This window comes from Seohaeicola zhoushanensis, assembly GCF_014656415.1.
Classification (GTDB): domain Bacteria; phylum Pseudomonadota; class Alphaproteobacteria; order Rhodobacterales; family Rhodobacteraceae; genus Seohaeicola_A; species Seohaeicola_A zhoushanensis.
On the sequence record NZ_BNCJ01000003.1, the window covers coordinates 172,075 to 229,264 of the forward strand.

52 protein-coding genes and 1 tRNA gene (1 of these 53 cut by a window edge) are annotated in these 57,190 nt (G+C 66.3%); 22 read left to right on the top strand and 31 right to left on the bottom strand.

Going from position 1 to position 57,190, the window contains the following annotated elements; all coding sequences use genetic code 11:
• Positions 1–288 precede the first annotated feature (288 nt).
• From IE266_RS08500 to IE266_RS08515, 4 genes are all read left to right on the top strand, one after another.
• Complete coding sequence (locus tag IE266_RS08500) at positions 289–2,316, top strand: ASKHA domain-containing protein (RefSeq protein ID WP_189679637.1); 2,028 nt, start codon at positions 289–291, stop codon at positions 2,314–2,316.
• An 11-nt stretch (positions 2,317–2,327) separates the two neighbouring features.
• Positions 2,328–3,179, top strand: a complete 852-nt coding sequence (locus tag IE266_RS08505; RefSeq protein WP_189679638.1) for a class I SAM-dependent methyltransferase — start codon at positions 2,328–2,330, stop codon at positions 3,177–3,179.
• 105 nt (positions 3,180–3,284) lie between these two features.
• The gene (locus tag IE266_RS08510; protein WP_189679639.1) at positions 3,285–4,595 is read left to right on the top strand and encodes a T6SS phospholipase effector Tle1-like catalytic domain-containing protein; all 1,311 of its coding nucleotides are present in this window, start codon (positions 3,285–3,287) and stop codon (positions 4,593–4,595) included.
• A gap of 40 nt (positions 4,596–4,635) precedes the next feature.
• Entirely contained in the window at positions 4,636–5,835 is a 1,200-nt protein-coding gene (locus IE266_RS08515; protein ID WP_189679640.1) for a DNA methyltransferase, read from the top strand.
• A 15-nt stretch (positions 5,836–5,850) separates the two neighbouring features.
• On the opposite strand, the gene IE266_RS08520 is transcribed toward IE266_RS08515, so the two are convergent.
• Positions 5,851–5,924: transfer RNA gene (locus IE266_RS08520), tRNA-Gly, on the bottom strand.
• 282 nt (positions 5,925–6,206) lie between these two features.
• On the opposite strand from IE266_RS08520, the gene IE266_RS08525 reads away from it, so the two are divergent.
• Entirely contained in the window at positions 6,207–6,599 is a 393-nt protein-coding gene (locus IE266_RS08525) for a hypothetical protein (RefSeq protein ID WP_189679641.1), read from the top strand.
• A gap of 94 nt (positions 6,600–6,693) precedes the next feature.
• Here IE266_RS08525 and IE266_RS08530 read toward each other — a convergent pair whose 3' ends face one another.
• On the bottom strand, positions 6,694–8,313 hold the full coding sequence (locus IE266_RS08530) for a long-chain-fatty-acid--CoA ligase (RefSeq protein WP_189679642.1): 1,620 nt from the start codon (positions 8,311–8,313) through the stop codon (positions 6,694–6,696).
• Positions 8,314–8,410: 97 nt separating this feature from the next.
• On the opposite strand from IE266_RS08530, the gene IE266_RS08535 reads away from it, so the two are divergent.
• Entirely contained in the window at positions 8,411–8,887 is a 477-nt protein-coding gene (locus IE266_RS08535) for an acyl-CoA thioesterase (RefSeq protein ID WP_189679643.1), read from the top strand.
• A 95-nt stretch (positions 8,888–8,982) separates the two neighbouring features.
• Positions 8,983–10,137, top strand: coding sequence for an HPP family protein (locus tag IE266_RS08540; RefSeq protein ID WP_229863955.1), 1,155 nt, complete (start codon positions 8,983–8,985; stop codon positions 10,135–10,137).
• A 150-nt stretch (positions 10,138–10,287) separates the two neighbouring features.
• Here the strand turns inward: IE266_RS08540 and pgi are convergent, their stop codons facing one another.
• From pgi to zwf, 3 genes are read right to left on the bottom strand one after another with little or no spacing between them, the layout of a single operon-like run.
• Positions 10,288–11,913 (bottom strand): glucose-6-phosphate isomerase, encoded by a 1,626-nt coding sequence (pgi, locus tag IE266_RS08545; RefSeq protein WP_189679644.1) that lies wholly within the window; start codon positions 11,911–11,913, stop codon positions 10,288–10,290.
• A gap of 4 nt (positions 11,914–11,917) precedes the next feature.
• Entirely contained in the window at positions 11,918–12,589 is a 672-nt protein-coding gene (gene pgl, locus IE266_RS08550) for a 6-phosphogluconolactonase (protein WP_189679645.1), read from the bottom strand.
• Positions 12,586–14,052, bottom strand: a complete 1,467-nt coding sequence (gene zwf, locus IE266_RS08555; protein ID WP_189679646.1) for a glucose-6-phosphate dehydrogenase — start codon at positions 14,050–14,052, stop codon at positions 12,586–12,588. Before zwf ends, pgl begins: the two co-directional genes overlap by 4 nt.
• A gap of 186 nt (positions 14,053–14,238) precedes the next feature.
• Between zwf and IE266_RS08560 the strand changes: the two genes are divergently transcribed.
• Positions 14,239–15,192 carry a radical SAM protein gene (locus IE266_RS08560; protein WP_189679647.1) on the top strand — a complete coding sequence of 318 codons (954 nt, stop codon included), beginning with the start codon at positions 14,239–14,241 and terminating at the stop codon, positions 15,190–15,192.
• Here IE266_RS08560 and IE266_RS08565 read toward each other — a convergent pair.
• On the bottom strand, positions 15,189–15,458 hold the full coding sequence (locus tag IE266_RS08565; RefSeq protein WP_189679648.1) for an usg protein: 270 nt from the start codon (positions 15,456–15,458) through the stop codon (positions 15,189–15,191). The genes IE266_RS08560 and IE266_RS08565 overlap by 4 nt on opposite strands.
• A 212-nt stretch (positions 15,459–15,670) precedes the next feature.
• On the opposite strand from IE266_RS08565, the gene gyrA reads away from it, so the two are divergent.
• From gyrA to IE266_RS08580, 3 genes are all read left to right on the top strand, one after another.
• Positions 15,671–18,403, top strand: a complete 2,733-nt coding sequence (gene gyrA, locus IE266_RS08570; protein ID WP_189679649.1) for a DNA gyrase subunit A — start codon at positions 15,671–15,673, stop codon at positions 18,401–18,403.
• A 120-nt stretch (positions 18,404–18,523) separates the two neighbouring features.
• A complete protein-coding gene (locus IE266_RS27285) occupies positions 18,524–18,634 on the top strand; it encodes a transposase (protein WP_189679650.1) in 111 nt (36 codons plus the stop codon).
• Between the two features lie 176 nt (positions 18,635–18,810).
• Entirely contained in the window at positions 18,811–19,212 is a 402-nt protein-coding gene (locus IE266_RS08580) for a transposase (protein WP_189679651.1), read from the top strand.
• Here the strand turns inward: IE266_RS08580 and lipA are convergent.
• Positions 19,209–20,162 (bottom strand): lipoyl synthase, encoded by a 954-nt coding sequence (gene lipA / locus IE266_RS08585; protein ID WP_189679652.1) that lies wholly within the window; start codon positions 20,160–20,162, stop codon positions 19,209–19,211. The two genes, IE266_RS08580 and lipA, sit on opposite strands and share 4 nt — an antisense overlap.
• Positions 20,163–20,282: 120 nt before the next feature.
• Here lipA and IE266_RS08590 point away from each other — a divergent pair, with 120 nt between their 5' ends.
• Entirely contained in the window at positions 20,283–21,182 is a 900-nt protein-coding gene (locus tag IE266_RS08590) for a hypothetical protein (RefSeq protein ID WP_189679653.1), read from the top strand.
• A 42-nt stretch (positions 21,183–21,224) separates the two neighbouring features.
• Here IE266_RS08590 and IE266_RS08595 read toward each other — a convergent pair whose 3' ends face one another.
• The 7 genes from IE266_RS08595 to IE266_RS08625 all read right to left on the bottom strand — a co-directional run bounded on the left by IE266_RS08595 (position 21,225) and on the right by IE266_RS08625 (position 28,269).
• A complete protein-coding gene (locus tag IE266_RS08595) occupies positions 21,225–22,199 on the bottom strand; it encodes a quinone oxidoreductase family protein (protein WP_189679654.1) in 975 nt (324 codons plus the stop codon).
• Between the two features lie 45 nt (positions 22,200–22,244).
• Complete coding sequence (locus IE266_RS08600; RefSeq protein ID WP_189679655.1) at positions 22,245–23,090, bottom strand: fumarylacetoacetate hydrolase family protein; 846 nt, start codon at positions 23,088–23,090, stop codon at positions 22,245–22,247.
• 115 nt (positions 23,091–23,205) lie between these two features.
• Positions 23,206–24,519 (bottom strand): TRAP transporter large permease, encoded by a 1,314-nt coding sequence (locus IE266_RS08605; protein ID WP_189679656.1) that lies wholly within the window; start codon positions 24,517–24,519, stop codon positions 23,206–23,208.
• Positions 24,516–25,082: a TRAP transporter small permease subunit gene (locus IE266_RS08610; protein ID WP_229863957.1), complete on the bottom strand. Its 567-nt coding sequence runs from the start codon at positions 25,080–25,082 to the stop codon at positions 24,516–24,518. Before IE266_RS08610 ends, IE266_RS08605 begins: the two co-directional genes overlap by 4 nt.
• Before the next feature lie 9 nt (positions 25,083–25,091).
• Entirely contained in the window at positions 25,092–26,159 is a 1,068-nt protein-coding gene (locus IE266_RS08615; RefSeq protein ID WP_189679657.1) for a C4-dicarboxylate TRAP transporter substrate-binding protein, read from the bottom strand.
• Positions 26,160–26,310: 151 nt separating this feature from the next.
• Positions 26,311–27,456 (bottom strand): CaiB/BaiF CoA transferase family protein, encoded by a 1,146-nt coding sequence (locus IE266_RS08620; protein WP_189679658.1) that lies wholly within the window; start codon positions 27,454–27,456, stop codon positions 26,311–26,313.
• A gap of 3 nt (positions 27,457–27,459) precedes the next feature.
• Positions 27,460–28,269, bottom strand: a complete 810-nt coding sequence (locus tag IE266_RS08625) for a citryl-CoA lyase (RefSeq protein WP_189679659.1) — start codon at positions 28,267–28,269, stop codon at positions 27,460–27,462.
• A 125-nt stretch (positions 28,270–28,394) separates the two neighbouring features.
• Here IE266_RS08625 and IE266_RS08630 point away from each other — a divergent pair, with 125 nt between their 5' ends.
• The 6 genes from IE266_RS08630 to IE266_RS08655 all read left to right on the top strand — a co-directional run bounded on the left by IE266_RS08630 (position 28,395) and on the right by IE266_RS08655 (position 35,623).
• Positions 28,395–29,258 carry a dioxygenase family protein gene (locus IE266_RS08630; protein WP_189679660.1) on the top strand — a complete coding sequence of 288 codons (864 nt, stop codon included), beginning with the start codon at positions 28,395–28,397 and terminating at the stop codon, positions 29,256–29,258.
• 6 nt (positions 29,259–29,264) lie between these two features.
• Positions 29,265–30,068, top strand: coding sequence for an IclR family transcriptional regulator domain-containing protein (locus IE266_RS08635; protein ID WP_189679661.1), 804 nt, complete (start codon positions 29,265–29,267; stop codon positions 30,066–30,068).
• A 31-nt stretch (positions 30,069–30,099) separates the two neighbouring features.
• Entirely contained in the window at positions 30,100–31,581 is a 1,482-nt protein-coding gene (locus IE266_RS08640; protein WP_189679662.1) for an amidohydrolase family protein, read from the top strand.
• Between the two features lie 52 nt (positions 31,582–31,633).
• Positions 31,634–32,656, top strand: a complete 1,023-nt coding sequence (locus tag IE266_RS08645; RefSeq protein ID WP_189679663.1) for a uroporphyrinogen decarboxylase family protein — start codon at positions 31,634–31,636, stop codon at positions 32,654–32,656.
• A 348-nt stretch (positions 32,657–33,004) separates the two neighbouring features.
• Positions 33,005–34,714 carry a thiamine pyrophosphate-binding protein gene (locus tag IE266_RS08650; protein WP_189679664.1) on the top strand — a complete coding sequence of 570 codons (1,710 nt, stop codon included), beginning with the start codon at positions 33,005–33,007 and terminating at the stop codon, positions 34,712–34,714.
• Between the two features lie 63 nt (positions 34,715–34,777).
• Positions 34,778–35,623, top strand: a complete 846-nt coding sequence (locus tag IE266_RS08655) for an IclR family transcriptional regulator (RefSeq protein ID WP_189679665.1) — start codon at positions 34,778–34,780, stop codon at positions 35,621–35,623.
• Here the strand turns inward: IE266_RS08655 and IE266_RS08660 are convergent, their stop codons facing one another.
• From IE266_RS08660 to IE266_RS08670, 3 genes are read right to left on the bottom strand one after another with little or no spacing between them, the layout of a single operon-like run.
• Positions 35,624–37,105: a tripartite tricarboxylate transporter permease gene (locus IE266_RS08660; RefSeq protein ID WP_189679666.1), complete on the bottom strand. Its 1,482-nt coding sequence runs from the start codon at positions 37,103–37,105 to the stop codon at positions 35,624–35,626.
• Positions 37,106–37,126: 21 nt separating this feature from the next.
• Positions 37,127–37,606 (bottom strand): tripartite tricarboxylate transporter TctB family protein, encoded by a 480-nt coding sequence (locus IE266_RS08665; protein WP_189679667.1) that lies wholly within the window; start codon positions 37,604–37,606, stop codon positions 37,127–37,129.
• Between the two features lie 56 nt (positions 37,607–37,662).
• Complete coding sequence (locus tag IE266_RS08670) at positions 37,663–38,637, bottom strand: tripartite tricarboxylate transporter substrate binding protein (RefSeq protein WP_189679668.1); 975 nt, start codon at positions 38,635–38,637, stop codon at positions 37,663–37,665.
• 150 nt (positions 38,638–38,787) lie between these two features.
• Here IE266_RS08670 and IE266_RS08675 point away from each other — a divergent pair, with 150 nt between their 5' ends.
• Entirely contained in the window at positions 38,788–39,549 is a 762-nt protein-coding gene (locus IE266_RS08675; protein WP_189679669.1) for an SDR family NAD(P)-dependent oxidoreductase, read from the top strand.
• A complete protein-coding gene (locus IE266_RS08680; protein ID WP_189679670.1) occupies positions 39,546–40,451 on the top strand; it encodes an NAD-dependent epimerase/dehydratase family protein in 906 nt (301 codons plus the stop codon). Before IE266_RS08675 ends, IE266_RS08680 begins: the two co-directional genes overlap by 4 nt.
• Before the next feature lie 18 nt (positions 40,452–40,469).
• Here IE266_RS08680 and IE266_RS08685 read toward each other — a convergent pair whose 3' ends face one another.
• From IE266_RS08685 to IE266_RS08700, 4 genes are all read right to left on the bottom strand, one after another.
• A complete protein-coding gene (locus IE266_RS08685; RefSeq protein WP_189679671.1) occupies positions 40,470–41,738 on the bottom strand; it encodes a TRAP transporter large permease in 1,269 nt (422 codons plus the stop codon).
• Positions 41,738–42,241, bottom strand: coding sequence for a TRAP transporter small permease (locus tag IE266_RS08690; RefSeq protein ID WP_189679672.1), 504 nt, complete (start codon positions 42,239–42,241; stop codon positions 41,738–41,740). The genes IE266_RS08685 and IE266_RS08690 overlap by 1 nt, the downstream gene beginning before the upstream one ends.
• 86 nt (positions 42,242–42,327) lie before the next feature.
• Positions 42,328–43,371, bottom strand: a complete 1,044-nt coding sequence (locus IE266_RS08695) for a TRAP transporter substrate-binding protein (RefSeq protein ID WP_189679673.1) — start codon at positions 43,369–43,371, stop codon at positions 42,328–42,330.
• 32 nt (positions 43,372–43,403) lie between these two features.
• Positions 43,404–44,330 (bottom strand): SMP-30/gluconolactonase/LRE family protein, encoded by a 927-nt coding sequence (locus tag IE266_RS08700; RefSeq protein ID WP_189679674.1) that lies wholly within the window; start codon positions 44,328–44,330, stop codon positions 43,404–43,406.
• A gap of 105 nt (positions 44,331–44,435) precedes the next feature.
• Here IE266_RS08700 and IE266_RS08705 point away from each other — a divergent pair, with 105 nt between their 5' ends.
• The gene (locus IE266_RS08705; RefSeq protein WP_189679675.1) at positions 44,436–45,383 is read left to right on the top strand and encodes a LysR family transcriptional regulator; all 948 of its coding nucleotides are present in this window, start codon (positions 44,436–44,438) and stop codon (positions 45,381–45,383) included.
• Between the two features lie 7 nt (positions 45,384–45,390).
• On the opposite strand, the gene IE266_RS08710 is transcribed toward IE266_RS08705, so the two are convergent.
• The 10 genes from IE266_RS08710 to IE266_RS08755 all read right to left on the bottom strand — a co-directional run bounded on the left by IE266_RS08710 (position 45,391) and on the right by IE266_RS08755 (position 55,518).
• Entirely contained in the window at positions 45,391–46,167 is a 777-nt protein-coding gene (locus IE266_RS08710; RefSeq protein ID WP_189679676.1) for an HpcH/HpaI aldolase family protein, read from the bottom strand.
• Entirely contained in the window at positions 46,164–47,714 is a 1,551-nt protein-coding gene (locus tag IE266_RS08715; protein ID WP_189679677.1) for a hydantoinase B/oxoprolinase family protein, read from the bottom strand. The genes IE266_RS08710 and IE266_RS08715 overlap by 4 nt, the downstream gene beginning before the upstream one ends.
• Positions 47,714–49,789, bottom strand: coding sequence for a hydantoinase/oxoprolinase family protein (locus IE266_RS08720; RefSeq protein WP_189679678.1), 2,076 nt, complete (start codon positions 49,787–49,789; stop codon positions 47,714–47,716). Before IE266_RS08720 ends, IE266_RS08715 begins: the two co-directional genes overlap by 1 nt.
• Positions 49,786–50,541, bottom strand: a complete 756-nt coding sequence (locus IE266_RS08725) for an IclR family transcriptional regulator (protein WP_189679679.1) — start codon at positions 50,539–50,541, stop codon at positions 49,786–49,788. Before IE266_RS08725 ends, IE266_RS08720 begins: the two co-directional genes overlap by 4 nt.
• A 1-nt stretch (position 50,542) precedes the next feature.
• Positions 50,543–51,820, bottom strand: a complete 1,278-nt coding sequence (locus tag IE266_RS08730; protein WP_189679680.1) for a TRAP transporter large permease — start codon at positions 51,818–51,820, stop codon at positions 50,543–50,545.
• Complete coding sequence (locus IE266_RS08735; RefSeq protein ID WP_189679681.1) at positions 51,817–52,389, bottom strand: TRAP transporter small permease; 573 nt, start codon at positions 52,387–52,389, stop codon at positions 51,817–51,819. The genes IE266_RS08730 and IE266_RS08735 overlap by 4 nt, the downstream gene beginning before the upstream one ends.
• 135 nt (positions 52,390–52,524) lie before the next feature.
• Positions 52,525–52,893: a cupin domain-containing protein gene (locus tag IE266_RS08740; protein ID WP_189679682.1), complete on the bottom strand. Its 369-nt coding sequence runs from the start codon at positions 52,891–52,893 to the stop codon at positions 52,525–52,527.
• Between the two features lie 2 nt (positions 52,894–52,895).
• On the bottom strand, positions 52,896–53,876 hold the full coding sequence (locus IE266_RS08745) for a TRAP transporter substrate-binding protein (protein WP_189679683.1): 981 nt from the start codon (positions 53,874–53,876) through the stop codon (positions 52,896–52,898).
• A 293-nt stretch (positions 53,877–54,169) separates the two neighbouring features.
• Positions 54,170–54,832, bottom strand: coding sequence for a flavin reductase family protein (locus IE266_RS08750; protein WP_189679684.1), 663 nt, complete (start codon positions 54,830–54,832; stop codon positions 54,170–54,172).
• Positions 54,829–55,518 carry a GntR family transcriptional regulator gene (locus IE266_RS08755; protein ID WP_189679685.1) on the bottom strand — a complete coding sequence of 230 codons (690 nt, stop codon included), beginning with the start codon at positions 55,516–55,518 and terminating at the stop codon, positions 54,829–54,831. The genes IE266_RS08750 and IE266_RS08755 overlap by 4 nt, the downstream gene beginning before the upstream one ends.
• A 163-nt stretch (positions 55,519–55,681) precedes the next feature.
• On the opposite strand from IE266_RS08755, the gene IE266_RS08760 reads away from it, so the two are divergent.
• On the top strand, positions 55,682–57,190 hold the 5' portion of the coding sequence (locus IE266_RS08760) for an ABC transporter substrate-binding protein (RefSeq protein WP_189679686.1). Its footprint extends 60 nt past the window's final position; only the first 1,509 of its 1,569 coding nucleotides appear in the window; the start codon lies at positions 55,682–55,684; its stop codon lies beyond the right edge, outside the window.

Here is a 57,190-nt window from a genome sequence, read left to right on the forward strand (position 1 = left end):
ATCAAAAGCACTCCCCTCTCCCCTCGGGGGAGAGGGCAAGGGTGAGGGGGCACCCACCGCTCCATCCCACCCCCACCCCTAGTCAAAAGCACTCCCCTCTCCCCTCGGGGGAGAGGGGAAGGGTGAGGGGGCACCACCCACCCCCAAACCACAGCCCTCCGGCAAAAGCCCCGCCGCCCCCCGCGCAAAACCCGTCAAATGCCGCTGGCCGACGCGAATATGCCGCGCCCCGCCTTTCGCCTCCCAACCCCGCGGCTATGGTCGAGGCGACGTCAAAGGATTCAACAGATGAGCAACGATCCCCTCGTGGTCTTCACCCCCTCGGGCAAGCGCGGTCGCTTCGCCGTGGGCACCCCCGTCCTGACCGCCGCCCGCCAGCTCGGGGTCGACCTCGATTCGGTCTGCGGCGGCCGCGGCATCTGCTCGCGCTGCCAGATCACCCCCTCCTACGGCGAGTTCCCGAAGCACGGCGTGACGGTAACAGAGGGCGCGCTCTCCGACTGGAACGCGGTGGAGGAACGCTACAAGTCCAAGCGCGGGCTGAAGGAAGGCCGCCGCCTCGGCTGCCAGGCCTGCGTCATGGGCGACGTGGTGATCGACGTGCCGCCCGAAAGCCAGGTCCACAAGCAGGTGGTGCGCAAGCGCGCCGAAGCCCGCCAGATCACCATGGACCCGGCGGTCAAGCTCTTCTACGTCGCCGTCGCCGAACCCGACATGCACGACCCCTCGGGCGATCTCCAGCGCCTGCGCGACGCGCTCGCGGCGCAATGGCAGCTCGAGGATGTGCAGATCGACCTGAACATCCTGCAGGGTCTCCAGCCCAAGCTGCGCAAGGGCGCCTGGCAGGTCACCTGCGCCATCCACCTCGGCCAGGCCAGTACCCCGCCCCGCATTGTCGAGGTCTGGCCCGGCTTCCACGAGGAGCCGATCTTCGGCCTGGCCGTCGATCTCGGCTCCACCACCATCGCCGCCCACCTCTGCGACCTGCAGTCGGGCGAGGTGGTGGCCTCCTCGGGCCTGATGAACCCGCAGATCCGCTTCGGCGAGGACCTGATGAGCCGGGTCTCCTACTCGATGATGAACCCCGGCGGCGCGGCAGAGATGACCGCGGCGGTGCGCGAGGGGATGAACAGCCTCTTCGGACAGATCTGCGCCGAGGCCGGCATCACCCGCGCCGACATCCTCGACCTGGTGGTGGTCTGCAACCCGGTGATGCACCACCTCTTCCTCGGCATCGACCCCTTCGAACTCGGCCAGGCCCCCTTCGCGCTGGCCACCTCGGACGCGCTCAACCTCACCACCCGCGAGGTCGGGCTCGACCTGCATCCTTCGGCGCGGCTCTACATGCTGCCCTGCATCGCCGGCCACGTCGGCGCCGATGCCGCCGCCGTGGCGCTGTCCGAGGCGCCCGACAAGTCGAAGGAGCTGCTGCTGGTGGTCGATGTCGGCACCAATGCCGAGATCCTGCTCGGCAATACCGACAAGGTTCTGGCCTGCTCCTCGCCCACCGGCCCCGCCTTCGAGGGCGCCCAGATCAGCGCCGGCCAGCGCGCCGCCCCCGGCGCCATCGAACGGGTCGAGATCGACCCGGTGACAAAGGCCCCCCGTTTCAAGGTCATCGGCTCCGACCTCTGGTCCGACGATCCGGGCTTTGCCGCCGATACCGCCAGGACCGGCATCACCGGCATCTGCGGCTCGGGCATCATCGAGATGGTGGCCGAGATGCGCCTCGCCGGCCTGCTCGACGCCTCCGGCCTGATCGGCTCGCCCGAGCAGACCGGCAGCGACCGCTGCATCCTCGACGGGCGCACCTATTCCTACCTGGTCTGGGAGAGCGAGGACCGCCGCATCACCGTGACCAACCGCGACATCCGCGAGATCCAGATGGCCAAGGCCGCGCTCTACTCGGGCGCGCGGCTGCTGATGGACAAGTTCGGCGTCGATCACGTCGACCGCATCGTGCTGGCCGGGGCCTTCGGCGCGCATATCTCGCCGAAACACGCGATGGTGCTGGGCATGATCCCCGACGCCCCGCTCGACCAGGTCACCTCCGCCGGCAATGCCGCCGGCACCGGCGCGCGCATCGCGCTCCTGAACCGCGAGGCCCGCGCGCTGATCGAGGCGACCGTGCGCGAGATCCACAAGGTCGAGACCGCGATCGAGCCGCGCTTCCAGGAGCATTTCGTCAACGCCTCGGCGATCCCCAACGCGGTCGAACCCTTCCCGATCCTCAACAGCATTGTCACCCTGCCCGATGTCAGCTTCAATCAGGGCGGCGACAGCGGCGGTGGCGGACGCCGCCGCAGGAGGGGATAGGAGGAACGGCGATGACCGGGACGAATGCCGACCAGGCGGAATACTGGGGCCATTCCCCCGGCGGGCAGAAGTGGATCACCCTGCAGGACCAGCTCGACGCCGCCTTGCAGCCGGTCCTCGACCTCGTCCTCGACCGCGCCGCCCTGCGCCCCGGCCAGCGCGTGCTCGACATCGGCTGCGGCACCGGCGCCAGCGTCCTGGCCGCCGCCGCGGCGGTGGGCCCAACAGGCCATGTCCTCGCCGCCGACATCTCCGAGCTGCTGCTCTCCCGCGCGCGCGAGCGCACCGCTCACCTGCCCAATGTCGAGCTGGTGCCGGCCGACGCCCAGGTGCACCGCTTCGGCCCGGACGACCGCGACGCGGTGATCTCGCGCTTCGGCGTGATGTTCTTCGAAGACACCACCGCCGCCTTAGCCAACATGGCCCGCACGCTGAAACCAGAGGGCGCGATGACCTTCGCCGCCTGGGGCGCACTCGACCGCAACCCCTGGTTCACCGTGCCGCATATCGCGGCGATCAACCGGCTCGGCCGGCCGCCCCGCACCGACCGCAACGCGCCGGGGCCGCTGGCCTTCCACGATACCGACCGCGTGTTGGGGATGTTCCGCGACGCCGGGCTGAACGCCGAGGCGGAGGTGGTCGAGCTGGACCTCACCCTGCCCGGCGGCCCCGAGGGCGCCGCCGACCTTGTGATGCAGGTCGGCCCGGCGGTGCGTACCATGGCCCATTTCAACGCCACCCCCGAGGACGCCGCCGCGATCCGCGCCGCCGTGCTGGAGGAATTCGCCGCCCGCGGCTCAGACGACCCCTTCCGTCTGCCCGCCCAGATCAATCTTTTCCGCGCCACCCGGCCCGCAGGCTGACACCGCCGCATCGCGTAGGGCGGGGTTTACCCCGCCGCCCCACACGCGGGGGTTGAATTTCGCGCGCCGCACGTCATGCTGCCTCCGACCCATCGGAGAGCGCACATGCCCCGCAAGCTCGTGATCTGCATCGACGGCACTGGCAACGAGATCGGCGACCGCGAGACCAATGTCCTCAAGCTCTACAAGTGCCTCGCCCAGACCGAGACCCAGCGCATCCACTACGTGATGGGCGTCGGCACCTATGACGGGCCGCAGTTCTTCGGCCGCGCCCGGCAGCTGGTCAAGGGCGTCTTCGGTCTCGCCTTCGGCCTCGGGCTCGAGGACGACGTGCTCAAGGCCTATTCGCATATCTGCCGCGAATACCGCGAGGATGACGACATCATCCTCGCAGGCTTCTCGCGCGGGGCCTATGCCGTCCGCGTGCTCGCCGGCTTCATCCACAACTTCGGGCTCGTCCGCCCCGAGGTGCTGCACCTGATCGCCCCGGTCTTCCGCGCCTATCGCGCCGTGACCGAGCAGACCGGGCGGGTCGACAACAACCGCCTGTTCCAGTCCCTGCGCGAATACGAACGCGTGCTGCGCCCCGAACCCGCGCCGATCCGTGCCTTGCTGCTCTTCGACACCGTCAGTTCGATCCTGCGCTTCACCCGGCCGCTCAGGAACCTCTGGAAATACCAGAGCCCCGCCGAACTCGGCACCCATGCCAGCGTCAATTCCAACGTCTCGGTGCGCATCGTCCTGCACGCCCTGGCGCTCGACGAACGCCGCTCGCTGTTCCGCGCGCAGGCGTGGGAGCCCGCCGAGAATGACCGCGATGGCGACACGCCGCTCTATTTCGGCAACAACTTCCGCAACCCCTCCAGCCGCCGCCGCCAGATCGTCCGCCAGCGGTGGTTTCCCGGCTTTCACAGCGATATCGGCGGCAGCCCGCCCGAGGACCGTTCGGGCATCGGCAAGATCACCCTGCTCTGGATGCTCGACGCGCTGGAGGCCGCCGAACGCGAGGCCCACGCCGAGGACACCGCCGAAGGCAAGCCGCCCCCGCCCGATGCGACCCCCGGCCTCGCGCTCCGGCGCAATGCCCGCCGCTACTACATCGAAGGCGAGCCCTCGGACCGGCGCACCCCCGGCGGCCTGCCCTATGCTGCGCCCGACCCGCTCGCGCCGCTGCACGACTCGATCTTCCCCGGCGGCGCCTCGCCCGCCTCGGCCTGGGCCCTGCTCGAAGTGCTACCCAAGTCGCTGAAACGCCGCGCCCCCGGCCCGCCCGCCTGGTATCGCCGCGGCCTCATCTGGTACCTGCCCCTGCAGGAGCCCCGCCCGGTGCCAGCCGGCCACGAGATCGACGACAGCCTGCGTACCCGTGTCCTTAAAGACCCGTACTACCGGCCTCCGAACTTGCCCCCTTCCTGAAGGCTTGCGCGACAAGCCCTGCCTCGTGCAGGGTTTTTCCATGAGTGACGCCAGCGCTGGGCCAGCCGAACTGTTGGAAGATCTGCGCGGTTTCTGCGGCTTCGGCCAACGGACCCAAACCGACACGGCCGATGGTATTCCTTATTTCGTTAACGAATACTGGACCTCCGCACAGCGCAAGTCGCATCCGATCCACGAGATTTCCTACCGTGCCTGCTTCAAGGCGCAACTGCCCGAGTTCTTCATCCAGCGCATGACCGGCAGCGGCGGCGCGGTGCTCGATCCCTTCATGGGCCGCGGCACCACGCCGGTCCAGGCCGGGCTGATGGGCCGCCGCGCGCTTGGCAACGACATCAACCCGCTCTCGGCGATGCTGACCCGCCCGCGCCTGCGCGCGGTCACGCTCGACGATATCACCCGCGCGCTCGGCACCGTCGACTGGAAACGCGGCGAAATCACCCGCACCGACCTGCTCGCCTTCTACCACCCGGCCACGCTGGAACGGATCGAGGCGCTGCGCCAATGGATCGCCCGGCGCGCGCCGCCCGATGGGCCGGCGCCCGACGCGGCCACCGACTGGATCCGCATGGTCGCGCTCAACCGCCTATCCGGCCATTCGCCCGGCTTCTTCTCGGGCCGCTCGATGCCGCCCAACCAGGCCGTCTCGGTGGCCACCCAGGAGAAGATCAACGCCCGCCTCGGCATCACCCCGCCCGAACGCGACGTCGCCGAGTTGATCCTGCGCAAATCCGCCTCGCTCCTGCGCAACGGGCCCGCCCCCGAGGCGGATCACGCCCTCAGCACAGGCCCGGCCTGGGAAATTCCCCTGCCCGATGCCTGCGTCGACCTGGTGGTGACCTCGCCCCCCTTCCTCGACATCGTGCGCTATGCCGATGACAACTGGCTGCGCTGCTGGTTCGCAGGTATCGACGTCCGCTCCGTGGCCATCGACCAGCACCGCACCGAGGCCGCCTGGACCGCAATGGTAACCCGCGTGCTGGCCGAAATGGCCCGCCTGCTGCGCCCCGGCAGCATTGTCGCCTTCGAGGTGGGCGAAGTCCGACGGGGAAAGATCCTTCTGGAACGCGCGGTCTGGCAAGCCGCCGAAGGCCTGCCCTTCAACCGCCTCGGCGTCATGGTGAACGCGCAGAACTTCACCAAGACCGCGAATTGCTGGGGCGTCGAAAACGGCGCCAAGGGCACCAACACCAACCGCATCGTGCTGCTGCGGCGGGAATAATCAAACCTGGAAGGCTGGAGCGGGTGAAGGGAATCGAACCCTCGTCTGGAGCTTGGGAAGCTCTCGCTCTACCATTGAGCTACACCCGCGATGGAGGCTTTCATACCCAAAGGCGCGAAGCCTCGCAACAGCAAAACCGGGCGTCCCACCCCCCGCGCCTGCATGGCCCCGAGCCTTCCGGAAACAGCTTTTTCGGATCCCGTCATGCCGGCAAATGGGCAAGCAATTCCCGTATTGCGATTTGCATCAAACGGGAAAGAATTGACCGAAACAATTTATTCAGATGACGCCAATTGCCCATTTCCCGCCACTCTTATGACGCCATTCAGCGTCAGATGCGATTCATCTAAAATGAATGAAAAGGATCGCAAATGCGTTGTGTCATCACCCTGGCCATGGTCGGCAGCCTCACCCTCTCGGCCTGTGCCCAGGCGCCCGGCCAGGTCGAAGCCAGCTATGTCAGCCCCTCTACCTATGCAGGCCGCAACTGCAACCAACTGATGGAAGAGCGCAACGAGATCGTGAGCCGGGTCAACAGCCTGACCGCGCAACAGCAGAAATCGGCGGACAACGACGCGCTGGCCACCGGCGTGGCGCTAATCCTGTTCTGGCCCGCGGCCTTCGCTCTGGCCGCGACCAAGGACAACGCCACCGCGCTTTCGGCCGCCAAGGGCAATTATGACGCCGTGACCACCCGGATGCGGACCATGGGCTGCAAACTGCCTCCCGAGCCGGCGCCCGGAACCACTCCGACGAAGGCATGAGGCACTGCGAAAAGAACTGATCGCGCCCGCTTGCCGGGCGCGATCGACAATACTGCGTGTGGCGGGCCCCCGCAGGCCCGCCGATCAAGGGCCTCTACCCCTTCAGCGCATCCGCGAACTGCAACTTCAGCTCGCGCTTCAGCACCTTGCCGGTGGCGCCCACAGGCAGGGTCTTCACGAAGACCACCTTGTCCGGGATCTGCCACTTGGCGATCTTGTCCTCGAAGTAGGCCAGCAGCTCGGCCTCGGTCGGCGCCTCGCCCTCGGCCTTCACCGCCACCAGCAGCGGCCGCTCGTCCCACTTGGGATGCGGCACACCCACCACCGCCGCATTGGCGAGCTTGGGATGAGCCATGGCGATATTCTCCAGCTCCACCGACGAGATCCACTCGCCGCCCGACTTGATGATGTCCTTCGACCGGTCGCGGATGGTGAGATAGCCGTCGGCGTCCAGCGTCGCCACGTCGCCGGTGGCGAACCAGCCATCGGCCAGCAGATCTTCGCCCTCCTGGCGGAAATAGCTCTCCAGCACCCAGGGCCCGCGCACCATTAGGTCGCCCTGTGTCACCCCGTCATGCGGCAGGTCGGCGCCGGCCTCGTCGACGATCTTCAGCTCGATCCCGAAGGGCGGCCGACCCTGGTTCAACCGCGTCGCCCGGCGCTCGGCCTCGGAGAGGTCGCGGTGCTTGGCGAGCGGGTGGTTCGACGACCCCAGCGGGCTCATCTCGGTCATACCCCAGGCGTGCACCGTGTCCACGCCATAGAGGTCGCGGAAGGTGTCGATCATCGACGGCGGGCAGGCCGAACCGCCGATCACCGTACGCTCCAGGCTCTCCAGCTTCGAGCCCATCTTCTTCGCAGCCCCCAGCAGCCCCAGCCAGATCGTCGGCACACCCATCGCCAGTGTCACGCCATGGGCGTCGATCAGCTTGACCAGGCTCTCGCCGTCCAGCCCCGGCCCCGGCATCGCCATCCGCGCACCGGACATGGCGCAGGCATAGGGCGCGCCCCAGGCGTTGACGTGGAACATCGGCACCACCGGCATCACCGTGTCCATCGCCGAATAGCCGATCACGTCGCGCGTGTTCGAGGCGAAGGCATGCAGCATGGTCGAGCGGTGCGAATAGAGCACGCCCTTGGGGTGCCCCGTGGTGCCCGAGGTATAGCAGAGGCTCGATGCGGTATTCTCGTCGAACACCGGCCAGGCGAAATCGACGTCACCGCCGGCGACCACCTCGTCATAGAACAGCACGCCCGGAACCCCCTCGGCGACCTCGGCATCCGCCGGCCCCATGTAGACGAAATGGAGCACCGTCTTCAGCTCGCCCCGGATCGCCTTGACCAGCGGCAGGAAGGTGCGGTCGAAGAACAGCACCCGGTCCTCGGCGTGGTTGATGATATAGACCAGCTGCTCGGGAAAGAGCCGCGGGTTCACCGTGTGGCAGACAAAACCCGCGCCCGAGACGCCATAGTAGATCTCAAGGTGCCGCCGGTTGTTCCAGGCCAGAGTGCCGCAGCGCGCCTGCGGCTCCAGGCCCATACCGGCCAGCGCCGAGGCCAGCCGCCGCGCGTTCTTGGCCACCTCGCCCCAGCTGGTCGTCTCGGTGCCCCCGGTGGTGTTCACCGACCAGATCTCGGTGCCGCCGTGATAGCGCTCGGCATGGTCGATCAGCGCCGAGATCAGCAGCGGTTGGGTCATCATCTGTCCGAGCATAAAGTCCTCCACTCAACTCGCGCGCACCCTGCCAAGTGACTGCCGGAATGGCAAGAATGCCCTTGCGAAACGCTACGTCGCCCATTAGCGCGGGATCATGCAGCTGCGTTACCACACCCCGCTTCCGCCCGAGGAACAACTGGCCCAGGGCCTCGACGCCGCCCAGCCCATGGCGCTGGCCGACCGCGTCCGCTTCGCCGAGCTCGACAGCCAGAACCACGTCAACAACAAGGCCTATCTCGGCTGGTTCGAGACGGTCCGCGTGATCTATGGCGAAACCTTCCTGCTGCCGCATTTCGACCTGCGCCCGCGCATCCTCGTGCATTCGCTGAACCTGCGGTACCTCCGCGAGATGCTGCGCGACGAGGATTACATCTGCACCGCCCGCATCGCCGCCTTCCGCAATTCCTCCTACACGATGGACCAGCAGATCTGGTCCGCCGGCGCCCTGCGCGCCCGGATGAGCGTGATCGTCGTGCTCGGCCACCCCGACGGCGAAGGCCGCCTCATCCTGCCTGACGCTCTCAAGGCGGAACTCATCGCCCGCGACAAGGCACTGGACGAGAGCGCCTGAGGCGACGGCAGCCGCGCGGCAATTCCGCCCGGCCGCGCATTGCCCCTTCGCATTGCCTCGTAAATTCGGTCAGGATCCGCGCGGAGGCGCGAATCTTGAACATCCTCAGATCTCTCGGACCCGCCGTGGCCCATGCGTCGCCGGTCGAGGCGCTGCGCGCCGGTCTCGGCGCGCTGGTCGGTCTCGCACTCGCCGGAGCCTTCGTGTTTTCACCGGGCATCGACCTTGCCACCGGCCTTTATCTCGTCGCCCCCTTCGGCGCGACGTCGGTGCTGCTCTTCGCCGTTCCGAACAGCCCTCTGGCGCAGCCCTGGTCCGCCATCGTCGGCAATAGCGTGGCCGCGCTCGTCGGTGTGGCGGCCTGCCTGACGGTGCCCGATCCGGCGCTTCGGATCGCCCTCGCCGTGGGTCTCGCGATCACGGCGACGATGCTCTGCCGGGCCGTGCATCCGCCCGCCGGTGCGGTCGCCATGACCGCCGCGATGAGCCCCGAGGCGGTCGACCACCTCGGCTTCTGGTTCGCCCTGACGCCGATTGCGGCGGGCACCGCGCTGCTGGTTGTGCTCGCCGCGCTCTACGCGCGGGCGACAGGTCGGCGCTATCCCTTCCGGCAGTTCGACGAACCCAGCCCTAACGGCACGGCCGACCGCAGCCCGCCCGAACGTCTCGGCCTGTCAGAGGCGGAATTGGCAGAGATTCTCGAACGCTATCGGCAGTCCTTCAACCTCGGGGTCGAAGATCTGGCCCGCCTCATCGGGGCGGCCGAGCTTCAGGCTGCAGCGCATCACGCGGGTCCGATGACCGCCGAAGACATCATGTCCCGCAACCTTGTCACCGTCCGGCCCGAGACCGGAATCGCCGAAGTCGCCGACCTGTTCCGCCAGCACCATTTCACCTCGCTGCCGGTCACAGGCCCGAACAACGAGTTTCTGGGAGTCATCTTCCAGATCCACCTGATCAGCCGGGCCCGCGAGGATGCGCTGCGGCTCGATCGCGGCTTCGGACCGGCCTTCCGCCGCCTGCTCGACCGCAACCGCGAAAGCCCCGTGCGCGCCGAGGACATCATGCGCGTCGCCCTGCCACGCGCCACCACGCGCACCCCGATCGGCGCGCTCCTGCCGCTGATGGCCGATGGCGATACCGATGCGGTGCCCGTTCTCCAGCGCGGCCGCATCGTCGGCATCGTGACCCGCACCGACCTGATCGCCGCCCTTGCCCGCGCCTCGGCCCGCAAGGAGACCCTGCACTGACCCGCAGGATCGGTGGCGATGCACCACGCGAACGCCGTAGCGCCTCCCGTGCAGTCATTGAAACGGGTTCACAAACCTCGGGACATCACGCGCCGAAAACCACTCCCAGAGATAACAGCGCAAAATCAACAGGTTGACCCCCCGTCCCAGCTAGGACACCCCGGATCCGCCCCCGTGACGGTGCACGAAATCCACCAGCGCGGCGGTCGATCCGTCCTTGCCGGCGGCGCTCGCCGTGCCGTCCACCACCGGCCCCAGAGAGGTGGCCAGCTCCTTGCCCAGTTCCACGCCCCATTGATCGAAGGAGTTGATCCCCAGGATCACCCCCTCGACAAAGACCCGGTGCTCATAAAGCGCGATGATCTGCCCGAGGATCTCGGGCGTGAGCTGCGGATAGATCAGCGTGACCGAAGGCCGGTTGCCCGGAAACACCCGGTGCGCCGCCTGCCGCTCCAATTCCGCATCCTCGAAACGGCCGGCCACCTTCGCCCGCGCCTCCGCCAGCGACCGCCCCCGCATCAGCGCCTCGGACTGGGCGAGGCAGTTCGCCACCAGCAGCCGGTGATGATGCGCCAGCTCGGGTTCGTGCCCCGCGGCGGCCACCATGAACTCGCAGGGCACCACCGCCGTCCCCTGGTGGATCAGCTGGTAGAAGGCGTGCTGCCCGTTGGTGCCCGGCTCGCCCCAGACCACCGGCCCCGACGGCCCGTCCAGCGGCGCACCGTCCATCGCCACCGACTTGCCGTTGCTCTCCATCTCGAGCTGCTGGAGATAGGCCGGCAGCCGCCGCAGCCGCTGGTCGTAGGGCAACACCGCGCGGGTGCCATGGCCGCAGACCTGGTGGTGCCAGATTCCGGTCAGCGCCAGCAGCACCGGCATGTTCTCGCCCCACTCCGCCGCGCGGAAGTGCCGGTCCATCGCCTGCGCGCCACGCAGGAAAGCGTCGAAGGCCGCCGGGCCGATGGCCAGCATCAGGCTCAGCCCGATCGGACCCCACATCGAATAGCGCCCGCCGACCCAGTCTTCGAAGCCGAAGACATGGGCCGCGTCGATGCCGAAGGCCGCCGTCTTCTCCTCGGCCGTCGAGACCGCCGCGAACTGCCGTGCCAGATCGCCGCCGCCCTCCTGCATCCAGGCCTTGGCGGTGCGCGCGTTGGTCATGGTCTCGATGGTGGTGAAGGTCTTCGAGGCAACGACCACTAGCGTCCGCGCCGGGTCGAGCCCGCGCAGCGTGTCGGCGATATCGGCCCCATCGACGTTCGAGACGAAATGGCAGCGCGGCCCGTCATGCCAGGGCGCCAGCGCCAGTACCGCCATGGCCGGCCCGAGATCCGAGCCGCCGATGCCGATGTTGACCACGTCGGTGATCGCCCCGCCCGCGCCCTGAACGGCGCCCGACCGGATCGCTTCGGCAAAGCCGCGCATCCTCGCCAGAGTTGCGCGCACCTCGGGCATCACGTCCTGCCCGTCGACCAGCACCGGCCCGCCGTCGAGATTGCGCAGCGCGGTGTGCAGCACCGCGCGGCCCTCGGTCTCGTTGATGGCGCGCCCCTCGAACATGGCCGCGCGCCGTTCCGCCAGGCCGGCGGAATCGCAGAGTCGGATCAGGGCCGCGCGCTGCGCGGCGTCGATGTTGGTCTTGGAATAGTCGAACCGCATGCCCAGCGTCTCGAGCGCGAATGCGTCGGCACGGCCCGGATCGGCCGCGAAAAGGTCGAGGATGTGGCGCTCAGCCGCGGCCGCCCGCAGGCGCTTCAGGTCGTCCCAGCGTGTCATGATCTCATTCTGCCCAGTGCACGGTCATGTCAGTCAACACCGCCTGCACTGGCGCGTCTTCCGGCGGCAAGGTCAAGGCCCGCTCGAGCGCCGCGCGCTTGCTTGCCCCGAAAATCACCAGGTGCTTGGACAGCGCCCCGTCGAGCACCGGCGCGGTCAGGGTCACGCGGGTCTCGGGCTGGGTCTCGGGCCGCACCACGGCGACCGGGCCGGCATCGGCGGCCAGTGCCTCGGCACTGCCCGGCGCGCCCGCAAAGATCGAGGCGGTGTGCATGTCCTCGCCCATGCCGAGCAGCAGCACCGAGAGCGGCAGGCAGGGGGCCAGCCGCTCGGCGATATCCGCCAGCGCCGCCTCGGGTTCGACGCCGCCGCGGTGGAACGGCACCAGCGTCGCCTTGGCGGCGCGCGAGGTCAGCAGACGCGAGCGGATCAGCCGCGCGTTCGAGCGGGCGTCATCCTCGGGCACCCAGCGTTCGTCCGTCGGGATCACGCAGACCCGGCTCCAGTCAAGCGTCGCCGCACAGAGCGCATCGAAGATCGGCCCCGGCGTGGTGCCGCCCGGCACCGCGAGCGAGGCGTGCTCGTGGTTGAAGAGCACGGTCTCCAGTTGCCCCGCGATCAGCTGCGCGAGGTGAATCGCGAGCATGTCGCGGTCGGCGTAGTCGATGATGTTCATGGCACGATCCCCCGCCATTCCCGTCCGTCGCGCTGCATCAGCAGGTCGGCGTCGCCCGGCCCGGTGCTGCCGCTGTCATAGGGCTTTGGCACCTCGCCCCGCCGCACCCATCCGGCGATTATAGGGTCGGTCCAGGCCCAGGCCGCCTCCACTTCGTCGCCGCGCATGAACAGCGTCTGGTTGCCCCGGATCACGTCCATGATCAGCCGTTCATAGGCGTCCGGCGGGTCGCTGCCTTCCGGCCCCAGGGCCTCGGCGAATGTCATGTCGAGCGGTACGTCGACAAGACGCATTCCCCCCGGCCCCGGTTCCTTGATCGTCACCTGCAAAGTGATGCCCTCGTTGGGTTGAAGGCGGATGGTCAGCACATTGGCGTGCCGCCCGGCCTCGGCCCCGAAGATCGAATGCGGCGTCTCCTTGAACATAACCGAGATGACCGAGGAGCGCGCCTTCAGCCGCTTGCCGGTGCGCAGGTAGAAGGGCGTGCCGGCCCAACGCCAATTCGATACATGGGTCTTGAGCGCGATATAGCTCTCGGTCTTCGAGCGCGGATTGCCCACCGCCTCGCGGTATGAGGGATGGGCGTTCTCGGCCCCCTGCTGGGCGTCATACTGGCCGCGCACGATATGGTGCGGCAGCACGTCATCGAGCGCGCGGATCACCTTCAGTTTTTCATCCCGCACGGCGTCCGGTTCGAACCGGGCCGGCGGCTCCATGGCGATGAGGCAGAGCAGCTGCATCAGGTGGTTCTGCATCATGTCGCGCATCGCGCCGGCGGTATCGTAATATTCGCCGCGCCCGCCCACGCCCACCGTCTCTGCCACGGTAATCTGGATGTGGTCGACGTATTGCGCATTCCAGAGTGGCTCGAACAGCATGTTGCCGAAGCGGACCGCCATCAGGTTCTGGACCGTCTCCTTCCCGAGGTAATGGTCGATCCGGTAGATCTGGCTTTCCTGGAAATGCGCCGCCAGTGTCTGGTTCAGCTCGCGCGCGGTGGCAAGGTCGTGGCCAAAGGGCTTTTCCACCACGATGCGCGAATCGGGATCGGCCACGCCCCACTTGTGCAGCCGCTCTGCCAGGTCTCCGAAAAGGCCGGGGCCGACGGAGAAGTAGAAGGCCCGTACCCGCCCCTGCTGCAACCGCGCCGCCAGGTCGCCCCAGCCGGTATCGCCCCGCGCATCGAGAGTGACAAAGTCGAGCCGGTCGAGGAACTGCCCAAGCGTGCCGTCTTCGCAGGATCGCCCCGGCGCGAATTCGCGGATCGCCTCGGCGGCGAAGTCGCGATAGCCAGAGGCATCATAGTCGGCACGGGCGGCGCCGATGATGACCGCCTCGGGCGGGATCTGGCCGGCACAATAGCGACGGAACAGGGCTGGCAGGATCTTGCGGCGGGCAAGGTCGCCGGTGCCGCCGAAAATGACGAGGTCGAACGGATCGACGGGAATGACGCGTGAAACCATATCGTCCCTGTCCTTTCGGGGCCTCTTGATCGGGCCAAGGCGCCGCGTTTCGACGCGACTGTTAGCGCAAACGGAATGACCTGTCGAGCGCGCATCACATCTGCGTCACTCTTCGCAAGCGCCGCGTTTCCTTTGCGACAGGCATAGGGTAATTCGAAAGGACACGCCACCATTTGGAAGCCCGTGATGAAGGATATCGCGCAACGACCCGCCAATGTCGGCAAGTTCGAGGACCCCTTCCTTACGGCGGACGGGTCGGCCCGCGCGTCCGTGCCGCTGAGCCGCCCCGAGACGCTATGGTTCAACACCGGCACACTTTGCAACATCGCCTGCACCCACTGCTATATCGAGAGCAGCCCGACCAATGACGCGCTGGTCTACCTGACGCTGGACGAGGTGCGCGGCTATCTCGACGAGGCCGAGGTCCTGGGCTGGCCGCTCTCCGAGATCGGCTTCACCGGCGGCGAGCCCTTCATGAACCCCGAGATGGTGGCGATGGCGCGGCTGGCGCTGGAGCGGGGTTATCGGGTGCTGATCCTGACCAACGCGATGCAGCCGATGATGCGGCCCCGAGTGCGCGAGGGTCTGCGCGACCTGGTGGCCGAGTTCGGCGACCGGCTGGTGCTGCGTATCTCGCTCGACCACTTCGACGAGGAACGCCACGACGAGGAACGCGGCGCGGGCAGCTTTGCGCGCACCATCAAGGGGATGGAATGGCTACGCGACACCGGCATCCGCATGGCCGTGGCGGGGCGCAGCCTCTGGGGCGATGACATGGCCGAGCAACGCACGGGTTTTGCCCGGCTCTATGCCCGGCACGGCTTCGAGATCGACGCCGACAATCCCGGCGAGACGGTGATCTTCCCCGAGATGGACCTGGGCGCCGAGGTGCCCGAGATCACCACCGCCTGCTGGGGCATCCTGCACAAGGCGCCCGAGTCGGTGATGTGCGCCTCTTCCCGCATGGTGATCCGCCGCAAGGGTGCCGAGCGCGCCGCGGTGGTGGCCTGCACCCTGCTACCCTATTCCCCCGAGTTCGAGTTGGGCGAGACCCTGGCCGAAGCGGCCCGGCCGGTGCAGCTGAACCACCCCCATTGCGCCAAGTTCTGCGTGCTGGGCGGGGCCAGCTGCTCGGCCTAGTGTAGCCGGAACTCGCCGACCTGGTTCTGCCATTCACCCGGCCCGATCAGCTTGCGATGCGTGAAGCGGACCGAATGCAGCGGCCCTTCGATCTCGCGTTGCCAGAACTCGACAAACTCGAACAGTCTCGGGTGATCCGGCGCGAGGTCGTAGGTCTGCCAGACAAACGTGTTCAGCACGTGCTTGTAGTCTGGCATCCGATAAAAGAACTCCGCCGTGGTCAGCCCATACCCCTTGAGCATCAGCTCGGTATCGCACTCAACCATGAGAACCCTCATCTTGTTGCCTGTAGGAACAGCTTAACCCGGATTTGTGGCACGGCGAGGGCAGAATTGATTTAGGTCAGTAAAAACAGCGTGTTATCACTTTAGGCGCGCGGCTGCCAAATCCGCTAACCTCTTGGCATTGCACCGCATGTTCGTAATCTGATAAGGTCGCCCCACTAGATATAGCAACGCACAAGAAATCGGCAGAGCACGTGAGCGATACCCCAGAACCGCCTGAAAACACGGATGAAACGCCCGAGCGCCCCGTGTTCAGCGGCCCCAGCGTCTCCATCGAATCCGAGATGCGCACGTCCTATCTCGACTATGCGATGTCGGTCATCGTCAGCCGGGCGATTCCCGACCTGCGCGACGGGCTGAAGCCGGTGCACCGGCGCATCCTCTACGCGATGCACGAAACCGGGAACACTTTCGACAAGCCCTACCGCAAGTCGGCCCGCCCCGTCGGTGACACCATGGGTAAATACCACCCGCACGGTGACTCGGCGATCTATGACGCCCTGGTGCGGATGGCGCAAAGCTTCTCGATGTCCCTGCCCCTGCTCGATGGCCAGGGCAACTTCGGCTCGATGGACGGCGACAAGGCGGCAGCCATGCGCTACACCGAGGTCCGGATGGCGAAGGCGGCCAACTACCTGCTGGCCGATATCGACAAGGAAACCGTCGACTTCCTCGACAACTATGACGGCAAGGACAAGGAACCGGCGGTTCTGCCCGCGCGCTTCCCCAACATGCTGGTCAACGGCGCGGGCGGCATCGCGGTCGGCATGGCCACCAACATCCCGCCGCACAACCTCGGCGAGGTGGTGGACGCCACGCTGGCGCTGATCGACGACCCCGACCTGTCGAGCGAACAGCTGATCGAATACGTCCCCGGCCCCGACTTCCCGACCGGCGGCCTGATGCTGGGCCGCTCGGGCGCGCGCAAGGCCTATCTCGAAGGCCGGGGCAGCGTCATCATCCGCGCCAAGACCCGTGTGGAAGAGCTGCGCAAGGACCGTTACGCCATCATCGTCGACCAGATCCCCTACCAGGTGAACAAGTCCTCGATGATCGAGAAGATCGCCGAGGCGGTGCGCGAGAAACGGATCGAGGGCGTGGCCCACGTGCAGGACGAATCCGACCGCAACGGCGTGCGCGTGGTGATCGAGCTGAAGCGCGACGCGACCCCGGACGTGGTGTTGAACCAACTCTACCGCTTCACGCCGATGCAGGTCTCCTTCGGGTGCAACATGCTGGCGCTGAACGGCGGTCGGCCCGAGACGCTGACGCTGCGCGGTTTCCTCACCGCCTTCATCGACTTCCGCGAGGAAGTGGTGGCGCGGCGCACCGCCTACGAGTTGCGCAAGGCGCGCGAGCGCAGCCACATCCTCTGCGGTCTGGCCGTCGCGGTCAGCAACGTCGACGAGGTGGTCGCCACCATCCGCTCCTCGGCCGATGCCGGCGAGGCCCGCGTGAAGCTGATGGAGCGCCGCTGGCCGGCGTCCGACATCGCGGCCTATATCCGCCTGATCGACGACCCGACCCACAAGATGAACGAGGACGGGACCTACAACCTGTCCGAGACGCAGGCCCGAGCCATCCTTGACCTGCGCCTGCAGCGCCTGACCCAGCTCGGCGTCAAGGAAGTGACGGACGAGCTCGAGGAACTGGCGCGCAAGATCAAGGAATACCTCGAGATCCTCGGCTCGCGCGAGCGCATCATGGAAATCATCGGCAACGAGCTGCGCGAGGTGAAAGACCTCTTCGCGGTGCCGCGCCGCACCGAGATCGTCGACTGGGCCGGCGACATGGAAGACGAGGATCTGATCGAGCGCGAGGACATGGTGGTGACCGTCACCCAGTCCGGCTGGATCAAGCGTACCCCGCTTGCCGAGTTCCGCAGCCAGCGGCGCGGCGGCAAGGGCCTGTCGGGAATGCAGACCAAGGACGACGACGTGGTGACCACACTCTTCGTCGCCAACACGCATACCCAGCTCTTGTTCTTCACCACCGACGGGATGGTCTACAAGCTCAAGACCTGGCGTCTTCCGCAGGGCGGACGCACCGCCAAGGGCAAGGCGATCGTCAACATCCTGCCGATCCCGACCGGCGTCTCCATCGCGGCGATCATGCCGGTGGATGTCGAGGAAGATCACTGGGACGACCTGCAGATCGTCTTCGCCACCTCGGACGGCGACGTGCGCCGGAATGCGCTGGGCGATTTCACCAATGTGAAGCGCAATGGCAAGATCGCCATGAAGCTGCCCGAGGGCACCAGCCTGGTGAACGCGCGCATCGCCTCGGACACCGACGACGTGATGTTGGTCACCGCGCTGGGCCGGGCGATCCGCTTTTCCACTACCGACCTGCGGATCTTCAAGGGCCGCGATTCCACCGGCGTGCGCGGCATCCGCCTGCAACCCGAGGACAAGGTCGTCTCGATGGCGGTGCTGCCGCACTTCGACGCCGGGGCGGACGAGCGGGCGGCCTATCTCAAGATGCGCCGTGCCGTGGCGGGGCTGACCGACGAGGCCGAGCAGAGCGACGACGAGGATACGGAAGTCGACGCCATGGCGACGATCAGCCAGGAGCGCTATGCCGAGATGTCTGCGGCCGAGACGCTGATCCTGACGATCACCGCCAAGGGCCTTGGCAAGCTCAGCTCGAGCCACGACTACCCCGTGCGCGGCCGTGGCGGCCAGGGCGTGCGGGCAATGGACGCGGCGATGCGCGGCGGCGACTTGGTGGCCTCCTTCCCGGTCGATCTCGACGACCAGATCATGCTCGCCACATCGACCGGCCAGTCGATCCGGGTGCCGGTGGACGGGATCTCGTTCCGCTCGCGCAGCGCCGGCGGCGTCAAGGTCTTCGACACCGCGCGTGGCGAGGAAGTCGTCAGCGTGGCCTGGATCGCCGAACAGGGCGAAGAAGAAGAAACCGACTGAGGGGATCGCGGGGGCGCTGCCCCCGCGCTTCCGATCCACTTTCGCGGCCTAGGATCTGGCCCCATAAGGGGGACTCCCTGCGGAGCCTTTAAGTGATTCACTCCGGCATTGGAGGTGAGCATGGCGCGGGCGGATGATCGGCGGAGGCTCAACGGGATCATCTTGGTACCCAGAAATGGCTCTCCCTGGAGGGACTTGCCCGAACGCTGCGGCCCCCACACAACCATATGAAACCGATCAAACCGCTGGGCCAAGGTGGGGGCCTGGGTGCAGGTCTTTGAAACCCTTGCGGAAAGTTCCCCCCGACTGCATTCAGTTAATCGATAGCTCGATCGTCCGCGCCCATCAGCATGCGGCCTCGAGAAAAAAGGGGCGAAGATCACGCCATCGGTCGCTCTCGTCTAGAATTGAGCACCAAGATCAACGCGATGGTCGATCATCGCGGCCTGCCTGTGGCAATTACCTTCTCTCCGCGCCAAGACTCCGACAAGGTGGCGGTTGTAGAGCGTCTGTCGGCTCATTCCGCACCGGGAGATGTCGTGGCCGACCGCGGATATGACGCCCGCCCATCCTCGACCTCATCGCAGCTCATGGCGGGCGGGGGCATATTCCCACAAAGCGCGAAGGTCCAGCGCTCGGTCGATGCGGCGCTCTATCGACAGCGCAACCTTGTCGAGCGGATCTTCAACAAACTCAGTTACTTCCGAAAAGTCGCACCCCGCTACGGGAAGACAGCTAGAAACGACCTCGCAGCTGTCCAACTCGCTTCGTCTCGCGTCTGGCTCAGGTTCTATGAGTCCCTTTCCTAGGCGCGGGTGACCTTCTTCCGGCGCGCCTCGCGCAGGCGGGCGAAATCGTCGCCGGCGTGGTAGGAAGACCGCGTCAGAGGCGTCGCCGAGACCATCAGGAAGCCCTTGTTATAGGCCACCTTCTCGTAGCTGGCGAATTCCTCGGGCGTGACGAAGCGATCGACCCGGTGGTGTTTCGGCGTCGGCTGGAGATACTGTCCGATGGTCAGGAAGTCGATGTCGGCGGCGCGCATGTCCTCCATCACCTGGATCACCGCCTGACGGTCCTCGCCGAGGCCGACCATGATGCCCGACTTGGTGAACATCATCGGGTCGAGTTCCTTGACCCGTTGCAGCAGCCGCAGCGAATGGAAATAACGCGCGCCGGGGCGCACTTCGGGATAGAGGCCCGGAACGGTTTCCAGGTTGTGGTTGAACACATCGGGGCGCGCCTCGACCACCACTTCCAGCACCTTTGGGTCGCAGCGGATGAAGTCCGGCGTCAGGATCTCGATGGTGGTCGCGGGGCTGCGGTGGCGGATCGCGCGGATGGTCTGGGCGAAATGCTCGGCCCCGCCGTCCTCGATGTCGTCACGGTCGACCGAGGTGATGACAACGTGGTTCAGCCCCAGCTTCTCGACCGCATGGGCCACCCGGCCGGGCTCGAAGGCGTCGAGTGCCTCGGGCGGCTTGCCGGTGGCGATGTTGCAGAAGGTGCAGGCGCGGGTGCAGACCTCGCCCATGATCATCATGGTGGCGTGGCCCTGGCTCCAGCATTCGCCGACGTTGGGGCAGCCGGCCTCTTCGCAGACGGTGACCAGCTTGTTGTCACGCATGATCCGCGCGGTATCGGCATAGCCCTTGCCACCGGGCGCCTTGACCCGAATCCAGGCCGGCTTCTTCGGCTGGGCATTGTCGGGGAGATGCGCCTTCTCGGGGTGGCGCTGAGACGGAATCTTGAGGTCACGCACGGGCATCAATCCTTGGTTCGTGCTCAGGGATGCCCTAGCATACCGCTGCGGAACGGGAAGTGCCAGCGGTGCGAGGCCGCAGGCGCGGTCCCAGAGGACGAGTTGAGGGAGCATGTGACGATGGGCAAGGAACTGGACAAGCTGAAGACCGAGTTCAAGAAGCTGCAGCCCAAGTGCAAGCCCTACACCGAGAGCGCCGGGACCAAGATCAAGAAGAGCGTGATCGCCAAGGTCAACGTCGCCTGGGACATCGAGACCGAGGTGCGCGAGGCGATCCAGAAGGCGATTGAATCGGGCGAAAAGGGCAAGAAACTCGCCGATTTCGAAAGCAATTCCGATTTTTCGAAAAGTTTCAAGGAATGGAAAAAGGCGACTGGCGAACACAAGTCCGAGATAAAGGCCTTGAGTGAATTCTGCGGCGAAGCCGAGAAACTGCGCGACACGCTGAAATCCCGTTTCGAGAAGGTCGAGAAGGAATTGAAGAAGGAAAAGCCCTCGGGCGGCGACAAGAAGGAGACCGACAAGTTCCTGGCTTCGGTCAAGGACGAGATCGAATCACTGACCGAAGCGGCCAATGTCTATGGCACGCTCAAGTTCGTGGAACTCTTCTATGCCGCCAAGGAGGACGCCACGATGCAGGTGATCCTCAAGAAGACGGTCTCCAAGTCCTCGGGCGGCGAACTACCCAAGGTGCTCGAGGCCGGGGCGCGCAAGAAGGGACAGAAGCAGGTCGAGAAGCTCGCCCATGCCACGGCGGATGCCTATGACGACGCCTACCAGAACGCCGAAAAGGATCCGAAGGACGCGGCGAAGAAGATCAAGCTGGGTGATGGTATGCTCGACAAGCTGACCAAGTTGAACAAGACCTATCAGGACGCGCTGAAGAAGCAGAAGAAGGAAATCGACGCCTCTGCCGAGAAGAAGGAGATCATGGCCCTGATCGAGCTGGTGGCCGATTTCCTGGGCTCCTGCAAGGAGCTGAAGTCGGAAGCCGAGAAGGCGCTGAAGAAGGCCGCCTGACGCGGAAACGGGCCAGAGGCACAGCCCCCGGCCCGAGCGTAATCAGAGCGTGATGATGGTTGAGCCGGTGGTCTGCCGCCCTTCCAGCGCGCGATGCGCGGCGGCGATCTCTTCCAGCGGGAAGGTCTGGCCGATGTTCACCTTTACGTCGCCCGAGACGACCTTCGAGAACAGGTGCTGCGCCATTTCCTGGCATTTGGCGTGGTCGGCAATATGGGTGAAGAGCGTCGCGCGCGTCAGCTTGAGCGATCCCTTCGCTGCGAGCGTCAGCAGGTTGACCGGCGGAACCGGGCCCGAGGCGTTGCCGAAGGAGATCATCATCCCGAGCGGCTTCAGGCAGTCGAGCGAGCCCTCGAAGGTATCCTTGCCGACGCCGTCCATGACCACGTCGACCCCCTTGCCGCCGGTAATCTTCTTCACCTCGGCGACGAAATCGGCGCTGCGATAGTTGATGACGTGATCGGCGCCCGCCGCCTTGGCCAGCGCGCATTTCTCGTCCGATCCGGCGGTGCCGATCAGCTCGATCCCCTCGGAGCGGGCCCATTGGCAGGCAAAGAGGCCGACACCCCCGGCCGCGGCGTGGAACAGCACACTGTCGCCCTTGCCGATCGGCGTGGTGCGGTGGAACAGGTATTCCACCGTCAGGCCCTGCAGCATGATCGCCGCCGCCTGCTCAAAGCTGATCGCATCGGGCAGCGGGCAGACCTGCGCTGCGGGCATCACGCGCGCCTCGCTATAGGCTCCGGGAGGCATCGAGGCATAGGCCGCGCGGTCGCCCTCCTTGAGGTGGGTCACGCCGGGGCCGACCGCCTCGACAATGCCGGCGGCTTCCATCCCCAGGGCATGGGGCAGTTTCATCGCATAAAGCCCGGTGCGCTGGTAGACGTCGATGAAGTTAAGACCGCAGGCCTTGTGCCGGATCCGGATCTCGCCCGGACCCGGATCGCCAACCGGCCAGTCGACCAACTTCATGTTCTCGGGACCGCCCACTTCCTCGATGATGATTGTGCGTGCCATGTTCAGCTCCTTGCTTTCTGTTCGCTTGTGCAAGCTCTCGCAGGTTCAGCGGCCTTCGTCGACCACCCCGTTCACCAGCCGCCCAACGCCGGTGATCTCGACCTCGACCGACATACCTGGTTCCAGGAAGAGCTGCGGCTTGCGATAGCGCCCGACGCCGCCCGGCGTGCCGGTGGCGATCACGTCGCCCGGTTTCAGCGTCAGCACGGTCGAGGCATAGGCGATCAGTTCCGGGATGCCGATGGCCAGGTCCGTGATCGGCGTATGCTGTTCGACATTGCCGTTCACCGTGGTCGTCAGTGTCTGCGCGGTGATGTCGCCGACCTCGTCCGGGGTGACGATCCACGGCCCCATCGAGCCGGACCGCTCAAAGCTCTTGCCGGGCCAGAACTGGGTCGTGTGGTTCTGATAGTCGCGGACCGATCCATCGTTGAAAACCGAGTAGCCGGCGATGTGATCCCATGCCCTCTCCACCGGGATATGCCGGCCGGCGGCGCCGATGACGACGGCCAGTTCGCCTTCGTAATCCAGTTCGCGACTGGCGTTCGGCCGTTCGAGCGGGGTGCCGTGGCCGACGAGCGAGGACGGGTAGCGCGTGAAGATCGAGGGATACTCGGGCTTGTCGCGGCCGGATTCCAGGATATGCGGCAGGTAGTTCAGGCCGATGCAGAGGATCTTCTCCGGCTCCGGGATCGGCGGCAGCAGCTTCACCGCATCAAGGGCGATCTCGGGCCCCTTGCCTGCCAGCGATGCCACCGCGCCAGCCTCGAGCACGACTCGCAAATCGGGCCAGGTGCCACCAAGTTCGGCCCCGGCATCGCGGATGGTTGCACCGTCTGTGGTGCCGTAGGAGCGGGTGCCGTCGGGACGTTCGAAGCTGACAAGCCGCATGAAGGTCTTCCTTTACTGTTGTCGTTTCTGGTCTGGCTGCCGGTGAAGGCAGTGCGGATTTCGCTGCGAAAGTCAAACCCCTCGCGGGTCGTCTTGATGGAACAGACCTCCCGCTTCACGCACCGGCCAGCCATGTCGCGATCGGCGGGAATATCGCGATCATGGCCAGCGCGACCAGCATCGCGATGACAAAGGGAAAAGCCCCCCGGAATATGTCGCCGACACGCAGATCGGGGTCGTCGATAGCGGATTTGATCGTATAGACCGACAGCCCGAAAGGTGGTGTCAGCAACCCCATCTCTACCGCCACGACGGTCAGCACCCCGAACCAGATCAAGTCAAACCCGGCCGCGCTGGCCACTGGCAGCGCGATGGGCAGCAGGATCAGCATGATCGAGATCGAGTCGATCAGGCACCCGAGCAGGATGATAAGCAGCAGGTAGAAGACCAAGAAACCGTAGGGCCCCAGCGACCCGGAGAGCAGCACATGTGCCAGTTCGCGCGGCACACCCGAGAGCGCCAGCATCCGGCTGAAGAAGGTCGCTGCCAGGATCAGGAAGAGCACCGAGACGGTGATCTGGCCGGTCTCCACCAGCAGGCTCCAGAAGGTCTTGCGGTCCAGCGACTGGCGCAGCAGCGCAATGACCAGCGCACCGAAAGCCCCCGCCGCCCCCGCCTCGGTCGGGTTGAAGAAGCCGCCATAGAGGCCCCCCAGCACGAGCAGCATCAGGATCAGGATCGGCACCGACTTGCGCAGCATCGCGGCAAGGCCGAGGTCTTCATAGGCCGCCGTGTTCTCGTCCGCCTCGAAGACGAAGTCGCGCCGCCTGCGGGCAAGGAGCACGATGGTCGCGGCGAAGATTAGCGACAGCAGGATGCCGGGGCCGATGCCCGCCAGGAACATGCGACCCACCGACTGCTCGGCGATCACCGCATAGACGATCATCAGCAGCGAGGGCGGGATGAGCATTCCCAGCACCGACGACCCAGCCACCACCCCGGTCGCAAAGCGCTTGGTGTAGCCGTGGCGCGTCATTTCGGGCACGGCGACACGGCTGAAAACGGTGGCCGAGGCGATGGAGATTCCGGTGATCGAGGCAAAGACGGCATTGGCGAAGACGGTCGCGATGCCGAGCCCGGCCGTCAGCCGCCGAAGCAGCCGCTCGAAGACGTCGAAAGTGTCGCGCCCCACCCCGGATATGGTGACAAGCAACCCCATCAGCACGAAGAGAGGCACGACCGCGAAGAGGTATTCCTCCAGGCTGTCGTTGGCCACTTGCGCCATCATGCGGATGGCCACCGTATCGCTGCGGATGAACGAGACACCCACCAGCGAGACGGCAAGCATTCCGATCCCGATCGGCATACCGATGAAGATCAGCAGGATGAGGGCCGCAACGCAGAGGCTGCCGATTTCGACCGGGCTCACGTCCTGACCCTCCCGAAGTTGCGAAGTTCGGCGATGCAGCGGACGGCGAATTCGATGGCGGCGACGGCAAAGCCCATGAGGATCAGCAGGCGGAACGGCCAGGTCGGCATGGTCGCCATGCCGACGATGCCGATGAACTCGGACGAGGCGAGGTCCTTTTCCAGGATACGGATGGTCGCCCAGGCGACGATGCCCAGCACCGCCGCGCCGACGAGGTCGAATGCGGCGTTCAGGATGGCCCCCGCTCGGGGGAACCGCTGAGTGAAGGGCAGGATGAAGATCTCGGTCCGCGCCAATCGTCGCGAGCGGACATTCGCGGCGAGTTGGAGGGCCACCAGCAGGACCACCAGCAAGGCGCCGGCCTCGGAGACCAGCGGCAGCGAGGCCCCGGCCGAGTTGCGCGCGACGATATCGGCGCAGACGATCAGCATGAGGATGCCGATCAGCACGGTGCCGGCGGCGGCAAAGCCTTCGACCACCCACCGCCAGACCCGCGCCAGCCCGGCTTCGCGAAGGCGCGGCCCATCCGGGGCCGCGCCGATTGTCTGGTCATTTCCTGCCACGGGCGCGCCCTACTGGTCCCAGTTACGGGCCGGCTTCTCGCCCTTTTCGCGCAGCCGGGTCATGTAGTCGGCCAGGAAGGCCTTGGCCGGGATGCCCCGCGCCTCGAGCGGTGCGGCCCAGTCACCCGCGATGTCGGGCAGCTTGGACACCCATTTGGCGGTCTCGCCCTCGGGCATCTGGATGATCTGCACAGCCGGGTTCTGGCCCGCGCCAAGCTCGACCATCTTGTTCAGTGCGAATTCGTGCCGGCTCACCAGGTCCTGTGCGTGCGAAACGGTATAGTATTTCCCGGCCTCGACCATAGCCGCCTGCACCTCCTCGGGCAGCGCATCCCACGAGTCGCGGTTGATCGCCACCGCGCCCGAGAAGACCGCCCCGCCATCGAACCGCGCGATATAGGGCGCAACCTCGTAAAGCTTGATCGGCAGCGCGCCCAGCGCGAGCGAGAGCACACCGTCCGACACGCCCGTCTGCACGTCGGTGTAATAGGTGGTCAGTGCGCCATCGACGGCATTCGCGCCCGTCCCCCGCAGCCAGTTGCCCAGCACGCCCGGCGCCGAGATCTTGCGCCCCGCGAGGTCGTCGATCCCCGCGATCGGCTCCTTGAGGTAGAAGTCATAGAGGTCGGTCGCCGTCAGCCCGAGCACCTTGAGGTTGTGGCTTTCCCATTCGTTGCGGAAGGCTTCGTTGTTGTCGATCAGCTCCTGCATCGTTTCGAGCAGCGCCGGCGGGTTCGACGTGGCGAAAGGCGCGTTGGAAGAGGCCTGGCTCAACGGCAGCTTGGCCTGCTCCAGGAAGGAGAAGACCCAGCCGATATCGGTCACCCCCTCCTCGACCGAGCTGAGCGTGGCGTTGGCCTTGTACAGCTGGCCGCCAAAGGCCTCGTTCCATTCGATCTTGTAGTTGCCGGTCTTCGCCAGCAACTCGTCCGTCTTCGCCATGAAGTGGGACTGGATGAACCCGACCCAGGGCACGACGGTGGGGTGGCTTGAGGCCACCGTCAGGTTGATGGTTTCCTGCGCGTGAACCGGCAGGGCGAGAACGCTTGCGAGAAGCGCGCCGCGAATGAAATTCATGTCTTTCCTCCCTCTTGTGTCTGTCGCGCGGCCACGGCCGCCCTTTGCCTTGCTCACCTTCATCCCTGCCCGCCCTTGGCGTGCCGAGTGCAGAAGATGTCTTGTCCGACAGGTCTCCTCCCCGACCGGTCATTCCCAGGTCTCGGTCGCGTCACCCCGCCTTTCTACGTGCGAGTTCTGCGCGGATCTCGGCGCCGTGCTCGTCGAGCACGGGCGGCGGCAGCACCTCCAGTTCGGGTGCTCCGTCGAAATTGTAGGGGGCGCGGACCGTCGTGAACATCCCGAGTTCGGTCGAAGGCGCAGAAACCTTGAGCTGCAGGTGTTGCGCCTGCGGGTCTTCAAGCGCCTCGTCCGAGTCGTAGGCCGGTGAATGCGGCACCTCGTTCGCCAGCAACAGCGCGCACCAGTCGTCGCGGGTCCGGCCCCGGAAGATCGGCGTGAAATGCGCGATCAGCTCGTCCTGATGGCGGATACGCTCCAGCCGCTCGCTGAACCGGGGATCCTCGGCCAGCTGTTCCTGGCCGGTCGCCGTCAGCAGACCCTGCCAGAACTTGGTCGGCGAGGAGAGGTGGATGGCCACCCATTTCCCGTCCGCGCATTCGAAGGTGTAGGACTGCGACACCACCGGACGGGACAGCGGACCCATCACCTCGCCCACCGAGTAGTAATGCGTGAAGCTGTCGAGGTTGAAATGCGCCATGGCTTCAAGCATCGAAATGTCGATCCGCCGTCCCTTGCCGGTCTTCGACCGCTCCAGCAACGCAGCCAGGCAGGCCATCGCGGCATATTGCCCGGTGACAGAATCGGCGATGGCCGGTCCGATCACCCGCGGATTGGTGGGCGGAGTCAGCAGCCGCAGGTAACCGCTCGCGGCCTGCGCGACGGTATCGAAGGCGGGCCGGTCCCGCGACGGCCCGGAAGTGCCGAACCCCGAGATCGCGCAATAGATCAGGTCGGGCCGCATCCTGCGCAGATCCGCCTCGCCCGCGCCCAGCTTCTCGGCCACGCCGGGGCGGAAGTTCTGGATGAAGACATCGGCCGTCGCCACGAGGTCATGCAGGATGGCCAAATCGTCGGGCTGCTTGGTGTCCAGAGCGATGGACCGCTTGTTGCGGTTGTAGGTCTGGTAGTGCGGCGAATAGAGCCCGCCCTTGAAGGCGCGGAAAGGATCGCCCTCGCCCGGCCGCTCGACCTTGATCACATCGGCGCCTAGGTCGGCAAGATGCATCCCGGCGGCAGGCCCGGTGATATAGGTTCCCAGTTCGACGACGCGGAAGCCTTCCAATATCCGGACCATGGCCTATTCCGCCGCGCTTTTGTGCCGCGACGGCTTGCCGTCGTAAGCGATGGCAAGATCCGCCTGATGCGACATGATGAACCCGATCGACCGCTGCGCCTCTTCGAAGAGATGGGCCGAAAGGCCCGCGGCCCGCGCCAGCAGCGGCACCGCCTTGACCGCCTGCACCGGCCAGCCCGCATCGAGGATGCAGGCGGGGATCGCGCCCGAGACGTTGATCGGCAGGGGCCGCCCGACGATGCCGGTCGCGTGCTTGCCCAGGATCCGCAGGGTTTCGATATAGGTGCCCGAGATCCCGAGATCGTCGGCGATGGCCAGCAGCCTGTCCGCACGCGGGTCTCCGCCCGAATGCTGCGGATGCCCAAGCCCTGCCACCTTGCGCCGGCTGGCCTTGTGCTCTTCCAGGCTGGCGATCGCGGCGGCCTCGATGTCGGTCCCTTCGGCCCTTGCCTTCTCGACGACCTCGACAAGGTAGAGGCCCGCCGCCTCGGAACTGCCCGCTACGACGCTGCCCATGCCAAGCAGCCCGGCCGCCATCGCGCCCTGCCAGGCGTCCGGCCCGGCGGCAAGCGTCATGCGGGCCGCCTGCACCGACGGCACCAACCCATGTTCCGCAATCGCCACCAGGCAGGCGTCCATCATCTGCCGCTGCGCCTCGGACGGTTTCTCGCCCAGCACCAGCAGCCAGAAATAGTCGGTGAAGCCGATCCTGCCGATCAGCTCGTCGCACAGATCAAGGCCGCGCACCGTGATGCTCTCGGCATCCGAGGTCGCAATCGCGGTATAGGCCTGCTCCTGTTTTCCGATGCGCATTTTTCGCTCCAATATTTTCGCTGTGCGAAAAAGTTTTCTCTTGCCGAAGATATTGACACGCACTACCGTCAAGTCAAGCCGCAATGTCGCAGGAGGCCGGGGACGGGCCAGCGGGAGGGAAACAGATGCGCGATATCAACCAGTTCACCATCACCGAAGCGGTGAAGCAGTCGTTCAAGACCGAGCCGGGGAGCCGCTTTGAACAGCTGCTGCGCGGGCTGATCGACCACCTTCATGACTACACGCGTGAGCACAACCTGACCCATGAGGAATGGATCGGCGTGCTGAACTTCCTCTACGATTGCGGGCAGATCTCGACGCCGGAACGGCATGAGTTCATCCTGCTGTCGGATGTCCTGGGCTTCTCGGCCCTTGTCGACATGATCAACACCAAGGGCGGCGCCACAGAGGGCTCGAACCTCGGCCCCTTCTACCTCGACAACGCACCGCGCAAGGCGCTGGGCTCCGATATCTCGGACGGCCGCGACGGGGTGACGGTGCTGGTCCACGGCAAGGTGACCGACTCGCTGCACAACCCGCTGCCGGGCGCAATCCTCGACACCTGGCAGGCCGATGCCGCCGGCACCTACCCGATCCAGGAACAGGACCAGGGGCAGGACAAGTTCGACCTGCGCGGGGTCTTCGAGGCCGATGCCAATGGCCGCTACTATTACACCACCGTCCTGCCCAAGCCCTATACGGTGCCCTACGACGGCCCCGTCGGACGGCTGCTGCGCGCCGGCAACCGCCACGCCTGGCGGCCGCTGCACCTGCACTACATCGTCCGCGCGCCAGGCATGAGCTCGATCACCACCGAAGTCTTCATGGAGAACACGGAATACATCGACAACGATGCCGTCTTCGGGGTACGCCGCTCGCTCATCGCCAAGCTGAAGCCGGCCAAGGACGTGGAGGCGCTTGGCTACAAGCTCGACAAGAAACCGGATGCGATCTGCGAATTCGACTTCGTGCTTGCACCCGAAGGGTGACATGCGTTGGAAAAGACCTCTAGCAGACCTGCCGAATTCGTCGAGGCGCTGGCCAAGGGCATCGCCATCCTCGAATCCTTCGACGTCGCCCATCCGGCGATGACGCTGTCCGAGGTGGCGCGCCGGGCCAGTCTCAGCCCGGCGGCAGCGCGGCGGTCTCTGCTGACCCTGATGGAACTGGGCTATGTCGGCCAGAAGGACAAGCAGTTCCACCTCAAGCCCAAGATCATGGCGCTGGGCTCGGCCTTCTACTTCTCGGCGCGGCTGGACGAGGTGCTGCAGGATGACCTGCGCGAGATCGTCGGTCGCTTCGGCGATGCCTCGTCTGTCGGCACCCTCGACGGCGAGGATGTGATCTACGTCGCGCATTACTCGGTTCAGCGCGCGCGCCGCGCGGCCGCCGTGGCCGGCGCGCGCTATCCGGCCTATGCCACATCGATGGGGCGCGTCCTGCTGGCCGCCCTGCCCGATGACCGTCTCGACGCCTACCTCGAAAGCTACACACCCGAGCGGCTGACCTCGAAGACCTGCACGAACCGCCAGGCGCTGCGGGCCGAGATCCAGGTCGTGCGGCGCGACGGCTATGCGACCACGGTGGACCAACTCGATTACGGCATCACCGCCCTTGCCGTCCCGATCCGCGACATGGAGGGCAACACGATCGCGGCGCTGAACACCTCGGGCTATACCGGCATCGTGACGCCGGAAAGCCTGGTCAGCGAACGCCTGCCCGCGTTGCACGAGGCTGCCTCGCATATCGCCCATGCCATATCCCGCTATCCGGTGCTGCAATCCGTGTTGCGAGGCTGATGAGAACCGTCTTTCGGGGAGGAGAGACACCATGTGCAGGTTCTGCAATTCGACCGCCGGGGCCATGTCGCCGGCCCGCGCGCCGCATCCGTTCCGGGCCATGGCCGACGCCCCCGGCAGCTCGGGCCTCGGCACCGCAACCGGGGCCATGCCCCGCAACAGCGGGCGGGGCGGCACGCGGATCCTGATCCGCGGCGGGTCGGTGCTGTCGATGGATAACGCCGTCGGCAATTTCGCACAGGGCGACGTGCTGATCGAAGGGGCGCGGATCCTGGAGGTCGCCGCCCGTATCGATGCCGGCGACGCGCAGGTGATCGACGCCGCGGGCAAGATCGTCATGCCGGGCTTCATCGACACCCATCACCATCAGTTCGAGACCGGGCTGAGGTCGAGCCTGGCGGATGCGATCGTCGTCAACGACGGACGCCCCGAGAATGCCCGCAATTACTATGAAACCATGCTGCTGAACTTCTCGCACCACTACCGGCCCGAGGACGTCTATATCAACGAGCTCTACGGCGGCCTTGCCCAGCTCGACGCGGGCGTGACCACGGTGATGGATGTCAGCCAGATCCACCATTCGCCGGAACATTCCGACGCGGTGGTCAAGGGCCTGGCCGACGCCGGGCGGCGCGGGGTGTTCGGCTATTTCGAGGGCTGGTGGGAGGGCAAGAAATACCCGCAGGATGCGCGCCGCCTGAGAGAGCAGTATTTCTCCTCGGACGATGGCCTGCTGACCATGGTGATGGGCGGCGAGATCTACATCGAGGGCTACGAGGAGGCCTGGAAGATCGGGCGCGAGTTGGACCTGCAAATCGCGCTGCACGTTGTGACCACCTTCGGCATGACGCCGACCTTCGATGCGCTTGCCAGGCAGGGCGTCTTCGGCCCCGACAACATCTTCATCCACATGACGGGCATGACCGACGACGCCTGGAAGGCCGCGGCGGATGCCGGGGCGCATGTGTCGCTTTCGGTGCCGATCGAGATGCACATGCGCCACGGGATGCCGCCGATCCAGAAGGCACTCGATCTGGGCATGTCGGTGTCGCTCTCCTCTGATGTCGAATGCACCATGTCGGCCGATTTCTTTACCCAGATGCGCGGCCTGCTCACGCTGCAGCGGATGCTCGCCAATGAATCCGCCCTGTCGGGCGCGGCCGAGTTCCCGCCGCTCATGCGCTGCGTGGACGCCATCCGCCATGCGACGCTGGAAGGGGCCAAGGGGCTGCGGCTCGACCACAAGACCGGCTCGCTGACGCCGGGCAAGGAGGCCGATATCCTGCTGCTCGACGCCGAGGCGATCAACGTCGCGCCGCTCAACAACGTGCCCGGCGCGGTGGTGACGCTGATGGACCGTTCGAACGTCGACACCGTCATGGTCGCCGGCCAGATCCGCAAATGGCGCGGGCGCCTGCTGGGCCACGACCTCGACAAGCTGCGCCGCGAACTGGAACAGAGCCGCGACCATATCTACGCAAAGGCGGGCGTGGCCCACGATCTGTTCGCCTGATCGCCGGAAATCTGGCGGCCCGCCGGGCTCCGCCTGCAACTGGAGAAATTCGATGCTGTTTCCCACATCCCTCGTCGGCAGCTACTGCCAGCCCGACTGGCTCATCGACCGTGAAAAGCTCAAGGGCCAGTTCCCGCCGCGCACCCGCGCCAAGGAGCTGTGGCGCATTCCCGAACCGCTGCTGGCCGAGGCCCAGGACGACGCCACCCGCATCGCGATCCGCGAACAGGAAGAGGCCGGGCTCGACATCATCACCGACGGCGAGATCCGGCGCGAGAGCTATTCCAACCGCTTCGCAACCGCGCTCGACGGGCTGGACCTGGACAATTACGGCACCGTCATCACGCGCTCGGGCCAGCCGGTGCCGGTGCCGCGCATCATCGGGCCGATCCGCCGGACCCGGCCGGTCGAGGTGGAAGACCTCAAGTTCCTCAAGGCCCACACCGACCGCAAGGTGAAGATCACCCTGCCCGGCCCCTTTACCCTCAGCCAGCAGGCCCAGAACGACCACTACGCCGACGTGCGGTCGGTGGCGATGGATTACGCCCGCGCCGTGCGCGAAGAGATGGCCGACCTCTTTGCCGCCGGGGCCGATGTGGTTCAGCTTGACGAGCCCTGGATGCAGGCCAAGCCGGAGCTGGCCGAGGAATACGGCCTCGAAGCACTGAACGCCGCGCTCGAGGGGGCGGCGGGCACCACGGCGGTGCACATCTGCTTTGGCTACGCCGCGATGACCAAGAGCCGGCCGGACGGCTATTCCTTCCTGCCGCAGCTCAAGGATTGCCTCTGCGACCAGGTGTCGATCGAGACTGCGCAGGCGAACCTCGATACCTCGGTGCTGGAACAGATCCGGGGCAAGACCGTGATCCTCGGGGTGCTGAACCTGGCCGACATGACCGTCGAAACGCCCGAGATCATCGCCGCCCGCATCCGACGCGCCCTGCCCCATGTCGATGCCGCGAAGATCGTCGTGGCGCCGGACTGCGGCCTCAAATACCTGCCGCGCGACGTGGCCTTCGGCAAGATGAAGGCCATGGCCCAGGGCGCGGCCATCGTGCGGGCCGAACTCGGGTAGAGCCCGCCCGCGCGGCCTGCCGCTCGGCATCGGCGTTTCGCAAGACACCATGCGCGGCCTGCTTCGGCCATAAACTGGGGCAGGCTGTTTCCTTTGCGCCCCAGTTCCCGGCGGTTCCCCAACCGTCCGGGACCAGCGCGCGGCGCTCGCAGTCGCATGGCCGCCAGCCTGCGCCCCCACCCTCGAAAATGAACGGTGTCCCGCACCCCACGCGCTCCGCTTGCGGCGCGCGTGGGTGGCATCCGCGCGTTCATCGCTCCACACAAAATGCGTATATCGGTATATAATTGCACTTGTCGGAATTATTGACCGGCAGTAGGGTGCCCGCAAGGATGAGAGGAGGACTCCATGAAAACCAACGAAGGCGTCATCAAGACGTTCATCGAAGCCGGCATCACCCGCGGCTTCACCCTGCCCGGTCTCGGCATCACCTGGTCGCTGCCGGCCTTCTTCGACCGCAAGGACGAGTTCGAACTGGTCCTGGCCCGCTCCGAGCAATGCGCCTCGGTCATGGCCCAGGTCGCCGGCAAACTGACCGGCAAGCCGGGGCTGCTGATGGCCCAGGGTCCTTTCGCCACCTCCACCGGCGCCTTCGGCATTCTCGAGGCCTATTTCTCCTCGACGCCCATGGTCATCATGACCGACACCTCCTGCTATGACGGGTTCGCGCAATACGGCGTTTACCAGACGATGACCGGCGATTACGGCGCGGGCGACGCCTTTGCCGTGCTCAAGACGATGACCAAATACGCCACCTACGCCACCACCCCGGCCGAGGCGATCTATGGCACGCAGCTCGCCATCAAGCACGCCATGACCCCCCGCCAGGGCCCGGCCGCCATGCTGATGCGCACCAACATCATCAAGCAGGAGGTGCCCGAGGCCACCCGCGCCACGCTCTACCCGACCGAAGGCTACCTGCGCAGCACGCCGATGGTGCCGAACCGCGCCGCGCTGGAACAAATCGCCACCTCGCTGAAGGGCGCGAAGAATCCGGTCATCATTGCCGGCAACGGCGTCTACATGAGCCGCTCGGGCGCGAAACTGCAGCAGCTGGCCGAGCGTGACGGCATCGCCGTCGCCTCCAGCTATCACGGCAAGGGCACCATCGACGAAACCAGCGCCATCGCCGTCGGCATGATGGGCACCTGGGCTTCGGCCGCCGCCAACCGCATGGTGCAGTCGGCCGACGTGATCCTCGTGCTCGGATGCAGCCTCGGGCCGGAATACACCCGCTTCCGCGACGCCCAGATGATGCGGCCCGGCGACCAGACCATCATCCAGGTCGACATCGACCCGCTGAACGCCGGCTGGGTCCTGCCGGTGGATCAGGCGGTGACGGCCGATGTCGCCGATGTCGTCGACTTCCTGCTGACCACCGAAGCCGCGCCCGCCAACACCCGCGACCAGCGCATCCAGCACATCGCCGCGCTGAAGACCGGCAACGACTATGGCGTGCTGCCCCACTACGACACCCGCCCCGGCACCGTCCATTACGCCGACATCATGCGCGCGGTGGGCGATTTCCTCGGCCCGCAGGATCTGCTGACGCTCGACGCCGGCACCAACCGCATCTGGGCCACCTCGCGCCTGCCGCTGCGCCACCCGCACCAGCTGGTGGCCCCCGGCGGCATCGGCGGCATGGGCTGGAGCACGCCGGCCGCGACCGGCGCCAAGATCACCTGCCCCGACCGCCGCGTAACCGGCGTCATCGGCGACGGCGGTTTCGTGATGACGATGGACGCGGTGGCGACCGCCGCCGAACAGGGGATCGACGTCGTCTACCTGGTGGCCAACAACGCCGGCCTCGGCATGGTGCGCGACAACCTTGGCAACCAGGCCATCGGGGTCGACTTCAACGACCACGACTTCACCAAGGTGGCCGAGGGCCTGGGCGGTTCTGGCATCACCGTCACCGAAGCCGACCAGATCGGCGATGCGATCCGCGAGGGCCACGCCCGCGGCGGTCCGGTGGTGATCGACGTCAAGGTCGATCCGGCTGCAAGTCACCGGGATTGCTCGGATTACGGAGACCTGTCGCCCTCGTCACTGAAGTGACGGGAGCGCGGGCGCGACGGATTGGACAAAGACAGTCGAATCCGGATCGTCTATGATCGCGCCATGAACGATACAAACGACGAACCGCCGGTCGCCAAGCGACGCGGCCGCCCGCGGCAGGACATCGGAAGTGCGGCACTCAACGACGACAGACCCTTCGTCACATCGCTGGCGAGGGGGCTGTCGATCCTGCGCGCCTTCCGGGCCGAGGACATGGTCCTCGGCACCCAGGCCATCGCCGAGCGCACCGGGTTGCACAAGACCACCGTCTCGCGTCTGCTCGGAACGCTGACCAAGCTCGGCTACCTGCGCTACATGCCGGAATACGGCAAATACGCCGTCTCGAACCAGGTGCTGACCCTGGGCTTCGCCGCCATCGGCCGCTTCGGCTTTTCCGAGATCGTGCGCAGTCATCTCGAGGAAATGGCGGCGGGCGGCGACTGCGTGGTCGCGCTCAGCGTGCGGGACGGCATCGACATGATGTTCGTCGAGCTGATCCGCAAGCCCACCGCCGTAGCACTGAACCTCAACGTCGGCTCGCGGATCCCGCTGGCGCTTTCGGCGCCGGGGCGGGCCTATCTCGCCGCGACGGACGAGGAGGAGCGGGCAGAGCTCTACGCCCGCCTCGCCAAGCTCTACCGCTCGGAATGGCCGGCCCGGAAAGCCGCCCTCGACGAGGCGCTGCAGCGGGTGGCGGTCCAGGGCTATTCCGACAGCATCGGCGAGTGGAACCCGCAGCACAATGCCATAGGCGTCGCCGTGCGCGATCCGCTGACGGGTGACCTCTACACCATCAGCCTTGGCGGCAATGCGGCGCGCCTGCCGCGCGAGGTTCTGATCGAAACCCACCTGCCCCGCCTGCTGAAGGCGGCGCAGGCGATCACGGCGCTGGGGGCCGGGCTGCGCTGATCACCCTCTCCGCGCCTTCCGGGCGCGGAGCGCGGGCCAGCACAGCATCGCCAGGGTCAGCAGGAACAGCGCCGAAGCGATCGGGTGCAGGAAGAATTCCAGGATGTTGCCGTCGCTCAGGATCAGCCCCTGGCGCAGCGACATCTCGATGGTCGGCCCCAAAACCATGCCGATCACGATAGGCGCCAGCGGATAGCTGAAATAGCGCAGCACCGCGCCCGCGATTCCGGCACAGAAGGCGATCCAGATGTCGAAGATGCTGCCACTGACCCCATAGGCACCCACGGTCGATACGATCAGGATCAGCCCGATCAGGATCGGCTCGGGAATGCGCAGGACGCGGGTAAAGACCGATGCCCCCAGCGCCCCGGCCGCGAACATCACCAGGTTCACCACGATCAGGCAGAGGAAGATGCCATAGACCAGGTCGAGGTTCTGCTGGAAAAGCTGCGGCCCCGGCGCGACGCCCTGGATCACCAGCGCGCCCAGCATCACGGCCGTCACCGGATCGCCCGGAATACCAAGCGCCAGCGTCGGCACCAGCGCGCTGCCGGTCACCGCGTTGTTGGCGCTCTCGCAGGCCACCAGCCCATCGGGTTCGCCCTTGCCGAAGTTCTCGCGCCGCTTCGACGTGCGATGCGCCTCGGAATAGGCGATGAAGGCCGCCGTGGCCGCGCCTGTCCCCGGCAGCGCCCCGACGAATGAGCCCAGCACCGAACCGCGCAGCAGCATCCCCAGCCTCAGCCGCCATTCCCGCCAGGGCGGCATCCGGAAGCCGACCCGAAAATGCGAGGCTGCGGGCTTTTCATCGTCGATCTCGAGCACCCGCAGGAACATCTCGGAATAGGCGAACAGCCCCACGATCACCGGGATCAGCCCGATCCCTGCTGACAGCTGGAAGCTGCCGAAGGTATAGCGCATGTCGCCCGTCACCGGGTCGACGCCGATGCAGGCCAGCATCAGCCCGATCCCGCCGGCCACCAGCCCCTTGACCAGATGCCCCGAGGAAACGCCCGCGATGCAGGTCATCGCAAACAGGCCCAACGCGAAATACTCGACTGGCGTGAACTGCAGCGAGAACCGGGCAAGCCACGGCCCGGCCAGCACGAAGACCAGGACCGAGAACAGCCCGCCCAGCGTCGAGGCGGTCGTCACCCAGCCGATGGCAAGATCGGCATTGCCGGCCTTGGCCATGGGGAAGCCTTCCAGCGCCGTCGCCGCCGACTGTGGCGTGCCCGGCGTGTTGAGGATGATCGCGGTGATCGACCCGCCATAGACCGAACCGCAATAGACGCCCAGCATCAGGGCGATCGACGGGAACTGATCAAGCGAGAAGGTGAAGGGCAGCACCATGGTCAGCCCGATGACCGAACCGAGACCGGGCAGCACACCGATGATGACGCCAAAGACGGTGCCCAGCACGATGCAGAGCACGGTCATGGGCGTCGCGATCTGTGAAGCGGCGCTGAGCAGAAGATCCATGCGCGTCGTCCTTGCCGAGTGTCAGAAGCCGATGTCGAAAGGGCTGGCCGGCAAGATGATGAGGAACACCCGCTCGAACAGCATCCACAGCGCCACGCTGTAGACCAGGCTGACCACCGCCAGCAGGATCACGTCGCGCCGCCCCAGCAGGAGCGGCACCGCCAGACCATAGAGCGCGCTCGCGATCAGAAACCCCGCCCAGGGGATCAGCGCGCAATAGCCCGCCGTCGCCAGCACCAGCCCGGCGAACTTCCACGTCACGGGCCGCCGTTCCTCGTTCTCACCACGCGCGAAGGCCGACCACAGCAGGAAGCATTCGGCCAGCACGAGGCCGATCAGCACGATGCGCGGAAAGAAATACGGGCCGCGCCCGGCGCTCTGGCGCGCAAAGGCGCTGACCTCGCCAAAGGTCAAGGACAGGAACAGCGCAGTCGTCAGCACGATCACCAGCGCCACGACCCGTTCGCCCGTCGATCCCGGAATAATGCCTGCCCGGCTCATCCGCTCCCCCTCCCCGATGCGCGCCGCCATGGATCGACCATAGCGGCGCATCATTGTCACTTCGAGAGCAGACCCGCTTTTTCAAGCAGCTTGCGGTTGGTGTCGTATTTGTCCTGCACGAAGGCCGCGAAATCGGCCGCGCCCAGATAGGCCGAGGGCTGCTTGACCGCCTTCATGCGCTCCTGGAACGGTTCAGACTCGACCGCCGCCTTGCAGCCAGTCTCAAGCCGCGTGAGGTCTTCCGCAGATGTGCCTTTCGGCGTCACCAGCCCGCCCCAGATCGGGAAGTCGAGCGCATAGCCCTGCTCGGCCGCGGTCACGAGATCTGGCTGCTCGGCAAGGCGGCCCTTCTGCAGCAGGGCCAGCGAATTCAGCTGGTCGGCATTGCTCGTGTAGAAGGACACGTGCGGGATGAAGACGTCGGCGGTGCCGTCCAGCAGGGCCTTCAGCGCGGGACCGTCGCCGTTCACCGGCAGATAGGTCATCTCGATCCCAGCCGCATCCGCCAGCGCAAGCCCGGCGATATGCGGGATCGAGCCAATGGCCTGCACCGCGAAGGTGACCTTGCCCGGGTTTGCCTTGGCAAATGCGATGAGATCGTCCAGCGTCTGGTATTCGCTGTCCTTTCTCACCGCGATCACAGTTGGCGCCGAATAGGCGAGGCAGACATAATCGAAGCTGTCGATGTCATAGGGCAGCTGGCGAAGGTGCGGTTGCGTGGTCAGCGGCCCCACCGGAGCCATCGCCAGCGTGCGCCCATCCGGACGGGCCCGGGCCGCCTCGCCGACACCCAGAGTGCCGCCTGCCCCGTCGGTGTTCTTGACGATGATATTGGCGTCGAGCGACTCCGACAGACCCTGCTGCATCGCGCGCGTCGTGATATCGGTGCCGCCGCCGGCGGCGAAGGGCACGATCACGGTGACCGGCCGGTTCGATTGCGCCATCGCGCCGCCCGCTGCCACGGCCAGCGCGGCCGCCGCGACCAGGGCCTTTGCTCCGCGTTTCGCTGCGCCGTACTTCCTGATTTCCATGTATTCCTCCCGTTTGAGCCAAGCGTTCCGATCCGCGCCCACTTTCCTCCAGCCACAGATCTTAAGTTTTGCCTGTCGGTATTATGTCGTCTATAATGGAATAACACAAGGATCTTTTGAGGAGTCGGCCACCGCCGACAGGGAGGACTGATGAAACGAGTGGAAGGGCGCACCGCGCTCGTGACCGGCGCCGCCGAGGGGCTGGGCAAGGCCATCGCGGCCCGGCTGGCCAGCGAGGGCGCAAGGGTGGTCGTTACCGACCGCGATCCCGCGGCGATCGAACGGGCGCAGGCCGAACTGCCCCACGTGACGTTCCACCAGGTCGACATGATGGACGAGTCTAGCCTCGCCACCGCGCTTGGCGGCCTGATCGACGAGGGTTTCGCCTTTGATATCCTGGTCAACAATGCCGGCGGCTCGCTGCACACCCCGCGCGACTTCTTCGAAGAAACCGAAGAGGACTGGGCAAGGGTGATGGGTCTCAACGTCACCGCCGCCGTGCGCACCATGCGCGCCGTCCTGCCCGGCATGGTCCAGCGGCGTTATGGCCGCGTCATCAACCTCGGCTCGAAGGCCGGGCGCTATGGCAGCCTGTTCACCGGCTGCAACTATGTCGCCGCCAAGGGCGCGATGCAGTCGATGACCCTGCAACTTGCGCAGGAATTCGGCCCCCACGGGATCACCTGCAACGCGGTCTGCCCCGGCGCGATCCACACGCCGCGCGTCATCAGCCTGCTGAACCAGCGCATGAGCGCCGAGGAACAACAGGCCGTGCTCGACTCGATCCCGGTGCGGCGCGCCGGCCGGGTCGAGGACGTGGCTGCCGCCGTCCTGTTCTTCGCGGCGGACGAGGCGGGCTTCGTCACCGGCCAGCTGCTCGACGTCAACGGCGGACAGGGAATGGCATCGTGACCGCCCTGCCCTTCAAGCCCGCCGCGCCGCTCGGCCCGGTCCTCGTCACCGGCGGGTCCGGCTTCCTGGGCCGCGCGCTGGTCCGCGCCCTCGTGGAACTAGGCGAAAGCGTCGTCGTCTTCGACCTGCGCGCGCCCGCCCCCGAGGCGCGCATCGCCGGGGCCGCCTATGTCGAGGGCGATATCCGCCAGCAGCAGGACCTGCACCGCGTCGCAGCCGACCACGGCGTCGCCTCTATCGTCCATCTCGCCGCGCTGGTGATCCCGGCCTGCCGCGCCAACCCGGTTCTGGGCGCCGAGGTCAACGTGATCGGCCACCTCAACGCGCTCGACGTCGCCCGCGCGCTGGGGATCTCGCGCTTTGTCTACACCAGCTCGCTGGCCGCCCGCCCGCGCGGGCCGCTGAACAGCCCCGCCAACCTCTACGGCGTCTACAAGGCCGCCTGCGAGGACATCTCCAAGGTTCATTTTCTCGACCACGGCCTGGCGTCCATCGGGTTGCGCCCGAACGTGGTCTATGGCCCCGAGCGTGTCGAGGGCGAGACCGCCGCCATCAGCCTGGCGATGCGCGCCGCCGCGCGGGGCGAGGCCTACGAGATCCCCTTCACCGGCGCGATGTGCTTCCAGCACGTCGACGAGGTGGTCGAGATCTTCCTGCGCTGCCTTGCCGCGACGCCGGACCGGCCGGTGGTCAGCGACCTGACCACCGCGATCGACAGCATCGACGACGTGCTGGCCGCCATCCGCGCCGTGCGCCCCGAGGCTCAGGTCAGCGCCGCCCCGATCCATCGCGCCGCGCCCGAGGGCATCGACAATGCGCCGCTTCGGGCCTTGCTGGGCAGCTGGCAAGCCGTTCCGCTCGCCGAGGGCGCCCGGCGCACCATCGAAGCATTCGGCGCCTGAGCCCCCGCCTGGTGCCGGTCAGCGTTTGAGCTCGACCAGCACCAGGCTGATCTGCGGGAACCAGATCAGCACCAGAAGCCCCACGATGATCGTAAGGATGAACGGCATCACCCGCCGCGCCACGTCCTCGATCCGCATCTTGGCGATGCTGCTCGCCACGAAGAGGTTGACCCCCAGCGGCGGCGTCAAGAAACCGATCTCGCTCGTCACCACCAGGATGATGCCGAAATGGATCGGGTCGATGCCCAATTGCTTGACCAGCGGCAGTAGGATCGGCGTCAGGATGATGATGGTCGACAGCGTCTCCATGAACATCCCGAGGATGATCAGGATCACGCTGATGAGCAGCAGCATCAGGATCGGATCGTCGGTCACTGTCAGCAGCACCGAAGCCACCTTCTGCGGGATCTGGTTCAGCGCCAGGAATTCGCCGAAAAAGACCGCCGTGCCCATGATGACGACCAGCCCGCCGCAGACCGTGCTGGCCTCGCCCAGCGCCTGCCAGAAGTCTGCAAAGCCCATGTTGCGCTTGACCACCACCGCCACCAGTGCGGCATAGACCACCGCGACCACCGAGGCCTCGACCGGCGTGAATATGCCGCCGTAGATCCCGCCCAGCACCACGAAGGGCGTGGCGAGCGAGAACTTGCCCTGCCAGAGCGAGCGCAGGAAGGCCTGCCGGTCGAAGGGCACGGGGTTACCCCGATAGCCGTTGCGCCGCGACAGGAACCAGGTCGTCCCGATCAGCAGCGCCCCCATCAAGATCCCCGGCACCAGCCCTGCCAGGAACAGATCGCCGATCGAGACGCTGGCAAGCACCCCGTAGACGATCATCGGATTCGAGGGCGGCAGCAGGATGCCCAGCGTCCCCCCCGATGAGGCGACGGCGGCGGCAAAGTCGCGCGGATAGCCGTCGCGCTGCATTGCCGGTATCAGCAGCGTGCCGATGGCCGCCACGGTCCCGGGGCCCGAGCCCGAGATCGCCGCGAAGAACATGCAGCTCAGGATCGTGACGATGGCCAGCCCGCCCCAGGCCTTGCCGACCAGGGCCCGCATGACGTTGACGATGTCATCCGTGATCCCGGCCCGCGCCATCACCGCCCCGGCCAGCACGAAACAGGGGATCGCCAGCAGCGGGAAATTGTCGACCCCGTCGAACAGGCTGTGCGCCAGCGACGCGAGCGGGATCGGCGACATCAGCAGCTCGACCAGCGCCGGCACGCCCAGCGCTGCAAAGATCGGCACGCCGATCAACAGGCAGACCACGAAGACCAGGGCGAAGAGCATCAGACCTCCTCCCCCTCGCCTGCGATCACCGGGATGCCATGCCGCCAGGCCGCCACCTGCCGCTGCACAATCCGCAGGATCATCAGCGCATGGGCCACCGGGATGATGGTATAGACAAAGGCAAGCGGCAGGAACAGCGAGGTCGAATAGGACGGGTATTTCAGCATCCGCTGCAACAGCAGGACGCCCGCCACCACGACGCAGGCGTTGAAGGCCACCCAGACCGCATCCGCCAGCAGCAGCGATACCCGCTGCCCGCCCGGCACCCAGCGCGTCGCCACAGTCACGCGGATATGCGTGCCCCGCTGCGCCGCCAGGCTCGCCGAGATATAGACGAACCAGACGAAGGCAAAGCGCGAGACTTCCTCGCTCCAGGCCAACCCGATGCCCAGCCCGTAGCGGAAGACCACCTGCGCGGCGAGCACGAGGACAAGCACGATCAGGCTCAGGTTCGCCACAACCAGCTCCAGCCGGTTGAAGCCGAACGACAGTCGGTCAAGCATTCAAGAAATTCTCCGCCCGCAAAATATGCTGCGACAACGTTCGGCACCGCCCCGCCCGGCGTCAAGCCGGACGGGGCGCGCGCCGCTCAGTTCAGCGTGCCGGTTTCCTTGTAGTGCTTGGTCTCCTCGACCCAGGCCTCGCCGCCGCCGACCAGTTCGAACAGCTTCGGCCAGGCGCCCTGTGCCTTTTCCTTCCAGACCTCCGGGTCCTTCAACTCGCAGAAGGTCACGCCGTGGTTCTCGCTCAGCTCCTTGCGAACGCGCTCGGCATTCGCCGCGACATGGGCCGCGTGCGACTGGTCGACCTCGTCGGCCGATTTCAGCAGCACCGCCTGGTCGGCCTCGCTCAGCCCGCTGAATATATCGTTGTTGACGATCACGACGCCCGCCATCGGCAGATAGCTGGCCTCGGTCACGTATTTGATGTGCTCGTGAAAACCCATGTCGAGCACGACGTCGGTGGGGCTGTCAAAGCTGTCCACCACGCCCGTCGCCACCGCGCCGAATGTCTCGCCCCAGGCGATGGGATAGGTCGACACGCCCCAGCTGTCCCACATCGCCGTCATCACCGGGTTCTTCGGCGCGCGGATCTTCAGCCCCTGCAGGTCGTCGATCGTGTCGATGCACTGGTTCTTCGCCAGGATCGACCGGAACGAGTTGGTAAAGCCGCCGACCACGCGCAGGCTGCCGCTTTCGGCCAGCACCCGCTCGTTCAGCGCGTCGCGATAGGCGCCGGCCCGCAGCAGGCCGCCGTCACCGGTCAGGTCATCGACCCCGTCGAACATGTAGGGCAGCACCAGCACGTTCAGCGCCGGCGCCAGCTGTGCCACGTTGTTCGAGGTGATACCGGCCAGGGCGACCACGCCCAGCTGGACCTTCTGCGCGATCGCCTGCTCGCTGCCCAGCACACCGCCGTCCAGCACCTCGATGGCAATCTCGCCGCCGGAGTTCTCGGCTACGCGGTCCGCGAACTGGTGGGCATAAACCCCGAACGTGTGTTCCGCCGGGCAGCAATGCGCGAATTGCAGGGTGACGCGCGGCTCGGCCGACACCATCTGCGCCAGCCCGGCCAGCATGACCAGCGCGGCTATCAGCGCCATGCCAAGGCTTCCAAGTCTCTCGATCTTCATTCCTGTTCCTCCCAAATGGTCGTCTGTCCCGCTCAGGGGACGTTCCCGGCGCCGCTCTCCCCGGCACCGAATTCCGGTTCGGGCAGGCCGTGCGTGCCCAGCCCGGTAATCTCGAACAACGCGCCCGCCAGAGGCTGCGTTGCATATTCCGCCTCGTCGAGCAGGAAGGTCGCCGAGGTGACGTAGAGACGGTCAAGTGCCGGCCCGCCCCAGGCGCACATGGTCGGGCAACGCACCGGCAGCCCGATCCTGCGCAGCAACTGGCCTTGAGCATCGAAACATCCAACCGCCCAGCCATCGAACAGGGCGCCCCAGTAGTTGCCGTCCCGGTCGACGGTCGTACCGTCGATCCGCCCATTGTAGACACTGGTATCGACGAAGGGACGCCTGTTGCGGATCGTCCCCTCGGCAAGATCGAAGTCATAGACGAAGGATCGGTCCGAACGGCTGTCGGAGAAATAGAACCGGCCGGGGGCGAATGCGATGCCGTTGGACACCACGAAACCCTCGTCCATCTTCACCCAGGTGAAGTCCGTCTCGAAGCGATAGAGCGCGGCGGTGGGCGCGTCGAACGCGGTGTTCATCGTGCCGCACCAGTAGCGCCCGGCCCGGTCGACCTTGCCGTCGTTCAGGCGCAGGCCCTCGGCCAGGGGGATCGGCGCGCTTCGGGCCGTGAATGCCCCGGTCCGCGTATCGACCAGCCCGATCCGATTGCCAATAGCCGCGACCAGCCCACCAACGCGGCTCAGCCCGATGCTGCCGATCGTTCCGGGAAGATCCCAACCGCCGAACTCGCCGTTTGCCTCGGCGCGGAACCAGATCCTCTGGCCCAGGCTGTCGATCCAGTAAAGGCGTCCACTGCGGGCATCCCACAGCGGGCTCTCACCCAGCGCGGCGGGGCCAGGCCAGATGCAGCGGACGGAAACGTCGGACGCAAATGAGCTTTGTGTTCCGATCACACGCCCCTCCTCCCCACGGCCGCAATCTATTGGTCGAGTCGAATGTACGGGCGCGCCAAAAGAACATAAATTGCTATTTTTGAGTAACGCATATACATCCATTGTATGAATATTTCCCTGCGCCAGCTCGAATATCTCCTCGCCGCCGCCCGTGCCGGTTCGGTCTCGGGCGCGGCGCGGAGCATGAACGTGTCCTCCTCCTCGATCTTCATGGCGATCGACAAGTTCGAAGAGGAATTCGCAATCCAGGTCTTCGTGCGTCAGCGCGCGAGTGGCCTCATGCTGACAACCGAGGGCAAGCGCGCCATCGAGCGCACGATCCGGCTGCTTGACGAGGTACGGGCGTTCCAGGGCGATCTGACCACCGAAGGCGACCGGCTTGAGGGCAATGTCGACGTCGCCTGCTTCAGTTCGCTCTCGCCGAACATTCTGCCGCAGGTCATCCGCACCATGCAGGACCAGCATCCCGGCGTCGTGGTGAACCTGGTCGAGGGCGACATGATCACGATCCAGGATCACCTCAGGTCAGGGCTGGTTGACCTGCTGCTGTCCTACGACAACGGGATGCCCGCCGACTTCGAACTGGAATTCCTGGCCGAGGCCCCGCCGCACGCGGTGATTGCCGCAAACGACCCGCTTGCGCAGAACGAAAGCATTTCGCTGGAGGAATTGATCGACCGGCCGCTGCTGCTGCTGAACCTGCCGCAGTCCAGCCGCTATGCCATTGGCCTGTTCGAGCGCGCCGGGTTGCGCCCGCGCAATATCCGCAGGGTCGCCTCCTTCGAGATGGTGCGCAGCGCGGCGGCCGCGAACCTCGGCGTGGCGGTGCTCAACATCAAGCCCGCCACCGACACGACCTATTCCGGCCTCGAAGTGGTCTGCCGCCCGATCCTGCCGCAGCACTACGTGCCCCGGATCGTGCTGGCGACGCGCAAGGGCGGCCGGCTGGGTCGCAATGCCGAAACCTTCGCGCGCTGCTGCTCCGACTTCTTCCGGACCGATGCGGCGAAAAGCCTGTTCGTCCATGCGCCGAAACGGGACGACGGGGCCTGATCCGCATTCACCCCGCCGACCAGCCCTTCCGCATGGCCGCAAGCCCCGCCCGCGCTGCCTGCGCCATCAGCGCCTGGTCGCTGCCGTGGACGAAAAGCGTCACGCCCCGCGCCCGCCAGTGCGCGGCCGAGGCCGGGTCGCCGATGAACAGGCCCGCGGCCTTGCCCTGCGCGGCGGCGGCCCTCGCGGTCGTCTCGGACATCTGCGCGACCGAAGGATTCTGCGGATCGCTCAGCCCGGCGGCAACCGCAAGGTCGACCGGGCCGACCAGCAGCCCGTCCACCCCGTCGACCGCCGCAATGGCTTCCGCACGGGCCACGGCCTCGGGGTCTTCGATCTGGCAGATCAGCACCGTCTCCAGCGGGTGCTGCGCCAGATGCCCTGCGACGCCCCGCGCGCCATAGTCGGCACCGGGCACCGAGGGCGAGAACCCCAGCCCCCCGGCGCCATGGCGCACCGCGCGGACCAGCCGCGCGGCAGTGTCGGTGTCACCCACCTGCGGCACCATCACCCCCGCCGCCCCCGCATCCAGCGCGGTGGCGATCCAGGGGCCGCCGGCCTCGGGCACGCGCACCACCAGCGGCAGCCGCGCCGCCCGCGAAGCCACGGCCATCGCCGCGATATCGGCACGGCCAAAGGCCACGTGCTCGGCGTCAAGCACCGCGAAGTCATAGCCGGCATGGCCCAGGATCTCCACCACCGCCGGATCCCGCGATTTCACGAAGGTCCCGGCCAGCGGCTCGCGCGCCCGCAGCCGCCGGGCGAAATCGGCGCGAAAGCTCATCCCGCCGCCCCGTAACCGCCGCCGCCCGGCGTTATCATGAAGACCTCGTCATCGGGCTGCATCTCGCGCTTGCGGGTATCCTCGACCGCCTCGCCGTTGATCTGGAACACGCCGGGCTTGCCGTCGCCGCCGCCGAGCAGCCCCTCCGGCCCCGCCACCAGCCGCGAAGGGATGGTGTTCAGCAACCAGGTCCGCCCCGTCCGCATCTTGTAGCCGATCCGCTGGCCATCGCCGCCCGGCTGCTTGCCTGCCCCGCCGGTGCCATGCGCCAGCTCCTTGCAGGTGAAGGCGATGGGATAGGAGGCCTCGAGCACCTCGACCGGCACCGCCGAAACCCCGGTGGGATAGCAGACCGCCGAGATGCCGGGCTTGGTCGCCCGCGCACCCATGCCGCCCGAATAGTTGAACATCGACGAGGTGAAGGGCCGCCCGTCGCGGTCCTTGCCCTGTATCTGGATGGTCCAGACCGCGCCCGAGCCTTCGGCCACCACGCTCTCGGGCACCACCTGCGCCAGCGCCTTGAGGATCGGGAAGGGCACATACATGCCCACCACATGCCGCGCGTTCACCGGCGAGGGATACTTGGCGTTGACCACGCAGTCCTCGGGCAGCTTCAGCCGAATCGGCGCCAGGCTGCCGGCGTTGTTGGGCAGCTCCGGGTTCAGCGAGGAGCGCACCGCGAAGGTCGCATAGGCATGAGTATAGGCCGGCACCACGTTGATCCCCATGGACGAGGGGCCCGAGGATCCCTCGAAATCGATCAGAATCTCGCCCTTGTCGCTGTCGACCGTCACTGCCGTCTGCAGCGTGATGACCTGCCCGCCCGGCACGTCGAAGGTCGAACTGCCATGATAGGTGCCGCCCGGCAGCTTGCGGATCGCGTCCCGCGTCGCCTTTTCCGATCGGGTGATGATCTCTTCCGACAGCTCCGAGATATCGTCGAGGCCGTAGCGGTCGCAGAGCGCGTTCAGCCGCTCCGAGGCGATCATGCCGGACGAGACCTGCGCCCCGAGGTCACCCATCAGCGCATCGGGCGTGCGCACGTTGCGGCGGATGATCTGGAACAGCGTCTCGTTCGGGCGGCCTTCCTCGTAAAGCTTCATGGTCGGGATCCAGAGGCCCTCTTCGTGGATGTCCCGCGCGCCCGAGCCGATGCCATAGCCGCCGATGTCGGAATGGTGGATGGTCGATCCGGCATAGCCGATGATCCGCTCTCCCCGGAAGATGGGCGAAAGCACTGTGATGTCGAAGAAATGGCCTGCCGACATCCAGGGATCGTTGGTGATCAGCACGTCGCCGGGCTTCAGGTTCTCGGCGTCGCAATTGTCGAGCAGGTTGCGCGCGGCGGCGGCAAGCGAGTTGATGTGACCGGGCGTGCCGGTCACCGCCTGAGCCACCATGCGGGCCTTTTCATCGAAAAGCCCGTTCGCCAGGTCGCCCGCCTCGCGGACGATGGGGCTGAAGGCGATGCGCTGGAGCGCGCGGGCCTGTTCGCTGACGATCCCGATCAGGTTGCTCCAGAGGATTTGCAGTTCGACGCCGTCCATCACTTCTCTCCCGTCTTTTCGGCCACAAGGCTGCCGCTCTCGTGCTTTGTCACAACCCAGCCCTCCAGGACGAAGATCGTCGTTTCGCGTTCCTCGATGATCACCGGTCCCATGATGCGGTCGCGGTCGGTGATCGCATTGCGCTGCCAGACCGCGACATCCTGCGCGACGCCCCGGATGTAGACCGGGCGCGTTTCCTCGCCCCGGCCGCCCTGCCCGCCCTCGCTGCGCGAGGCGGACCGATCCGGCTGCCGCCCCGAGGCGGTGACCAGCCAGTTGACCACCTCGATCGCCATTCCGTCGAGCTTGAGGCCGTACTGTCGGTGGTATTCCGCTTCGAACAGGCTGGTGATCTCTTCGATGCAGCGGGTCTTGCGCGGGTCCTCGGGCAGGTCGATGCGCACTTCGGACTGCTGGCCGAGATAGCGCATCTCGACCGCATGGGCGAAGGTATAGTCCTCCTCGCGAATACCGGCCTCGCCCAGCGCGGTCGAGCCTTCCTCGATCATGCTGTCGAGCATCCGGCCCACCGCGTCCCAGTCGAGGCCCTCCAGCGTCGAGACATGGCTGCGCACCAGGTCCATCTGCGCCGGGGTCACCAAGGTTCCAAAGGCCGAGAGCACCGAGGCCAACGGCGGATAGATCACCTTGGGGCTCTCGGTCAGTTCGCCGACCATGCAGGCATGCACCGGCCCGGCGCCGCCGAAGGCCAGCAGCGGCAACCCGCGATAGTCGATGCCGCGCTCGGTGGCATGGGTCCGGGTCGCCCCGGCCATCTGTTCGCAGACCACCTCGAAGACCCCCCAGGCCGCCTGTTCGCGCGGCAGGCCGAGTTCCTTGCCCAGCCTGTCATAGGCCGCCTGCGCCCCGGCCAGGTCGAGCTTCATGTCGCCGCCCAGGAAGCGATCCGCCGCCAGAACGCCCAGCACAAGGTCGGCGTCGGTGACGCAGGGGTCGGTGCCACCGCGCCCATAGCTGACCGGGCCGGGCATCGAGCCCGCGCTCTCGGGGCCGATCTTGAGCAGGCCCAGACTGTCGACAGAGGCAATCGAGCCGCCCCCTGCGCCGATCTCGATCATGTCGATCGAGGGCACGGTGATCGGCATGCCCGACCCCGGCTTGAAGCGATAGCGGCGGTCGACCTCGAAGGTGCCGGTGACCAGCGGTTCATGGTTCTGCACCATGCAGGCCTTGGCGGTGGTGCCGCCCATGTCGAAGGAAATCAGGTCCGGAATGCCGAAGATGCGCGAGAAGTAGCAGGCCACCAGCGCCCCCGCCGCGGGCCCGCTCTCGATCATGCGCACCGGCATGGTGCTGGCGCGCTCGGCCCCGATCACCCCGCCGTTGGACAGCATGATCAGCGGCTGTTGCTTGAAGCCGCGCGCCTTCAGTTCCTCGATCAGCGCGGTCAGGTAGGGCCGCGTGATCGGCACGGTATAGGCGTTGATCGCCACGGTGGAGGCGCGAAGGTATTCGCGCATCTGCGGCGCGATCACCGACGAGAGCGAGACATAGATCTCGGGCGCCTCCTCGGCGAAGATGCGGCGCACCTCCTCCTCGTTGGCGCCGTTGCGATAGGCGTTCAGGAAGCAGACCGCCACCGAAACCACGCCCTTGGCGCGGCACTGGGCGATGACCTCGAGCACCTCGTCCCGGTCGACGCCCTTGCCCACGGTGCCGTCGGCGAAGGTGCGCTCGGCAAGGGTGAAGGTACGTTCCGCCGGGATCAGCGGCTCGGCGAACTCGATCTGCGGGTCATACATGTCGTAACGGTGCTCGTCCCGGATGTAGAGCACGTCGCGGAACCCCTCGGTCAGCAGCAGCGCCACCGGCGGGCCTTTGCGCTCGATCAGGGCGTTGGTCACCACCGTGGTGGCATGGACGACAACGTCATCGACATCCTGCGGCGCGATGCCGGCGCGGCCGGTGACAAGGTCGACGCCGCGGAAGAACCCTTCGAGCAGGTTGTTGTGCGTCGTCAGCGTCTTGTCGACATAGCTGCGCCCATCCGAGGCGAGCAGGACGGCATCCGTGAAGGTGCCTCCGATGTCGATGGCTAGGGAATATCGGGTCATACGGGGTACTCCATGCAGCCGAGGTCGGCGGTGATCTCGCGTGCCGCCCTCGTGACGGCGGCCACGAAGGCCTCCGCCGGTTCCGGTTTGATGTCCTGGACCGAGCCGACGATGGTGATCGTGGCGGCAAAACGGCCCTCTATGTCGAAGATCGGCGCGGAAATCGCGTTCACGCCGGGCAAGGCTTCCTCCGGCGCCACCGCCCAGCCGGTCTCGCGCGCCTTGGCGACCTCCTGCGCAAGGCGCTCGGGCAACTCGCCCACGTCGACCTGGGCCAGCAGCTCGGGCCGGCCGAAGGCCAACGCCAGCTTGCCCTGGGCCGAGGTGCGGAACGGCAGCAGCGCGCCGGGCCGGGTCACGATCTGCACCGGCGTCTCGATGCGCACGATATCCATCACGCGCATGCCCTCGGGTTCCGGCAGCGACAGCGTCACCGTCTGCCCGATGGCATCGCGCAGCGCCGCCATGATCGGCCGTGCCACGCTGGTCAGTTGCGTCGCATCCGCGATGGCCTGCCCAAGGTGGAACAGTTTCAGCGTCAGACGGTAGCGTTCGGTCACCGGGTCCTGCCGGACATAGCCCAGCGACACCAGCGTCTGGAGATAGCGGTAGATCCGCGCCCGCGGCATCTCCAGCGCATTGGCAAGGTCCGTCACCCGCGACGGCTCGGCATGGGTCGCCATTTCCTCGAGGATCCGGAAGGCCGCCACGGTCGACTGGTTGGTGGTGTTGGAATTGCTCGTGTCGTTCATGTCAGCCTCCGAGAATTGCGGGAAGGGTCAGGGTCAGCGCCGGCACGAAGGCCACCAGCAGCAGCACCACAAGGCAGATCCCGATCATCGGCAGGATGGCGAGGGCGACGCGCTCGAGCGGTTCCTTGCTGATCGCCGCGACGATGAACAGGCAGAGACCGACAGGCGGCGTGATCATCCCGATCATCAGGTTCAGCACCACCATCACCCCGAAATGGACCGAGTTCATTTCCAGCAGCGGATAGACCTCGTTCAGGATCGGCATGGCCAGAACCAGCGCCGCCAGCGGTTCGAGGAACAGCCCCAGCACCAGCAGCACGAGGTTCAGCAGGATGATCAGCACCCAGGGCTGTTCGCTGATCCCGCGCAGGCCAGCGGCGATCGAGCGCGGAATGTTCTCGATCCCCAAGATGAAGGCCGTCATCGAGGCCATGGCGACAATCAGCATCACCCCGGCGGTCATGGTGGCGGTGTCGTAGAAGGCCCGCGCGATCTTGCGCCGGTCCAGCGTGCGGTAAAGCAGCCAACCGATCACCAGCGCATAGAGCGCGGCGACGGCGGCGGCCTCGGTCGGCGTGAAGACCCCGGTGCGGATGCCGCCGACGATGATGACCGGCAGGAACAGCGCGGGCAGCGCCTTGAGCGCCACCTCGCCCCGCTCCTCGCGCGGCACCATCGGCGGCAGCGGGTGGTCCTCGACGCGGGCGCGCCACAGCGCATAGACGATCAGCAGCCCGCACAGCGCGAAGGCGGGCACGATACCGGCCAGGAACAGGTCGGCAATCGAGGTGCTGGTCAGCACACCATACAGGATCAGCGACAGAGAAGGCGGCACCAGCGGCCCGAGGATCGAGCCGGCGGCGGTCAGCGCGGCGGCATAGGCCGCGCTGTAGCCATCGCGCCGCATCGCCGGGATCATCACCGACCCGATGGCCGAGGCCTCGGCGGTGGCCGCGCCTGAGACGCCCGAGAACATCATCGAGGCCACCACGTTGACCACGGCCAGCCCGCCGCGCACCCGCCCCACCACCATCTGCGCCAGGCGCACGATCTGGCGCGTCAGGTCGGCCGAGTTCATCAGGTTCCCGGCAAGGATGAAGAAGGGGATCGTCAGCAGCACGAAGTTGTCGATCCCGGCCAGCATCTTCTGCGGAAAGCCGATCATCAGGTGCCACTGGTCGTTGACGAAGAGATAGGCGACCGAGGCCAGGCCCAGCGAGAAGGCGACCGGTATGCCGAGGATCAGGCAGAGCACGAAGGCGACGAGATAGAGCGTCATTCCACCATCTCCGTGATAACTCGGGCAAAGACCTCGCCCAGCGAGCGGCCGCTGCCGATGGCCACCAGGCAGTTGACGATGTCCCCGGCCAGGCGCAGCGACAGCAGCACCATGCCCACGGGCAGCGCGACATAGACCCAGAACCGCCCCGGCGTCGGCGGCGCCTCGGCCCCGAACAGGCTTTCGAGAATGAACCCCGCCGCCGGAATCGGCGCATTTCCCGCGCGCTCGGCATAGATCCAGCCATACCAGGCGAGCAGCAGGCAGAGCATCAGCGACAGCCCTGCCCCGAAGATCGCCAGCAACAGGCCCGGCACCCGCGGCAGCGCCTCGGCGAGGAAGCCCAGCGCCGCGATCTCGCCCCGCTCGAAGGCCATGACCAGCGCCAGGAAGGCCAGCCAGATCAGCATGTAGCGGCAGACTTCCTCGGCCCAGAGCAGCGAGGCGTTGAAACCGTAGCGCAGCACGATCTGCGTCGTCATCAGGACCAGCAGCGCGCCGACCAGCGTGGTCAGAAACCAGCGCAGCACCAGCCGGAAGGGCCTTTGTAGAGACATGGCGGTCGTCATGTCGGGTTCCTTGCTTCCGCGCCCGGCGCGGAGTTTGGGCCGCAACTCACCCGTGGCCCGGCGCTGATACGCCGGCGCCTGGGCGCTGCGGTTGCAGAAGGGGGAGCGGCACGCCCGAAGGATGCCGCCACGGCGTCAGGAGAAGTCGTTTTCCTGGTAGGCCGTCAGATGCAGGTAGTCGGCGCGCGGCGGGCCGAAGACGTCGAGGTTCACCGCCGTCTCGTCGCCCACCACTTCGCCGCAGTGGACGACGTCCGGAGGAATGCGCACGACCTCGCCTGGCCCGACCTCGACGACATCGTCGCCGATCTCGAAGCGGACACGCCCCTGCAGGATATAGGCGAGCTGCTCGAAGGGATGGGAATGGGGCTTCTTCTCCATTCCCGGTTCCAGCCAGTTCATCACCATCAGCGCCCCGTCGCCCCGGAAGGCGGTGCGCGACACGCCCGGCCGCACATCCTCTCGTGGCAGTTCGGTCCAGCGGTAGACGTTGGTCGAGCCCATGCTCAGCCCCCCGTTCCGAAGGCGGCTACGAACTCGGCGATCAGCGGGTCCTTGGCGGTCCACTCGGTGACCACGCCAGCGGTCTTTTCCTTCATCGCGTCCAGATCCTGCAGGGTGGAGATGGTCACGCCCTTCTCCTTCAGGAAAGCCGCGGTATCGGCTTCCTGCTTGGCCGCCAGCGCATAGGCCTCGGCGGTCGTTTCCTGCCCGGCGGCGGCAACGGCGGCGCGGTCTTCTTCCGACAGCTTGTCCCAGGCCGCGCCCGACATCATGATGACCCCCGGCCAGAAGTAATGCCCGGTCATCGTCACCTGCTTGGCCGCGTCGAAAAGGCTTTCCGACTGGATCGACGAGAGGTTGATCTCGACCGCGTCGATGGTCTTGGTCTCGAGCGCCGAATAGACCTCGCCATAGGCCATGCCAACCGGGTTGACCCCGATGGCCGTCCAGATCGCCTTGTGCAGCGGGATCGGCACGATCCGCGTCTTCAGACCGGCGAAATCGGCGGTCTTCTCGACCGCGCTGCCCGCCGCCAGGAAGTGGCGCTGACCGGCCTCGACAAAGCCCAGACCCTTGATCGACTTGTCATCCAGCGTCGCCAGCAGGCGGTTGCCCAGATCCGAGGTCAGCACGCCCGAGAGCTGCTCATAGCTGCTCACCACGAAGGGCAGCTGCAGCGCATCGAAGCCCGCCGCACCCAGCACCAGCGGCAACGTCGGCGACGAGACCAGCGCGCCGTCGATCAGGCCGATCTGCAGCCCTTCAAGCAGTTCCTTGTCGTCGCCCAGCTGACGGTCGCCATAAACCTCGATCGCAACGCGCCCGCCGGTCTTCTCGGCAACCTTGCCCGCGAAGATCTCCAGCCCCTGCTGGAAGATGTGCTTGGAAGAGGCCGCGTGGCCCATCTTGATCGTCACGTCCTGGGCCATGCCGGCAACCGGCAGAACGCAGGCCAGGGCCGCGCTCAGCAGAATTCTTTTCATCAGGTCATCCTCCCCGGATTTTTCTTGTTTCACTCTCGATAACAAGTGATACAATATTGAAACAAGGTATTGCGACGAGTCAACAGGACTCTGCCCGGGCGCGTGAAAACGCCGGGCCGCAAGGCCGTGGAATTCTTCCCGGATGGCACGCGGACAGGGCCTTCCCCGCAGGAAAAGCTGCATGAACGCGGGTATTTCAGGATTTTCGGGCGTCAGAACCGGACAGAGCCACGGGGCCAGAACGGCCACAGCGGCACTGGAACTGCGAGAATCAGGAGGCCGAAAACCGCCCTTCAGCCGTCCTGATCGGCGCGCAACCGCGGCCGCGCGGCGAGCACCTGGTCGACACTGGGCGTCGGCAGGTCGAAATAATCGAGCGTCCCGGCATAGCCGTTCCCGCCCATCCGCCCGATTGCGTCGAGCTTGGCATGGTCGGAATAATACGTCCCGAGGTCGATGACATCCTCGCGAACGTGCGCCATGACGATCCGCCCCAGGATGATCTCGCGCGCCGAGCTGACCGCGATACCGAGGTAGCGGCGGCACTCGAAAGCCACCGGGGCCTCGGCGATCCTCGGGCAGATCACCCGCTCGCCCGGCGCCGCGGTCAGGCCCGCCATCTCCAGCTCGTCGACCCCGCGCGGAAAGGCTGCGGCGGTGGCGGCCATCGCCTCGACATTGGCCCGGTCAACGATGTTCACGGTGAAGCACTCGGTCATCCGGATGTTGTAGGCAGTGTCCTTGAAGCTGCGGTCCGGCTTGTTCTCGACCCCCAGCGCCAGGATCGGCGGATCGGCCGAGAGGCAATTGAAGAAGGAATAGGGTGCGGCGTTCACCACGCCTTCGGGCGACACTGTCGTCACCCAGGCGATCGGGCGCGGCACGATGGTGCCGATCATCACCTTGTAAGCCTCACGCGGCGTGATCGCCTCGAAATCCAGCGCGTGATGGCTCATTGGACAAGTTCCCTTCCGTAGTGCGACAGGATGGCGCGAATGCTGTCGGGCTGCGCGGCCAGTTCCGCCCTGCCCTGCACCGCGCCCAGGTGATGCGTCATGATCCCGATGGCCCGCTCTGCCTCGCCGGCCTCGATGGCGTCGATGATCTGCGAGTGCTCGTCCACCGCGCAGTCCGAGGAATGGCTGCGCGCGTAAAGCGACATGATGAGCGAGCAACGCAGCACCACCTCGGCCACGTAGCGGGCAAGCACCTCGTTCCCGGTCAACTCGGCCAGCAGGATGTGGAACTCGCCGGCGAGCCGGATCGAAACCGGCCCGTCGCGGCCCAGGACGCCCTGCTCTTTTTGCACATGAGCGCGCAGCTGATCGTATCCACTTTGCGGGATCCGGTCGCAGAGAATCCGGATCACCTCCATCTCGAGAATGCGGCGAACCTCGAAAATCTGCTGTGCTTCTTCCTTGGAAGGCTCGGCCACAAAGGCCCCCCGGTTGCGTCGGGTGACCACCAAACCCTCGTTCTCGAGCCGCACCAGGGCCTGCCGCACGATGGTCCGACTCACTCCGAACTGCTCGCCCACGGTGTCCTCCGGCAGCCGCATTCCCGGCTTAAGAGCCTGTTCTATAATGGCTTTTCGAAGAAGATCGTAGACCGCGGAGGTCAGCGTGCTCTTGCTGTCGCTCATATCTATTCGCCTGATTTCATTGCACCCCTCATATCGCACGCAGTTTTTTCCGTCAATCGTATACAATTTTGTTGCAACTATGTATCCGACTCTGCATCCCTATCGCATCGCATACGATCCACGTGATTCTGAGATACGATCAAACTGGACAGGGAAGAACGACATGAACCTACGCAAGATACTCTTCGCCTCCGCGGCCCTGGCTGCCCTGGCCGGCGCCGCCCATGCGGAGAACCTGCTCAAATGGGGCGCCAACCGCGATATCGGATCGCTCGACCCCTATTCCTACGGCGACAGCTTCACGATCAACGTGCTGAACCACGTCTACGAAGGCCTGGTGCGCTATAACCGCGACCTCAAGATCGAGCCGGCGCTGGCCACCAGCTGGGAAATCCTCGATGACAAGATCACCTGGCGCTTCAAGCTGCGCGAGGGCGTCAAGTTCCACAACGGCAACCCCTTCACCGCCGATGACGTCGTCGCCTCGCTGACCCGGGTGAGCGATCCCGCCTCGCCGCTGAAAGGCAACCTGCCGGCCTATGTCTCCTCGAAGGTGGTCGACGATCATACCGTCGACATCACGCTGAACGGCACCTATCCACTGCTGCTGAACGACCTCACCAACATCCATATCTTCGACAAGGAATGGATGACCGAACACGACGCGCTGAAGCCGACCGACATCGGCGCCAACGTCGAAGGCTATGCGACCTACAACGCCAACGGCACCGGCCCGTTCAGCGTGGTCAGCCGCCAGCCCGACGCCAAGACTGTCTTCGCCAGGAACCCCGACTGGTGGGACACGCCGCAGCACAACCTCGACGGGTTCGAGCTGCTGCCGGTGAACTCGGCCGCCACCCGCGTCGCGGCGCTGCTCTCGGGCGAGATCAGCTTTACCAACGACGCCCCAGTGCAGGACCTGCCGCGCCTCGAGGCCGCGCCAAACGTCAACGTGCTCGAAGGCGTCGACCTGCGCACCGTGATGGTCGGCTTCCCCTTCCGCGACAAACTCTCGACCGGTGCTGACAACCCCTTCGGCAACGTCAAGGTGCGCGAGGCGCTCTACAAGGCGATCGACCTCGAACTGATCCACAAGAAGGTGATGCGCGGCAAGAGCCGCATTGCCGGCGCGACCGTGGCCCCGGCCATCCCTGGCTATGTGCCGGAACTGGACGAGCTGCCCAAGTATGACCCCGAAGCCGCCAAGGCGATGCTGGCCGAGGCCGGCGTGCCCGAAGGGCTGGAGTTCGAGCTGAACTGTCTCTCCGACGGACTAGTCAACGAGGAACAGTTCTGCCAGGCCATCGCCTCGATGTGGGCGCGGATCGGCCTCAAGCCCAAGCTCGACGTGGCGCCGCGCGCGGTGCAGACTCCGAAGCGGACCGGCGGCACCACCGATATCTACATCCTCGGCTGGGCGACCCTGCCGATGCTCGACGCCTATTCGCCGCTGCTGCAGATCTTCCACACCAAGGAAGGAAACTCGGGCGTGTTCAACTGGGGCGGCTGGTCCTTCCCCGAGCTGGACAAGCTGGTGCAGGCCGCGGGCAGCGAACTCGACACCGCCAAGCGCCTGGCGCTTGAGACCGAGGCACTGGGCATCGTCAAGAAAGAGCACATCATGGTCCCGCTGCACCAGCAGCCGATGGCCTGGGCGGTGACGGATGCGGTG

Excerpts from the sequence above, each read along its gene's own strand:
- IE266_RS08500 (WP_189679637.1), top strand. The coding sequence starts at position 289 with ATGAGCAACGATCCCCTCGTGGTCTTCACCCCCTCGGGCAAGCGCGGT.
- IE266_RS08505 (WP_189679638.1), top strand. The coding sequence starts at position 2,328 with ATGACCGGGACGAATGCCGACCAGGCGGAATACTGGGGCCATTCCCCC.
- IE266_RS08510 (WP_189679639.1), top strand. The coding sequence starts at position 3,285 with ATGCCCCGCAAGCTCGTGATCTGCATCGACGGCACTGGCAACGAGATC.
- IE266_RS08515 (WP_189679640.1), top strand. The coding sequence starts at position 4,636 with ATGAGTGACGCCAGCGCTGGGCCAGCCGAACTGTTGGAAGATCTGCGC.
- IE266_RS08525 (WP_189679641.1), top strand. The coding sequence starts at position 6,207 with ATGCGTTGTGTCATCACCCTGGCCATGGTCGGCAGCCTCACCCTCTCG.
- IE266_RS08530 (WP_189679642.1), bottom strand. The coding sequence starts at position 8,313 with ATGCTCGGACAGATGATGACCCAACCGCTGCTGATCTCGGCGCTGATC.
- IE266_RS08535 (WP_189679643.1), top strand. The coding sequence starts at position 8,411 with ATGCAGCTGCGTTACCACACCCCGCTTCCGCCCGAGGAACAACTGGCC.
- pgi (WP_189679644.1), bottom strand. The coding sequence starts at position 11,913 with ATGACACGCTGGGACGACCTGAAGCGCCTGCGGGCGGCCGCGGCTGAG.
- pgl (WP_189679645.1), bottom strand. The coding sequence starts at position 12,589 with ATGAACATCATCGACTACGCCGACCGCGACATGCTCGCGATTCACCTC.
- zwf (WP_189679646.1), bottom strand. The coding sequence starts at position 14,052 with ATGGTTTCACGCGTCATTCCCGTCGATCCGTTCGACCTCGTCATTTTC.
- IE266_RS08560 (WP_189679647.1), top strand. The coding sequence starts at position 14,239 with ATGAAGGATATCGCGCAACGACCCGCCAATGTCGGCAAGTTCGAGGAC.
- IE266_RS08565 (WP_189679648.1), bottom strand. The coding sequence starts at position 15,458 with ATGGTTGAGTGCGATACCGAGCTGATGCTCAAGGGGTATGGGCTGACC.
- IE266_RS27285 (WP_189679650.1), top strand. The coding sequence starts at position 18,524 with ATGGCGCGGGCGGATGATCGGCGGAGGCTCAACGGGATCATCTTGGTA.
- IE266_RS08590 (WP_189679653.1), top strand. The coding sequence starts at position 20,283 with ATGGGCAAGGAACTGGACAAGCTGAAGACCGAGTTCAAGAAGCTGCAG.
- IE266_RS08595 (WP_189679654.1), bottom strand. The coding sequence starts at position 22,199 with ATGGCACGCACAATCATCATCGAGGAAGTGGGCGGTCCCGAGAACATG.
- IE266_RS08600 (WP_189679655.1), bottom strand. The coding sequence starts at position 23,090 with ATGCGGCTTGTCAGCTTCGAACGTCCCGACGGCACCCGCTCCTACGGC.
- IE266_RS08615 (WP_189679657.1), bottom strand. The coding sequence starts at position 26,159 with ATGAATTTCATTCGCGGCGCGCTTCTCGCAAGCGTTCTCGCCCTGCCG.
- IE266_RS08620 (WP_189679658.1), bottom strand. The coding sequence starts at position 27,456 with ATGGTCCGGATATTGGAAGGCTTCCGCGTCGTCGAACTGGGAACCTAT.
- IE266_RS08625 (WP_189679659.1), bottom strand. The coding sequence starts at position 28,269 with ATGCGCATCGGAAAACAGGAGCAGGCCTATACCGCGATTGCGACCTCG.
- IE266_RS08630 (WP_189679660.1), top strand. The coding sequence starts at position 28,395 with ATGCGCGATATCAACCAGTTCACCATCACCGAAGCGGTGAAGCAGTCG.
- IE266_RS08640 (WP_189679662.1), top strand. The coding sequence starts at position 30,100 with ATGTGCAGGTTCTGCAATTCGACCGCCGGGGCCATGTCGCCGGCCCGC.
- IE266_RS08645 (WP_189679663.1), top strand. The coding sequence starts at position 31,634 with ATGCTGTTTCCCACATCCCTCGTCGGCAGCTACTGCCAGCCCGACTGG.
- IE266_RS08650 (WP_189679664.1), top strand. The coding sequence starts at position 33,005 with ATGAAAACCAACGAAGGCGTCATCAAGACGTTCATCGAAGCCGGCATC.
- IE266_RS08655 (WP_189679665.1), top strand. The coding sequence starts at position 34,778 with ATGAACGATACAAACGACGAACCGCCGGTCGCCAAGCGACGCGGCCGC.
- IE266_RS08660 (WP_189679666.1), bottom strand. The coding sequence starts at position 37,105 with ATGGATCTTCTGCTCAGCGCCGCTTCACAGATCGCGACGCCCATGACC.
- IE266_RS08665 (WP_189679667.1), bottom strand. The coding sequence starts at position 37,606 with ATGAGCCGGGCAGGCATTATTCCGGGATCGACGGGCGAACGGGTCGTG.
- IE266_RS08670 (WP_189679668.1), bottom strand. The coding sequence starts at position 38,637 with ATGGAAATCAGGAAGTACGGCGCAGCGAAACGCGGAGCAAAGGCCCTG.
- IE266_RS08675 (WP_189679669.1), top strand. The coding sequence starts at position 38,788 with ATGAAACGAGTGGAAGGGCGCACCGCGCTCGTGACCGGCGCCGCCGAG.
- IE266_RS08685 (WP_189679671.1), bottom strand. The coding sequence starts at position 41,738 with ATGCTCTTCGCCCTGGTCTTCGTGGTCTGCCTGTTGATCGGCGTGCCG.
- IE266_RS08690 (WP_189679672.1), bottom strand. The coding sequence starts at position 42,241 with ATGCTTGACCGACTGTCGTTCGGCTTCAACCGGCTGGAGCTGGTTGTG.
- IE266_RS08695 (WP_189679673.1), bottom strand. The coding sequence starts at position 43,371 with ATGAAGATCGAGAGACTTGGAAGCCTTGGCATGGCGCTGATAGCCGCG.
- IE266_RS08705 (WP_189679675.1), top strand. The coding sequence starts at position 44,436 with ATGAATATTTCCCTGCGCCAGCTCGAATATCTCCTCGCCGCCGCCCGT.
- IE266_RS08710 (WP_189679676.1), bottom strand. The coding sequence starts at position 46,167 with ATGAGCTTTCGCGCCGATTTCGCCCGGCGGCTGCGGGCGCGCGAGCCG.
- IE266_RS08715 (WP_189679677.1), bottom strand. The coding sequence starts at position 47,714 with ATGGACGGCGTCGAACTGCAAATCCTCTGGAGCAACCTGATCGGGATC.
- IE266_RS08720 (WP_189679678.1), bottom strand. The coding sequence starts at position 49,789 with ATGACCCGATATTCCCTAGCCATCGACATCGGAGGCACCTTCACGGAT.
- IE266_RS08725 (WP_189679679.1), bottom strand. The coding sequence starts at position 50,541 with ATGAACGACACGAGCAATTCCAACACCACCAACCAGTCGACCGTGGCG.
- IE266_RS08730 (WP_189679680.1), bottom strand. The coding sequence starts at position 51,820 with ATGACGCTCTATCTCGTCGCCTTCGTGCTCTGCCTGATCCTCGGCATA.
- IE266_RS08735 (WP_189679681.1), bottom strand. The coding sequence starts at position 52,389 with ATGACGACCGCCATGTCTCTACAAAGGCCCTTCCGGCTGGTGCTGCGC.
- IE266_RS08740 (WP_189679682.1), bottom strand. The coding sequence starts at position 52,893 with ATGGGCTCGACCAACGTCTACCGCTGGACCGAACTGCCACGAGAGGAT.
- IE266_RS08745 (WP_189679683.1), bottom strand. The coding sequence starts at position 53,876 with ATGAAAAGAATTCTGCTGAGCGCGGCCCTGGCCTGCGTTCTGCCGGTT.
- IE266_RS08750 (WP_189679684.1), bottom strand. The coding sequence starts at position 54,832 with ATGAGCCATCACGCGCTGGATTTCGAGGCGATCACGCCGCGTGAGGCT.
- IE266_RS08755 (WP_189679685.1), bottom strand. The coding sequence starts at position 55,518 with ATGAGCGACAGCAAGAGCACGCTGACCTCCGCGGTCTACGATCTTCTT.